The following is a 57671-nucleotide window of genomic DNA, read 5'->3' as shown; positions in this document are numbered from 1 at the left end:
TGGTTATATAGAATTCCACTACAGGCAAATAGTCCATAGTGCTGTCTGTGATGCACCATAGTCCAGTGGGCGTGCATCTTTGCCGCAGCATAGGGATTTTTGGGACGAAAAGAGGTTTCCTCGTCTTGAGGTGAAACAAGTACATCCCCAAACATTTCTGAACTGCTGGCTTGATAAAATCTGGTAGATAAACCAACCTTTCGTATTGCTTCCAAGAGTCTGGTAGCCGTACCAGTGATCAGATCCAAGGTTCCCAACGGATCATTCCAGGAATCGGGTACAAAACTGGGAGCCGCCAAATTATAAATTTCTTGGGGACGTAGTTGTTCAACTGCGGTCAAAAGCGCTAAATTATCCCTCAAGTCAACCGTAAAAATCTCTACCTGATTTGCCAGTGTTCCCAGTTTTGTCAAATTAGGTTGTCGATGCGGGGGTACTAATCCTACAACTCGGTACCCCCGATTGAGGAGCAAGTGGCTGAGATAGTAGCCATCTTGACCAGTAATTCCTGTAATTAGGGCTGTTTTAGTCATTTTTTGTCCCCTATCTCTTTAAGCACTAATTTGCACTTGTTGTAGAACAAAAATAAGACTCTCAACACTGCTGACAAATTTTAACAAAGTAACTACCAGAACTCGAATGCTATCTTTACTGCATTCACTAAATTTTTTTATACAAAAATACTTTTGAGCTTTTACGAAAAATTATCGTAACTAAGCAATTTCACTTAAGATACATCTTATCTCAATTCATATCTTCATTGAAATAAAGAGTATATCTTTTATTGTACTCTTATAGTCTACCCGGCGGGTACTGCTTGCCTATGGAATGTTCGGCAAACAAAGAACTCGTAGAGTAGCCGCAGAAGCTTCTACAGACTGATATCAAAATCCAAAATTGGGATCAGATTACCTTGACTATTTCACTTTTACTTTTGTGCTTCTATAGAGTATTTGACAATGAGCAGGCAATTTCTACCATCTGCACCACGTTCGTAGACAACGCGATCAGCCAAGCGCCGAAGGAGAAACCATCCATACCCGCCTACTTGCAGGGTACCTGGCTCTGGCTCTGCGATCGCATCAGGATTAAAAGGTTTTCCATAATCCCAAATTCTAATCTCTAGTCGGTCAATCCACAGATAAACGTTAATCTCAATGGTTGTTTCCGGCGGTAATGCGTGATGGGCGTGACGAACAGCGTTGGTAAAGCCTTCTGCTAATGCTAAATTGAGACGATCAAGTTGGGTTTTTGACCAGCCAAGTTGAGACAAATGTTGCAGACAAAATTGCTCAAACCATTCTTGTACCTGGTTTAGGAGCCTGAGTTCGCTCTTAACCGTCAGATGGTCTTGCTGCACGATACCAAGCATTGACTTTGACTTGAATATAGGTAAACCCAAGTTGCTAGTTATTAAATTCTGCGCTATTCGCAAAATTTCTCTGATATAGAAAAATCTAAATTGACATATTCTGTGTACCAAAATACAAAACATGAACGATTTTGGCATATCGAGGGTTATAACTAGCAACTTACTTACATTAAGTAAGTGAAAAATGTTTGTATTTGTTGATTTTTGGGGATTTTATATTTTGGAATAGCTTTTCAATCCCAAACTTCAAATCCAAAATGCAATCTGAACTATTAAAATTGACGCCTGTTAATTTCTTTCAAAAGCACATCTACAATATGCTCTTAAAAGTCACAGGCGTCAAAGCACTTTGTGGTAACTAATTTAAAATAGTCCCAAGGTCAAAGATTTATCCAATGGCAAGGCAGCACCAATACCCAGCCACAGGGTGATCAGGGTACCCAAGAGGAATACTGTGGTTGCAACTGGACGGCGGAAAGGGTTTTGGAACTTGTTGACGTTCTCAATAAAGGGAATGAGAATCAGCCCTACTGGTACGGAACCCATTGCTAACACTCCTAAAAGTTTGTTAGGTAGCGATCGCAAAATTTGGAAGACTGGATACAAGTACCACTCCGGCAAAATTTCCAATGGTGTGGCGAAAGGATTTGCTGGTTCACCGTTCATCGAGGGATCTAGTACAGCTAGAGCCACAATCGCAGCGAAGGAACCCATGATCACGATTGGAAACACGTAAAGTAAGTCATTAGGCCAAGCGGGTTCACCATAGTAGTTGTGACCCATGCCTTTAGCGAGTTTGGCTCTTAACTGAGGATCGCTCAGGTCAGGTTTTTTCTGTGTTGACATTTTGAAATATGCTCTCCTGCTTAAGTTAAATTAAAGCATTTGTGAAAGCTATTAGCTACCGGGCAACCCAGGCAGGCAGCAAGCAGCATTTTGTCTGTCTACGTTCAGCCGCCTGGAGGGTGTCTACAACTTTCAGCTTCAGATCCAAGTGTTTATTTTTTGTAACTTATGTACAATTAATTTTTTTGTGTTTCATAAGTTTAAAACAAACAACTTTATCTAAGAACTGACAAATGTTGCCTTTCACTAATAACTGAGATGATTACAAAGGGCCGGAAATGCCTTGCTTGCGGATCATCAAGAAGTGAAACAGCATGAAGACTGCTATCAACCAAGGCAGTACAAAGGTGTGTGCGCTGTAGTAACGAGTTAGTGTTGCTTGACCAACACTCGAACCGCCGCGTAGTAGGTCGGAGATCAGAACGCCAACCACGGGAATTGCTTCTGGTACACCGCTAACGATTTTCACAGCCCAGTAGCCAATTTGATCCCAAGGTAGGGAATAGCCGGTGACTCCAAAGGAGACGGTAATCACAGCCAGGATGACACCACTTATCCAGGTCAATTCGCGGGGCTTTTTGAAACCACCAGTCAAGTAAACCCGGAAGGTGTGCAAAATCATCATCAATACCATCATGCTGGCAGACCAGCGATGGATGGAGCGAATTAGCCAACCGAAGTTGACTTCATTCATGATGTACTGTACTGAGGTAAAAGCTTCAGCGACTGTTGGCCTGTAGTAGAACGTCATGGCAAATCCAGTGGCAAACTGGATGAGAAAGCAAACCAGGGTAATTCCACCCAGGCAGTAAAAGATGTTGACGTGGGGAGGGACGTACTTGCTAGTAACATCTTCAGCGAGCGCCTCAATTTCTAGGCGTTCCTCAAACCAGTCGTAAACGTTGGCCATACAATCTCAAGTTCCTAAAAGTCGGTTGCGGTTAATAAATCCCGAAGTTCTAAATTGGCGACCAAAATTCTGATAGTCCCAAGCCTTGGCATCCTGGGGGTTCGCCTTTAGGCTTTCCTGTGCCTCGTTAGCGATCGCGTCTTTGCAGGAGAAGTCGTTACCGAGGAGTAGGGTAGCAGCAAAATTGTCTACGGATTTTTCAGAAGCCGCCGCTCAGACTTCTCTCCCAATTAGCAATTTTGGGATTTTAGTAAAGGCGAGTTTTTTGTTTGCTTGTCAGATCTCAGCGTGCTAAGAGTCTTCAGAAACTTTACACTCTGTAAAGATGGAATATATTGCGATCTCTTTACGCCCCTGCACAGAAAATGGTGGACACAAAGTAGATTTTATCCTTTGGTGAGTGGCTACAACCCATCAGTTGACTGAACAACTTGATGAGAGGAATGCATCACTTCTATAAAAAAAGTAACATAATCGAGAGATAGATTTCATCAACAACATGACAATTGAGCATTTCTAAGCAATTTGGGTCGAGGTGGAATTGATAATGGGGTTCATGAATAAACAAGTCTTTCGGATTGGATTTTCATTGCTAATGGCGTTTTGGTTGGCGTTTGGTACGCTCACACAGCCTGCGGTGGCTTTGACATCGGAACAAAAGCTGGTTTCGGAAGTTTGGCGAATTGTTAATCGCACTTATCTAGATGAGACGTTTAATCATCAAAACTGGGCGGCAGTCCGGCAAAAGGTTCTGGAGAAGCCACTCACCGACTCAAATGCGAGTTATACGGCAATTGGGAAGATGCTCAAGAGCCTCGATGATCCTTTTACCCGCTTTTTAGATCCAGAACAGTACCGCAGCTTACAGGTCAATACTTCTGGGGAACTGACTGGGGTAGGATTGCAAATTGCCCTGAATCCTGAGACTGGGAAGTTGGAAGTAGTGGCTCCGATCGCCGGTTCACCAGCAGATAAAGCGGGGATTAGACCACGCGATCGCATTCTCAAAATTGAAGGCGTTTCGACAGAAAATCTTACCCTCGACGAAGCTGCAACCAAAATGCGGGGGACGAGTGGCAGCCTTGTGACTCTCCTCATCGAACGAGAGGGAGAGGCAGAAATGGAAATTAGACTGACACGCGATCGCATTGCTCTTAACCCTGTGGTATCAGATTTGCGTGTTTCCACTGAGGGTACACCCATTGGCTACCTTCGCCTGACTCAATTCAATGCCAACGCCTCAACTGAGTTGGCACACGCTATTTCTAGTCTAGAAAAAAAAGGCGCTGCTGCCTATATTCTCGATTTACGAAATAATCCTGGGGGGTTATTGCAAGCAGGAATTGAAATCGCCCGTCTATGGTTAGACTCCGGTACTATTGTATACACTGTTAACCGACAAGGTATTCAGGGTAGTTTTGAAGCCTTTGGGCCAGCCCTAACGAACGATCCTCTGGTGATTTTGGTGAATCAAGGAAGTGCCAGTGCTAGTGAGATTCTGGCTGGCGCACTCCAAGATAACCGTCGTGCCCAGTTGGTAGGCGAAACCACTTTTGGAAAAGGTCTAATTCAATCTTTATTTGAATTATCAGATGGTTCAGGCTTGGCAGTCACAATTGCTAAGTATGAAACTCCTCAACATCGGGATATTAACAAACTAGGCATTAAGCCGGATAAAGTGATTTCCCAAGCAGCCATTAACCGCGAACAGATTGGAACAGAGGCGGATTTACAATATCAAGCAGCAGTGGAACTTTTGGTTAAAAGCTCGGTGATGGCGGGAAAGACATGAAGAGTGCTGAGTAAAGAGTGCTGAGTGCTGAGTTGTGAGTAAAGAGTAAAGAGTAAAGAGTAAAGAGTTGTGAGTGGGGAATTTCACTTATTACTCAGCACTCACAACTGAGTGGGAATGAATTCCGCCTTCCTAGTTCGCACCAGAGCCGCAAGGACAAGCATTTCTTTGTTAATATTGGGAGTCTTCCGCCTACACCCTATCTCCATATAATGAAAATATAACTGCGATGTCTACGACGGGCTACGCCTACGCAGGCATATTAATGACTCACACCACCTCAAATCAGGTTCCTTGGACTAGTGCCGATTTGGAACTGTTTCCTGAGAGCGAATGGAAACGTTACGAAATCGTCGATGGAGAATTGTTTGTAACTCGCGCTCCACATCTAGGTCATCAAGATTCTGGTGGTCGTATTTATGCACGATTATTCTTTTGGTCGGAAGAAACCAACCTGGGTAAGCCTTTTTTTGCGCCGGGTGTGGTGTTCTCTGACATGGATGATGTGATTCCTGATGTAGTCTGGGTCAAGCAAGAACGCCTAGCTGCAATTGTCGATGAATCTGGACACTTTACTGCTGCACCTGATTTAGTTGTGGAAGTGCTTTCTTTAGGTAGCCAAAATGAACGCCGCGACCGCCAAGTGAAACTGCGGTTATATTCTCTCAAGGGTGTCCTGGAATATTGGATTGTTAACTGGCGACTCCAGCAGATTGAGGTCTATCGTCGGGATGCAGGGCGACTTAGCTTGGTAGGAACATTACTATCTGAGGATGAACTTACATCCCCATTATTACCTGGCTTCTGCTGTCAGGTTGCCCGTTTTTTTTAAGGTCATCAAGGTACTATCCAGCCTTTGAACTTATCCATTCGATTGGACTGCCTGGGCTAACTGCTGCACAAACGCTTGATGTTCGACAGAATTCACCCCTGCCTGCAATACAGTTAACACCTGTTGCATATCACCCGCCAGCAAGGCAGATTGATCTAACCATAATCCGGGAAAGATTTGACTTTGAATCACACCTGCCGCATCAGGGTGCAAATTTATATACTCTCCTGCTTCTAGGCGGAACCAATCGATGCGCTGCTCAAACACCTGCCACACGAGGTACTCCTGTATTCCATTCCGCCGATAAGCACGCTTTTTGTCACCCAGATCGACTGTGGCACTACTGGCGGCAATTTCTGCAACCAGTTCTGGCGCTCCTTCCACATAACCATCCTGGCTCAAGTGCGATCGTCCACTCGCCTGAGCATCAATCAATAACACCGCGTCAGGTTGGGGTTCATTGTCCAAGTCAAGGCGAACCGTTGGGTTATCACCAACACGCACTCCTGGGGTCATTGCCTGATAAACTCCTAGCCAGGTTATGACTCTAGCATGAGGTTCAGCATGGGGTTCAAAACGCAGTGGTGAAGCCATGTAAACAGTTCCTTCAATCAATTCGGCTTTTTTCAGCTTTGGCATGGCATTGTAGCGCCGCTCAAATTCAAAGCGGGTTAGGCGATCGCCGTTTTCTAACGGGGGAACTGTTAAACGCCAAAGCGAGGAACGAGACATAATTATGGCAGCGACAATTTACTTTTATCCTACAACACTGACAATGGTGGCTGAATCACTGAATTTTAGATTTTAAATTTTGGATTTTGGATTGTTGGCGGAGCGTGAGAATAAATCTAAAATCCAAAATTGTGTGACGGGCGATCGCCTATTTTACCAGCTGAGTCTCCTCTCCATTTATACTGAAACTATTGATTTTCTCAGTTTGCAAGTAACCCAAGGCGATCGCCATGACCGACCCCGCTACTCAACTGGATATTCCCCGTGCCTTTCCCGACCACACCCAGCTTCCAGAGTCAGATGGTACTTTTGTGAAAAATTTCCAGGAGCATCCCCAAAGTATTTTACTAACCGACTCTTTGGGATCGGTTTTGCAACTATTGCATCCCGATGGACAGTATTGCATTGGACAAGATAGCGGGATTTATTGGCGCGAAACCGATCCACCGGAGAAGGGTGCAGAAGCACCCGATTGGTTTTATGTGGGGGGCGTACCAGCGCAATTAGATGGGAAGTATCGCCGCTCCTACGTGCTGTGGCGCGAACTAATCACCCCGACGATTGTGTTGGAATTTGCATCGGGCGATGGATCGCAGGAGCGCGATCAAACCCCCTTCAAGGGGAAATTTTGGGTGTATGAGCGGGTGATGCGCGTTCCCTACTATGGCATCTATGAAATCATTAGCGGCAAGTTAGAGGTTTATCACCTTCTGGATATTACTTATCAGAAACTTACCCCCAATGAACGCGGACACTATCCAATTTTGCCGATGCAGGTTGAGTTAGGTCTGTGGCAAGGTAGCTATCAAAATCAAGAAATGCTGTGGCTGCGATGGTGGGATTTGTCGGGAAATCTGCTGCTAATTGGCAACGAGCAGGTGGTTTTGGAACGCCAACGGGCAGACCAAGAACACCAACGGGCAGACCAAGAACACCAACGGGCAGACCAAGAACACCAACGGGCAGACCAAGAACGTCAACGAGCAGAAGCGGCTGAACGGGAATTGGCTCACCTGCGATCGCTCTTGCAAGCTCAAGATCCTTCCTAAGCTATCTGATGGATGGGAAGTTGAATAGTAAATTCTGTCCCCTGCGCCAAGGTAGAATCAACGGCGATCGCACCGCCATGTTTTTCGACAATAATTTGACGAGCGATCGCAAGTCCTAATCCGGTACCGTTACCCACAGCTTTCGTCGTAAATAAATGGTCAAATATCTTTTGTTTTATCTCTTCAGTCATCCCCTTGCCATTATCAGTAATGGTAATTTTTACACCTTCATTTTCTACTGATGTTTTAATTGTTATGCGGTTGGGATTAATCTGAATTTCCTCAAAACTCCGATTTGCATTTGATTCATCCAAGGCATCAATGGCATTTGCTAAGATATTCATAAAAACTTGATTTAATTGTCCCGGAAAACACTCAATCTGAGGTAAAGAACTGTACTCAGTTATCACTTCAATGTCTGGACGTTGCTTGTTAGCCTTGAGACGATGTTTCAAAATTAAAATCGTGCTATCAATGCCTTGGTGGATATCAAACGGCACTTTGTAATCTTGATCGGCACGGGAGAAAGTTCGTAAACTGGTACTGATATTTTTCAGGCGATCGCACGCCATAGTCATGGAATCAACCATCTTGGGCAAGTCTTCTAAGCTATAATCTAGGTCGATTTCTTCAGCATGATTTTTGATTTCATCACTCGCACTGGGCAGGCTTTCTTGATAAAGTTTTAAGTGTTCAACAATATCAGCAATAATAGGTTTAGCTTGTTTGAGACTGGCAGCAATAAAGCCTAAAGGATTATTCATTTCATGGGCAATGCCAGCCACTAAATTACCCAAAGCCGACATCTTTTCGTTTTGGATAAGTTGTAGTTGTGAGGCTTGCAATTCCATCTCGGTGGCTTTGCGATAGCTGATATCCTGCACAGAACCTTCGTAATAAATTAACTCTCCTGCTTGGTTATAGACTGAATGGGAGTTTTCTAATATCCAGATTGTGCTTCCATCTTGCCGATAGACCTCTGATTCAAATCCAATTACTTGACCATGCAGATTCTTATAGCGAGTCAGCTCATCACAGCGGCGGTCATTAACATAAAGTTGTCGTTCATTATTAGTAAAAGCATTAATTAATTCTTGCGGTGAATCATAGCCGTACATCTTAGCTAGGGCAGGATTAACGCTGATAAATTTGCCATCGGGAGTAGTTTGGAAGATTCCTTCAATAGAGTTTTCAAAAATGCTCCGGTATTTGGTTTCAGCCTCACGACTAGAGTTGATCGCCTCGACTAAAGCAATGGCGATTTTATTAAAAGATTCCACCACCTGGCTCAGTTCATCTCGATTCTCTAATGCGAGCATTTCTAAGGTTCCTGATTTACCATTAGTCATACGTTTGGCAGCAAGGGTAAGGTTATACACCGTCTGCATTACAGCTAAATAAAAGCCGATAAAAAGATAAGTGACTATGGACAAAGTTAGCAATACAAATACACAAACAAACTGCTGTTTTTGGGTGAGTTGGTTGATGCGTTGCTTGAGAATTAAATCTAGCTCCGTCATGACTCGATCTGACAACAATAAACTGGAGTCTAAGTTATTTTGGGCTAAAGAGGGATTAGGAAATACTTCTTGATTGGTTTGATTCAGTTGGTCTAACTGGTTGGTTTGTTGTTTAATATTTTGGATATATTCTTCTAGAAACTTAGATAGCTTAGGTTGTAAGTTACCCAAAGGATTATTCTTAAAGCCAATATTCATATTTCTAGATAAGCTGTGGCTCTCCTCTTTTAGAAGTGCCGAAAGTTCAATCAATTTTCGCCTTTCTTCGGGGTTAATTTTTTTGCGTTTATTGATTATCATCGTCAAAGATTGAATCTCTGCTAGGATTTTCTGCATAGTAGGAAGTTTTAGCAAACTACTATCCATCATGTAATAGCTATCTAAGTCTGGGTCAAGGATTAAGTTCGATGTATCGCCTACATGAAGTCTCAACTTCTCTGTACTATTAATTATTTGACTGTAGATAAATGAGTTTTGATTATTGTTCTTTGTACTAAGAGTTTTAAAATACTCTTTGATCAAAGTAAAATTTTCTGTGGAGTGAAGTTTATTCCCGAACTGTCGATCTTTATTTTCTATGGTTTCCAAAGCTTGATTAAGTTGAGTAAAATCATAATTATTGTTTCCTACTTCACTAGATATTTGCCCCCGTAATGTATGCTCCCATAATCGAGTGGCTGACTGCAAATACAAATTCCCTATGATTTCTTGTTTGGCAAAATCAATCCGACTACCAATTTCTGTGATTAATAAGTACATCATTAGAATCGTAGGCATAGAAAAAACTATGCTAATCAGCAAGAATTTTTGCGGATATCTTAGACGATTCATTAAGGCGATCGCAGGCTTAAGTAAAGACACTTACAATCCTCTGACACTAGTAGTTGATAATGCTCGTTCCTTTGTCCAATCTCCTCAGCCACTTCAGCTAGACTTTTCAAACATCCTCTTATGTCTTGATAGGCAACAGGATTATAAACTCAGTACCTTGGCCAAGTTGAGAATTCACCTCGATCGCCCCGCTATGTTTTTCGACAATAATTTGACGAGCGATCGCAAGTCCTAAACCTGTACCGTTCCCCACAGCTTTCGTCGTAAATAAATGGTCAAATATCTTTTGTTTTATCTCTTCAGTCATCCCCTTACCATTGTCAGTAATGGTAACTTTTACACGTTCATTTTCTAGTGATGTTTTGATTGTTATGAGGTTAGGATTAATCTGAATTTCTTCAAAACTCCGACTTGTATTTGATTCATCCAATGCATCAATGGCATTTGCTAAAATATTCATGAATACTTGATTTAATTGTCCAGGAAAACACTCAACTTGAGGTAAAGTGCTGTATTCAGTTATCACTTCAATGGCTGGACGCTTTTCATTGGGCTTGAGCCGATGTTTCAAAATCAAAATCGTGCTATCAATACCTTGGTGGATATTAAACGGCACTTTGTAATCTTGATCGGCACGGGAGAAAGTTCGTAAACTGGTGCTGATATTTTTCAGGCGATCGCACGCCATAGTCATGGAATCAATCATCTTGGGCAAGTCTTCTAAGCTATAATCTAAGTCGATTTCTTCAGCATGATCTTTGATTTCATCACTTTGATTGGGCAAGCTTTCTTGATAGAGTTTTAAGTGTTCAACAATATCAGCGATCGTAGGTTTAGCTTGTTTGAGACTGGCGGCAATAAAACCGAGGGGATTATTCATTTCGTGAGCCACACCAGCAACTAAGTTGCCCAGGGCTGACATTTTTTCACTTTGGACAATTTGTAATTGGACGTGTTGTAAATCGTTCAATGCTTGTTGCAAATCTTGCGATTTTTGCTGCAAGGCAAGTTCTGCTTGTTTGCGTAAGCGAAGTTCCTCGTAGACATCGGTGATGTCACTATTAATTTCGAGCATCGTTAGGGGCTGACCTGCTTCATCGCGTTGTAGTGTCCAGCGACTTGATACAACCACTTGCTTGCCATCACGATTAATATGCAGCAATTCTCCCTCCCAACTGCCTGTCTGAAAAAACTCTGCGAAAATTTCTTCTAACGGCTTTGGAAAAGTGGTACTGAGAAAGGTGTGGATATATTGACCCAAAACTTCTGGCTTAGTCCAGCCATAGAGCCTTTGGGCGCCTTGATTCCAGTAAGAAATTTTGTCCTCCATGTTGCGAATGATGATGGCATCGCTAGCAAGATCGAGCATTTCCATCTGCTGGACTAGCTTTTGTTGTGCTTGCTGGCGTTCCACTTCAATGGGTTTGCGATCGCTAATATCTCGCATCACAGCTACCGCACCGACTTTATTGCCCGAAGGATCGATAATTGCTTGTCCACTGGCTAACAAAATTCTCTTAGAACCATGCTTCGGCGCAATTACCATTTCTGCATTTTCGACTATTTCCCCTTGCAAGGCGCGAAACAAGGGAATTTCCTTTGTTGATAAGAGTGTTTGACCATCAGGTTGATAAAGATCGAAGTATTCGGCCCATTGTTCTGCTGGTAATGATTCTACTGGTAAGCCATGAAACTCACGAGTTGCGTTATTGAATAAGGTCAATTTGCCACTAGCATCACAAACAACAATCCCATCTGTAATATTGTGAATAATAGCATTCAAAAACTCTCGTTCTTTGGCTAGGGATGCTTCGGCCTGTTTGCGTAAGCGAAGCTCCTCGTAGACATCGCTAATATCAATCATCACCCCATCCCAGAGGATTGCGCCATCTGCTTGTCGCTCTGGACGAGCAGCACATTGAACCCATTTCAGGGTTCCTGAAGGCAGGATAATCCGCCATTCATGCTTAAACGGTGTCAGAGTTTGGGCAGAGTAGGCGATCGCTTGGGCAATAGCTGTTTGATCGTCAGGGTGATTCATGGTGTGAAGATTATGCGTTCCTGCCATCACCAACTCTGGCTCTAACTCATACAAGTCGAAACAGCCAGAGCTAACGTAGAGTATTGAAGTTGAACCGTCGGCCGCCAGACGGAATTGGTAAACCATACCAGGAATATTATTCGTCAAATTTTGGAAGCGGATTTCACTAGCCTGCAATTTTCCTAGAGATTGGGTTAACTGTTGAGCATAGTTTTGGGAATTTCGATAAAGTCGGGCATTTTCCAGAGAAATTGCAGCTTGAGCACAAAGTAAGTTCAGCAGTTCGACGCGATCGCTGGTAAATGCTCCGGTTGCTGAATTATTTTCCAGATACAAAATGCCAAGCAACTTACCCTGATGTAAAATCGGGCTGCACAAGATACTCTTGGGCTGCTGTTGCTGAATATACGGGTCATTGATTAATTGAAGACACACCGTAGCATCAGTAATCACTGCTGGTTGTAAGCTGCGTTTGACGGTATTAATTAAGCTAACTGGCACATCAACAGAGTCTTCAACAGGCTTTGGGTCGAGCAACATTGAGTAAAAATCGATATGGGCAATTCCCTTGTCCTGTAGAGATATGACACCAAGGGAAAGCTGTGCTAGCGCCTGAACTAGCAAACGACCTGACTCCAAAAGCATGAATACACACTTATCTGCTCCCGCATTTTCAATGACGATATGCAGCAATACCGAGAGCAGTTTTTCCAGTTCCATTTCCCCAGAAAGGCTTTGGGAAGCTTTGAGAATGGTAGCTAAATCTAAAGCAACAGAGACGCTGCTACTGCTGGAATTGGCGGAACTGGTAGAGGTGACACTCTCCAATGTGAAGAAAGTTTTGTTACTTGAGAGGGGAGAACGGGTTTGCTGGAAGAGGGGGGCGAGGAGTTGGGGATAACGGGTTTCCACATCGGTAATTTTGGCTTTAGCGCCCCAACGACCATAGCTATAGTAGGCTTGAGTCATGTATAACTGAGCAATCGGCTCTTTGCCCCAATCAAGGTAAAATTTGGCAGCTAGTTCATTGGCAAGTGCTTCTTCGTTGATGAACTGATGTTCTTTAGCAAGAGTTATGGCTCGGTCATAACACTCAATGGCTGCGATTTTTTCATCCAAAACTCGATAACGTTCAGCTTCTACTAGATACCATTTATGCAAATGATTCATCGGGGCATTTTGCGCCCATTGATGCAGAATAGTTTGATGGGTGACGGCTTGGGCAAGTATTTGGGCTTGATCGGGTTCTGGCTGTGTGGGGAAGAGTGCCAGGTATGTGAGTGCGGCATAAAAATGGAAAATGACAACAGAAGTTAATCCCGATAATGCCATTAAATACGGCTTGATTTGGTCAATATAATTGCTCGCAATTGAGTAATTGCCCCATAAGTAAGCTAGTAGCAGTTTGTTAATGTACGTCATAGCGATCGCACTGAGTTCATGATCCTGATAGTGCTTAGGCATCATCACCGTTTCATCGTAGGCACTACCGATTAAGCAATCCGGTTGACTCACAGTTTCCCTCAAATTTTTGACTGTTTGCCGCGTCATGTCCAAATAAATCTGAGGAGAAGATTGTTTCACTTGAGCCAAGGCGATGCTGTAAGCTGCTAGTTCGGATTCGCAAATGTCCAGTTCTACCCCACCAAACAATCTCAGATTGTTATAAGCCACGATGTTGTAACCAGCGTTGAGAAAATCGCCAGTTTCCATACCAGTGGTGTAGCTATCTTTCATAGTTAGTGTAGTTACGAAGAAAGCTTCCCGGCGATGCTGAATAAAACTCCCAAACAAATGTAGAGTCATGGACTTATATTCTGGTAAGTTGAACCGCTCCAGTAAGTTCAGCGCCAATTTACCAAAATCGTAGCCTGTTTCAATTTCTCCCAAAATAGCACACAGCACCAATCCATGAATCGCATACCCCACCGTCGATGTTGATGTATTGCCAAACTGGAGCGACAAACTCACCATCTTTGAGCTAAGGAGGGGCAATAAACCCGGTATTCCTACAAAAACTGCTGAAAACAAATTTCCTAATAGTTGCATTGCTGCTACTGATGTGGGATTAGTCATCACTGGCAGATCAACTAATTCCACAATCTGTCTACCCTGGAGTTGGCTGGTAATGGCTTGTAGGGCTTTATCAATCTCGGCTGGATCAGGTTCGCTAGGAAATTGCACTCCCAATTGTAAAAGTGCATCTGTTGCGATTGCGATCGCCTGTAGCATTCGGCTCTGAGCCGTTTGTGCTACAATTTGAATTTCGTAGATTTTCACTTTATCGAAAATCGTCCGTGCCTCTTGCAGCACCACAGATGCTATCTGTTCCATGCCATCAAAGTCAGCATTTAAATAGGCAACTTCAGCAGCCGTAACATACAGATTCAGAGTCAATTCATACTGATCAAGCCAGCAGTTTGTCTGTAGTAACTCGAACCCTGTTTGCAAATAAACCTTTGCTGCGGCGTAAGCTGTAGAATTTCTCGCTTTCACTCCAGCTTTCAAATTCAGTTGAGCTAATGCTTGGCGTTCGCTTGGTTGAGTAATTAACTCTTGTCCTAAATTCAAATGCCCGACAATATCAAACAGTTTTTCCTCTTGCTTGATCTCGGAAAAATTTTGTCGGAGTAAATGTCCAATTTGGAGATGAGTTGCTGTTTTTTGCTCATCGGGAATCAGGGAATAAGCCGCTTGCTGTACTCTGTCATGTAGAAATCTATATTTGGCTATTTGTTTACTGATATTCTCATATTCCAACACAAGTTTATTATTATCTTCTTCCTGATAAAACTTATAAACATCACTAATCGGTAAAATTAACCCTTCTTGTAAAGCTTTCCATAAATCAGCAGCCGTTTCTACCTCTGACTGTTCCCAGACGATCGCCAACGTCCCCAAATCAAATTGATTACCGATACATGCAGCCAGTTTGAGTACTTTTTGGGTCTCGGTGGGCAACTTTTGCAGTTGAATTGCCATGAACTCTACGACATCATTAGTGAGAGCGATCGCTCTGGCTTGCTCTATATCACAATGCCAAAAACCTGCCTCCCAATCAAAGGTAATCAGCCCATCCTCGTGCAGCGCTTTCAGAAACTGAGTCGTGAAAAAGGGATTGCCTTTGGCTTTTTGATAAACCAACTCTGTCAACGGCAGTGCCTCTTTTGTTGTATAACTGAGGGAGTCGGCGATCAAATGGTTCACATCTGCTTGACTCAAGGCCGTTAGGGTCAGCGTGTTGACGCTCTCGTGTGCTTGTTCAATTTCAGCTAGCGTCAACATGAGAGGATGAGCCGCAAACACCTCGTTATCGCGGTATGCACCAATAATGAATAGATAACCCCGTGGCTGGCCGCCGTAGCCATCGTTTTGATCCATTAACAGCTCCAGCAAATTCAGCGATGCCGAATCTGCCCACTGCAAGTCATCGAGAAACATTACTAATGGATGTTCTCTTGTCGCAAAGACTTGAATGAATTTTTGAAACAGCAGATGGAAACGGTTCTGTGCCGCACTACCCGATAATTCGGCGATCGCTGGCTGTTTGCCGATTATCTGCTCCAGTTCAGGAATCACCTCGATCAGGACTTGCCCGTTCTCTCCAACTGCCGCTAAAATCTTGTTCTGCCATTGCTCCAGTTGGGTATCGTTTTCACTGAGCAACTGTCCCATCAGGTCACGAAAGGCTTGCACAAAGGCAGACAAAGGAATGTTGCGGTTGAACTGGTCGTACTTGCCTTTAATGAAGTAGCCGTTCCACCGGGCAATTAGCTTATGCACTTCATTGACGACTGCGGTTTTGCCAATGCCAGAGAAACCTGCTACCAGCATCAGTTCACAGCCACCATTGGCAACATGACCAAATGCCTCTAATAACATCTGCACTTCCGATTCGCGTCCGTAGAGTTTTTCTCTGATCAGAAAGCGATCGCTGATATCCCTCTGTCCCAAGTCAAACCAGGTGTGCTTGCCTGTTTCTCGCCACTGGTCTAGGCAGGTAACAAGGTCATGTTTCAGCCCCAGCGCACTCTGATAGCGGTCTTCGGCGTTCTTCGCCATCAGTTTGCGGACAATCTCGCCCAGCATCAAGGGTAAATCGGGGTTGAAATCGCAGACGAGGGGGGGAAGCTTTGCAATATGGCAATGCACCAACTCCATTGGGTTATGGGACTCAAAGGGCAGTTGCCCGCTCAGTAGTTCAAAGAAAGTCACACCTAATGAATAAAAGTCGCTGCGGTAGTCAATGCCCCGGTTCATCCGTCCGGTTTGCTCTGGCGACAAATACGCTAGCGTTCCCTCCAGTCTGTTGGGACTTTGGATCTCCTGGGTTTCTCGTGGTAGAAGTGAAGCAATACTAAAGTCAATCAGCTTGATTTGTTTGGTGTCAGGGTGAATCAAGATGTTGGCTGGCTTGATGTCTTTGTGAATGACGCGCTGTTTATGTAACTGTTGTAGCGTGTCTATCAGTTGTAGGGCAATGCCCAGGAATTGCTCTAAGGTTAATGGTCGTCCTTGGGTAAATTCCCGCAAAGAAATACCACCAAAGTCTTCCATCACTAGGGCATAGCCGTTGTGATCGGATTCTAAGCTGTAGGGCTTGATAATGCGGGGAATGTCTAGGTTTTTAGCGATCGCATATTGGTTGCGAAACTGTACTAGTTCACTGAAGGTAGGGTATTCTCGTTTTAAAAGCTTGATTACAACTGGAAGGCGATCGCATTCTCGAACTGCTCGATACACGAGTGTCCGAGAACCTGAATAAAGTTGCTCTATAATTTTATAGCCAGCCATTCTTAAAGTTCCATCAACATTTTTTACGCTCATAAATTTTTCCGAGAATTACTGTGTACTACAGTTAGAATTCCCAGGAAAATACTTTGTTTAACAAACGTTACAAAACTTGCATTGAACATTGGGGACAGGAGGGCATCTTTAATAAATGTGGCGATGCTTTTTGATGATTTACCAAAGTAGTATCAGAACTCCGTTAATGAGGTATTTGACACTCAGGAAGGAGTCTTTAATACTTGCAGACGCAGATTCTGTAAATCGCAAAGTTTTTCTTAAGGGCGATCGCCAATGAAAATCTCCGTATAAATTAGCATTTAATAATACTTATTCAATGCTAATTTATATTGGTGAAATGGTGAAAATAGGTTCAAAAAATTAATAATAATTATTATTGAATTCACCAAAAAAACAAGTAGGTGGGTGAAAAATTTTACACCCCAAGACCGCAATTCTCTCCGCAACGCAGTGGCTCCCCCTTAAAAAGGTGGACTTTGATTCCAGTTCCCTGCTTTTTAAGGAGGGTTAGGGAGATCAATAAGTGCCTAAAATCACAGCCAACCACTTTTCAAACAACCTCTTAGGTGGTTAACATGCTTACCCCCACAAGAGAAGAGTTTGATAAAATTTAGATATGCAAATTAGATATGTTTTAACTTCTTATCAGCCCTACTTTGGGTAGGATATTTGAATGTCACTACATCAAAGTTCTGGTCGTTGGCGCTTAGGTCTAGCATTATCGTTATTGACAGTTTTATTGTGGGGAATTTTACCTATTGCACTCGCAGTAACTCTGCAAGCGCTTGATGTCTACACCGTCATCTGGTTTCGCTTTTTAGTATCATTTTCACTGCTTGCTGTGTATTTAGGAATACGCGGTAAACTCCCAAACTTAGAACAATTGCGTTCTACTTCTGGGAAATTATTAGCGATCGCTACAATCTTCTTGGCAAGTAATTACTTCTTGTTTATGCAAGGTTTAGCACTAACATCACCTGCTAATGCTGAAGTTCTGATTCAATTATCTACTCTTTTATTAGGTTTGGGCGGTTTGATAATTTTTAAAGAACGTTATCGGCTGTATCAATGGATTGGTATAAGTGTACTTAGTTGCGGTTATGTTTTATTTTTCCGTGAACAGCTAACAAATTTAATTACAGCGCCTAACACATATATCTTAGGTAGTATTTTGATTGTGTTGGCAGCAATAACATGGGCTGTTTATGCTTTAGCACAAAAGCAGCTATTACAATCTCTACCTTCTGCTAGCATCATGCTGATTATTTACGGAGGTTGTGCTTTATTATTCACTCCTTTAGCCAAAGTAAAATCAATTTTTACACTTGATGCTTTGCATTTAGGAATGTTAATCTTTTGTGCTTTGAATACTCTGATTGCTTACGGTGCTTTTGCAGAATCATTAGAACATTGGGAAGCATCACGGGTAAGCGCAGTATTAGCTTTAGCTCCTATTATTACTTTAATATCAGTTGCAATTATATCAGTTAGATTACCTTCTTTGATTCCACCAGAGCAATTCTCTTTGATCGGAATAATGGGAGCAAGTTTAGTAGTCATAGGTTCAGTAGCGATCGCCTTGGGAAAAACGGATTAATAGAGTTGACAAAATTCTGCATTCTTTTTCAAATTTGAAGATACCATAATTTTTTAGTGATTTACAAAAAAGCCACTGACGAGTAAAGCCGAGGAGAGAAGACTAGGTTTCTATTTATCCGCCTTCTAGCTACGATTGGACAACAATCTTAGGCAGTATTAACATTACCCCTTCTTATTCCGGTTTATATATATTCATATAATCTTTCATTACGGTATATAATTCACCTCTAGTCCCTTGAAATCCTTTTTTGTGTCCACATGACGAAAAATCGTGGCAGGGAAATCCTCCTAGAAGAATATTTGCAGGAGGCAATGAGCGTATATCTACATTGGTAAGATCTACTGTAGTTACATCATTTGAAAGATTTAAAGCATAAGTTTGAGTAGCTTTTTCGTCAATATCGTAGGCATGTACAATTTTATACGGGAGAGCTTCATATTTTTTATTTAGAAAAGTAAAACCTCCTAAAAAACCCAGATCAAACCCACCGCATCCAGAAAATAATGAAATAGCGTTTATATAACCTTCAGTTTTATATCCTTCAATCAGTGTAGGATTAATATAATTTTTTATAGTTGGATTTACTTTAAACCCATATTGAAAAATAGGTTTTCTTTTTAAGGCTTTTCTTTTTGGCAATCCAGATTTTGGGCGCATATAACTGTAAGCATTACTCTGTAATTTTATTGCATAATACAATTTTTATCATAAAATAATCTAGGAATAATCTTGAGCTTTATTTTTTCAGTAATTTTGATACTTCTTACTAAGATAAATTCTCAGATATTAGTCTAGGCTTTCCCAAAGCGAATGGGAAAAATACTTTGATGCTATTGCCTATCGTACAGAAAATGCTGTGATTTTGGAGCTAGAACCGACTGACTCGGAATCTGAGTTGAGTTTCTTAGATAGGACTTACGCACCAGTAAAGGAAAAACGAACCGCGAAGGCGCGAAGGACGCGAAGAAATAAGAGTTTAAGAGAGTTTTTGCGTAAGTTCTATTAGACTTCCATGATTTAGTGGGTGAAGCGATCGCTAAAATGCAAAGCACATCTTACCGAAGATATCCCCATTATCAACTTGATCTGTAGCAGTTTGGGTCATCTTTGCAGTGTCGAATTATAGCAGTTCTAATACGGTTCGCTTAAGAAAAGGACTTCAGACTATTTCCCTTTATTCCTATCTAGCTTCTCTTGGATAGCTTGACGGCAAAACTCCGGCGGATCTTCTTGTGCCTTCACTTCTTCTTTCATCTTTTCAGTAGCACGAAAACTAATAGTACTTGATAATGGTTCTTCTCTTTCTGTAGTGAAATTTTTTAAATTTTCTGGGTTACCTTTAGGATTAGGCATTGTTGAGATATGTAAATATAATTTGAACTGCATGCAAACGAGCGAATAGAGTTTAAATCAGTGGTGTTCTGGGTCTTGCAAACTAGTACACCACCGATACCACTTTTTGAGAAATGGTAACTCTATGTTTACACGATCAGAACTTGAAATCAAAACCATCAAAGAACTGCGTGACCTATGCTTGCGCTATGGCATCAAACCTACTGACAATAAAGGGTACAAGACTTCATGGATTACATCGTTGATGGTATTCCCTCGAATGGCGTTATCTCAGTTTGAGAATGGTAAGGGATTAAAATCTCCGACTTTCGCTTTCATGCAAGCACTCAGCAGCGCTATAGATGAGATGAACTCACCGACTGATGAGCAAGCTGCACTCATCAAAATCACAATGGAGGGAAGAATCATGAATTACCCAGATAGATACACCCAAGAGAAACTGCTAGCTTTGCATAAAGCAAAAATGCATCTTGAAATGGCTATCGGGTTACTAAGTCAGTAATCATCCATTAATCCCCCTCAGTTAACTCCCTTCATCCTAGAGGGGGAGTTTTTTTGTGAGTGCTTGGGGTGCTTTGATATTTTTGCTCATAAATATTGATGTCAACTTTCAGATAAAGGTTAAAAGAGAAGTCAGAATTAAGAATACAGAATTCAGATTGTTTTATACCATGACTTACGCAAAATACCTCTCAAACTCTTATTCCTCCGTGTTCTCCGTGCCTCTGTGGTTCGATTTTCCGTTACCTGTGCGTAAGTCCTATATACTAAAAATTCATGTTTAAATGCTGAAATTAGGATGTTTGAGCATTTAAGAAAAGAAAAGGTTGAAAATATTGCTATTGTGCTATCTCAAGGTTTTCTCAATTTAAACAAACCATTTGACTGGACTTCCCACGATTGCGTAGCGCGGGTGCGAAAATTGTTGCGCCTCAAACGTGTAGGACATGCGGGAACCTTAGATCCAGCAGCTACCGGAGTGTTACCCATCGCACTTGGTAAAGCCACAAGATTATTGCAATATTTACCGACAGAAAAAGCTTATAAAGCAACCATTCGCCTTGGTGTGCGTACCACAACCGATGATTTACAAGGTGAAATTATCACTTCTCAACCTTGTGCTGGATTGAGTTTGGCAGAAGTGAAAACTGCACTAACACAATTTCATGGCAAGATTGAACAAATACCACCGAGTTACAGTGCAATTCAAGTAGATGGTAAACGCCTCTACGACTTAGCACGCCAAGGCAAAACGGTGGAAGTTCCAGTGCGAACAGTGGAAATTTTTCAGATAGATATTTTGGACTGGAGAGAAGGAGATTTTCCTGAATTGGATGTAGCGATCGCTTGTGGTAGTGGTACATATATTAGAGCGATCGCCCGTGACTTAGGTGCAATCTTAGAAACTGGTGGCACTCTTGCGGCTTTGATCCGTACCAAAAGCAGTGGTTTCGATTTAACCGATAGTCTCACTTTGACCGACTTAGAAGCTAAACTACAAGCCGGGACATTTGAATCCGTTAGTCCAGATGCAGCTTTACAACATTTGTCATCTATTACTTTACCAGCAACATCGGCTCAAAAATGGTGTCAAGGTCAGCGAATTTCTCTAAGTTTCGATATTTCCAAAATAGTGCGAGTTTATGATGAAGAGACTCACTTTTTAGGTATTGGGCAATTAGAAAACGAAGTGTTGATTCCCCAAATGGTTTATGAACCGATTTCTTAAAACTGATCATTTATATGGTTTAATAGCCAAAGTTGAGCTAAACTCTGGCAAAGACAAATATTAAGAAAAGTTTGAAGATATGGCAGCAGTTCTGCATTTTACAGGATTTATCAAGGGAGTGACCTATAAAACTTGCTTAAGTGAAAATTTAAGTACAATTAATTTAGATGTATTTGATGTCAATAAAGAAAGGGGTTATGGATTAATAAAGTCACCTACAACTGAGATTGCTTATTCAAAATGGGTATCGCCTAAGAGAACCAGAAGTTATCCATTTGCCAGAATTTATAATACATATAATTCCTCGAAAGTTATAACTATTATCCCGGTAATTAAAGATGAGGGAAAAGATGGTGATATAGATAAAATTCAATACTCTACAATTTCTTGGATGAATTTGCTTAATATCTATATCGTACTTGCTTATTATGAAACAGCAAACAAAAGTACCAAAAAGGGGCAAATGAATAAGAATAAGTTGAGTAATCAGAAATTTGCTAATGATTTTGTCAAATTTCAAATTAGTGAAATATTAGCATATCACCAAAGCGCACTCCATTGGAACAAGAATTTATTTGAAGAAAGATTTACACAAACTTTTGAAAAAGCTCTAGATTCTTATGATTCTATTTTTAATCAAACTGGAGTAACAATTCACTCACGAGAAGGATTAGATAAATATTTAGATAAAATCAAAGAGGAATTTGAAGAATTTAAGAATATTTCGCTTAAAGGGTCTGAGAGTGCTAGCTTATGAGAAGCACTAACTTCTCATAAGCTAGAATATTTAGTGGATGGATTAAAAGCCACTTTTAGTATTGAAAACTATCTTGGGGGAATTTACTATTTGACTCCTGATGAGATAATATTTGAGAACAATATGTATATTATACAAGAGTCAAAAAACACTTCAAAAGCATCTTTGCCAAAGCTCCCTGATATTCAAGAGGGTTTATTCAAGCTAATTTTATTTTCTAATTTAGATTCTTTAATATTGAACGGGCAGCAAGTATTATTTGCTACGAAGCTAAAGCTTACAGGTAAGAATGTTGTTGGTTCTATTGTTTTTCCAGATGCATCACTAAAAGAACTAGAATATTTTTTAGAAGTTAATATTAAAAATTTTAATTCAACTCAAAAAGTAATTATCAAAAAATTGGCTTTAGAAGCTCAAAATAATCATAAACTTAAAATAGAAGTATCCAGTAATTTTTAAACATTATAATTTTTGGTTATGATTAAAAGTCCTCTACGATATCCTGGTGGTAAGTCAAGAGCAATAAATCAAATAGTTGAATACTTGCCACAGAGCTTTGATGAATTTCGAGAGCCTTTTGTCGGTGGTGGTTCTGTATTCATTTATTTAAGACAAAACTTTCCTGATATCAAGATTTGGATTAACGATTTAAACCGTGAAGTCTGCTTATTCTGGAAGTTTGCCCAATCTGATATAGTTCAGTTAGTTAAAGAAATTCGACATATTAAAGTTAAATATACAGATGGCAAATCACTTTTTGCAGAATTGACTAAGATAGATGTCAATAATTTATCTGATTTAGAAAGAGCAGTTCGGTTTTTTGTCCTGAATAGAATTACTTTTTCAGGAACTGTAGAATCAGGTGGCTTTTCCCAAGAAGCTTTTCATAAAAGATTTACTGATTCTTCAATCGAACGACTAGAAAAGTTAGAAAATCTTCTATCAGAAAATGTCCAAATTACTAATTTAGATTATAGTCATCTATTAAAATCAGAAGGAGAAGATGTATTTTTATTTTTAGATCCACCATATTTTAGTGCTAGAAAATCAAAGCTATATGGTAAAAGGGGTAACTTGCATACCTCATTTGAACATCAGAGATTTGCTGAACTTTTGCAACAATGTCATCATCGCTGGCTAATTACCTACGATGACTCACCGCAAATGCGAGAAAATTTTCAATGGGCTAATATCTCTGAATGGGAATTGCAATATGGGATGAATAACTATAGACAGAGTGGTGCGGCTAAAGGAAAAGAGTTATTCATTACTAATTACTATTTGGATGAAAAAGCCCAAAATGAGAACCTTGTGAATCCAGCTTTGCAGTTAAGCCTTGATTTTTTAACCTGACTTTGATAGCTTCCAATTTTCCGGTAGGATAACTCACATAGCTCTCAATATAGCTACAACATACAAACCTTAGCTATGACAACTTCCCAAATCACTGCTCAAGAATCCTCTGTTAGCTGGCATATTTTGCTGCAACAATTAATAGATGGCCAATCCTTGTCCCGTATTCAAGCTGCTGAATTGATGCAAGGATGGCTCAGTGAAGCGGTTCCCCCAGAGTTATCAGGAGCAATTTTAACAGCGCTGAACTTTAGAGGCATTTCTGCCGACGAGTTGACTGGCATGGCTGAAGTATTACAATCTCAATGTTCGCCACTCAGCACTCAGCACTCAGCACTCACCACTGTAATAGATACCTGCGGCACTGGCGGAGATGGGTCATCAACCTTTAATATTTCTACAGCAGTTGCTTTTGTTGCCGCAGCCTATGGCGTACCCGTCGCTAAACACGGCAATCGTTCAGCGTCAAGTCTCACAGGGAGCGCAGATGTATTGGAAGCCTTGGGTGTAAACTTGAGTGCATCCAGTGAAAAAGTGCAAGCCGCACTACAAGAAGTAGGGATCACTTTCTTGTTTGCCCCTGGTTGGCATCCAGCACTCAAGGCAGTTGCCTCATTACGGCGGACTCTCAGGGTGCGAACGGTGTTTAATTTGCTTGGGCCTTTAGTAAATCCCTTACGTCCTACTGGGCAGGTGGTAGGGTTATTTACTCCCAAACTTTTGGCAACTGTTGCCCAAGCTTTACAGAATTTGGGCAAAGAAAAGGCGATTGTGCTGCACGGGCGAGAAAAACTTGATGAGGCTGGGTTAGGAGATTTAACTGACTTGGCCGTATTATCCAAGGGAGAAGTGCAGTTAACTACCATTAATCCCCTAGACTTGGATGTAACGCCTGCTCCCATAGCTATGCTTCGGGGTGGGAATGTCCAAGAGAATGCGGTGATTCTCAAGGCCGTACTCCAAGGTAAAGGAACTCAGGCACAACAGGATGCGGTAGCTTTAAATGCGTCATTGGCGCTGCAAGTAGCGAGTGTAATACCGTTGCTGGATCATGCCCAAGGGATTAAAATCGCTAAGGATATTCTACAAAGTGGGGCGGCTTGGACGAAGTTGGAGCAGTTAGTTGAGTTTCTGGGAAATTGATTTGCGATCGCAATTGCGGACGAAATTCTACGACATTACGTTTGATGGTGACATCGTAGTTACCAAAAAAATCATGTCCTAGAAGTCCAGTTTCTAGTTCCGTGCCTGCGATCGCTACTGGTACCTTATTAACTATTACCCCGCCAACTGCCATCGAATTAACATAGCCCACAGGAAATTCTACATTTCTGGCACTCGCGGTGTTTGCCCTAGCTTTGCCCACTGTTACGATTCCCAAGGTATTTGCCATTTGTTGGGTGATTACAGTGCCACTTGCTCCTGTATCTACAATCATCTCAAATTGTTGCTGGCCATTGAAGGTGACTTCGACAATTGGCGTGCCACCAATCCGCCTTTTTATCGGGGCTGTAAATACTTCCTGATCTGGAATCAGCACTGCTGATGAGGGGAAAGCTGGTTTTGGTGGTGATAGTTTTGTTGCCACAGGAGGTAATGTAAACTTGGGTGTAGTTGCTATTTGGGGAACAACAACCACTATCCTCTTTGGTTCGGCAACGCGCACAGGGCGAGGAATAGCTTGCTGTTTGGCATATTTGATTTGCCGCCGATATTCTGTGATTTTGGATTGAGCAAAGGCAAATTCTGGGGTTTGTCGCTGCACTTTTTGCATCAGAGCGATCGCACCTTGGTATTGACTCGCCACCAAATTCCAATCATCTGTAGATTGAGCAGATTGGCTGATACTCCAAGCACTAACAGCTTTGTCTAGCGCCAGTTCAAAAACACTGGGTTTACTTTCAGATGGCTCTAGCAGCTGTGCTTCTGGGGTAGCTGCTGGTGTTGCTGGTTCGACGGCAGGCTGTATTGATGCCAAATCCCCAATGGGCGCGGGTTGCTCATTGCCACCAGTCGCAGTGTTCCGTCTGTCTTGACTACAGGCAACACACAAAGCCGCTAGAGCGCTTGATAGAAAAATTAGGGTTGCACGGGATAAAGAAGACTGAACCATAACTAATATTAACTGCCCAAGCTTTGCCAAATCCATTCCCGCTACTTTAATAATTCCCTTTTAATTTTAATTAACTATCTCAAAAACTCCCAATTGTTCAACTCATGGGATAATTAACAATCGCAGTATTAGGGAATAGAAAATGGGGACTAGGGAAAATTTTTCCAATGCCCCATGCCCCATGCCCCATGCCCAATCCCCAATCAATCTACTATGCCCCTGACTGACGCAATCCCAGCTTTACTTGTCCTAGCAGATGGAACTACTTATCGCGGTTGGTCTTTCGGTGCTACGGGAACCGCGATCGCAGAAGTGGTGTTTAATACTGGTATGACCGGCTATCAAGAAGTCCTGACTGACCCTAGTTATTGTGGTCAGATAGTCATTTTTACTTATCCTGAATTGGGGAATACTGGCATCAATTCTGAAGATGAGGAATCGGATCGCCCCCAAGTGCGAGGTGCGATCGCCCGAAATATTTGTCAACGACCGAGTAACTGGCGATCGGCACAATCTTTACCTGACTACCTGAAACAAAACCAAGTACCAGGGATCTACGGTATCGATACCCGTGCCCTCACCCGCAAAATTCGGATGTTTGGAGCCATGAACGGCGGCATTTCCACAGCTATTCTTGATGAGGCAGAATTGTTAGAGCAGGTACAAGCGGCTCCCAAGATGGCAGGATTGAATCTGGTTCGTGAAGTCACCACCCCAACGGCTTATGAATGGTCAGATCCCACAATACCAGCTTGGGAATTTAACTCTGAGGCTGCGGAAAATCTTGGGGAACCCTTTACCGTTGTTGCCCTTGACTTTGGCGTCAAACGTAATATCTTGCGTCGCTTGGTAAGTTATGGTTGCCGGGTGATTGTTGTGCCTGCTGATACGCCACCAGAAGAAATTCTCAAATACAATCCAGATGGTGTGTTTCTTTCTAATGGGCCTGGCGACCCTGCTGCCGTCACCGAAGGAATTGCAACTGCAAAAGCGCTGCTGTTAAGTCAAAAACCCATATTTGGGATTTGTATGGGACACCAAATTTTAGGTCATGCACTAGGGGCAGAAACCTACAAACTCAAATTTGGTCATCGTGGTTTGAATCAGCCTGCTGGCTTAAAACAACGGGTAGAAATTACCAGCCAAAACCATAGTTTTGCTATTGATCCAGATTCTTTACCTACGGCAGTTGTGGAAATCAGCCACCTGAACTTAAACGATCGCACCATTGCCGGGGTACGCCACAAATATCTGCCTGTATTCTCCGTACAGTATCACCCCGAAGCCAGTCCTGGCCCTCACGATGCTGATTACTTGTTTGAGCAATTTGTTCAAGCCATGCGAACAGCACGTCAAGCTGTAGTAGAGGTGAGGTAAAAATAAATGGGGCATGGGGAGTAAGAATTTTAGATTTTAGATTTTGCGAAAAGTCTGTGCGTCCGGGTTTCCCGGCGCAGAACTTTTCAAGACGGATTTTGGATTGAAATTTAATCCAAAATCCAAAATCCAAAATTGAATTGCCCAATTACAGCAGATTGTAGACAACTTGCTCAAAAACCATTTATACTTGAGCGTTCACTTTAACTCATGAGGAGGGAATTATTGCTGAGCCACTGAATCTAACCGTTAGCCTGAGAGGCACTCGCGAAGTCCGGGATAAGTGTCAGCTATTCCGCCTCACAGGTTTGTTAGATGCCTTTTCTGAGCCGACATTTCGCAAGGTACTTGACAGCAAGATTGACGAGGGGCCTAAGCATATTATTTTGGATCTCTCACAAATCGACTTTGTTGATAGCTCTGGCTTGGGTGCGCTGGTACAGGTAGCCAAGAAAGCTCAAACTGCTGATGGCACTTTGCAAATTGTGACGAATGCCCGCGTTACTCAAACGGTCAAACTTGTTCGCCTAGAGAAGTTTCTCTCTCTGCAAAAATCAGTTGAAGACGCTCTAGAAAACGTCAAGTAGTCTTGATTGCTCGACCTGAGAGATCAATTCGGCTATCCAGATTCAACATCAGATAGCTTAATTTTTAAAACTTCTGGCAAAAAACCTCTCTCCTCGTGGGAGAGGCATCAAGCCAGTTGAACTGTTATGTTTAGAGTTGACTAAGGAAAAAATATAGATTCTCAGTTATTGGGGATGTAATCCTTAGCTAGGATATTGGATAAACGATCAAGTCGGAGAAGGTTGTAGGAAATACAAAGCCACGGATTTATCTATATGTAGACTTTACTTAATACTGTATACTTAGGGGTCGTAGCTGACCAAGTAAGCATGACAATGTAGTCAAGCAAAAAAAGTAGCTTTCAATCCAAATTTTACCCTATCTTAGATACAGACTACAAGAAGTAGGCAAAATTTGGTTGATCGGCGTTGACATGAGAGTGATCTAAAGTGCTAACTCTCAAGCAAAAAGATAAGATTAGTAAGTAATCCTGACAGTGTTGATTATGCTAAGTATATTATTATGGCGTATTTCAGAAAAATCATTCTTACCGAAGAATGCCTCACAGATGTAACCCATCAAGGAATGATTTATTTGTGAAGTCAAAGGAGGAAGAGCTATTAGATGGACAAGATGAAGCTCTGAAACAGAGTTTATCTTGGACTCAAGCACTCTTGGCAACTACAGCGCCATTAGCCCAACAAATTTCTCTCTCACAAGTGCAACAGATTTCTCCTACTGCCTTAGCGTATTTAGGTGATGCAATTTATGAAGTGTATGTTAGGATGTTTTATCTGCTGCCATTGCAGCGGCCAGAAGCTTACCATCGTCTGGTAGTGGCACAGGTAAGAGCGGAAACACAAGCGCTACATTTGCGATCGCTGATTCCTCATCTGAGAGACACCGAATTAGAAATTGTCCGCCGGGGTCGAAACGCCGCTACAGGACGCCCTAAGCGACTTGATCCCGAAATTTATCAACAGGCAACTAGTATAGAAACCTTAATTGGCTACTTGTATCTTACCGATTACCAGCGCCTAACCGAACTATTGCAAATACTCCATCTAGAAAAAGAGTGAGAACTCAATTTCACAACAGTAGCCACAACAGCAGATTAGGTTCAAGAACTTGAGGTAATCGGGATGATCAACCATACGCTATATCCATAACTCAAATGCAGAATAAACCAAGAAAAGTCAAGACTTCCAGCGAACCCAATCGTGGACAACCCGTAAAAATTCAGGGTAAGCGTGTTGTTAGTAATCCGACTCGCAATCCCAGAAAAATAGATAGCAATCCTATTTCTGTTGCCAATCCGACTCGCAATCCCAGAAAAATAGATAGCAACCCTATTTCTGTTGCCAATCCGACTCGCAATCCCAGGAAAATAGATAGCAACCCCATTTCTGTTGCGAATCCCACTCGCAATCCCAGGAAAATAGATAGCAACCCCATTTCTGGCAATTCTCGCCAACGATATAGCAACTTATCCCAGCCGTCTGCATCTACACAACCGATAGAAGAAGATAGCGATCTGATCTACGGTCGTCATCCAGTATTAAGTGCGTTGCAAAATCAGCGCAATCTTAACCGTCTCTGGATTACTACCCGTCTGCGCTACGATCCCAGCTTTCACCATTTTCTCCTACAAGCGAAGGAAAATGGCACAGTTATTGATGAGGTTGAACCCAAGCGTTTAGACCATCTCACCAACGGGGCTAATCACCAAGGTGTAGCTGCACAAATTGCTCCCTATGCCTACATCGAATTGCCGGATCTAATTGAACAGGCCAAGTCTGTAACCGATCCCGTAATTGTAGTGGCTGATGGAATTACTGATCCCCACAACTTGGGAGCAATTATTCGCACTGCCGAAGCAATAGGCGCTCAAGGATTGGTGATTCCCCAAAGAAGGGCATCTGGAATCACTTCCACTGTAATGAAAGTGGCAGCAGGCGCTTTAGAAAATTTTGCTGTAGCTAGAGTTATCAACCTTGGCCGCGCTTTAGAAGAATTAAAAGAAGCCGGCTTTTGGATTTATGGCACTGCTGCAAGTGGGAGCGAACCCGTACATACAGTTAATTTCACTGGCCCAATCGTTTTGGTAATCGGCTCAGAAGGTGAAGGTCTGAATATGTTAACTCAACGCTCCTGTGATTTTTTAGTATCGATCCCCTTACAAGGCAAGACTCCCAGCCTCAATGCTTCTGTAGCGGCGGGGATGACACTTTATGAAATTTATCGTCAGCGATCGCTAAATACGGTGTACTTAAATAAGTTACAAAAAATTTCTTTGAAAAAATAACACTAACAGAGTATAAAGAAATGTAAAAGATAATAAAGCACAATACCGTTTAACGCACTGTAGCACGCTTATAAATCAGCGAAAACCATGAAAACCATTTGGCATAATCTCAAGGAAGTGTTGATCAACACATTCGACTATATCGGATTGGCTTGCTGGGTAGAGATTGTCACCCAAAATCCCCGGTGCACCTACTACTTCGGGCCATTTCTGAGTTCTTCTGATGCAAGATTGGCAAGCATCGGATATATAGAAGATTTGGAGGTCGAAGGAGCACAGGGAATTGTTGTGCATGTCAAGCGCTGCAAACCTAATACCTTAACAATTGCTGAAGACTTGGGGGAAAGATTTGACCGCAAAGTACAGCCTGCCTTTAGCGGTCAAATTTAAGTTAGGCCAGAGAATGAACAGGACGCGAGGATTCGGTGATGCAAAGACATGGGGACGCAGATAATCTTTTGCCACGTTACCCTTACGGGTGACGCTCCTACGTCGCTAACGCCAGTTGCCTACCAACCAAGGAGACCCTCCTTCTCCTAAGTACCGTGTACACACAAGTCGAGTTGGAAATCAAATAGACGGAAAAGAACGGAAAGTTTTTTTAAAATCCCTGATTTTCCGTTAAATCTATATCAATAAGCTGACACTATTGATAATCAGCTTGATCAACTCTAAACCTTGTCTACTAAGGCTTGTGTCTTACCAGGCAAGTATTTTATGACTTGTGTGTACACCGTAGCCTTCTTTTAAGGGAGATGCTACGCGAACAGCACTGGACTCACCGTTTCACCACATCTTCGCTCTCCGTTTCTTCTTCGTCAATAGTCAAAATTTTTTAATATCAATTACCTGTGGATGTTCTTCCAGCCAATGGTCAATGTCACTGAGCATCTGCTGGGGAACTTCCCACGGGAAAAGATGGGCGGTGTTGGGATAGCACTGCCACTGAGAATTTTGGAGGTGTCGAGCAGTTTCTAAGCTGGAATCAGATGTGATGTGGCGGTCTTGCTCACCAGCAAGTACTAAAGCAGGACATTGTATTTGTTGCAAATCTACAAGTCGGTTGTATCCCGATTGAATTGCACTATAGAGGGCGCGAGTAGCAGCAGGAGAGGTTTGCAAATAAGCTGGTACTGCTTCGGTTGCTATGTAGTTGTAAGTGGTAGATGTATGTTGTTGGATTAGGTAGCGGAAAAGCGATCGCTTACCAAAAGTTTCAATATTCCATTGCCAACTCGGTTTTATATAATTCAACAGCGCCGCAACGCCAGTATATAAATTATCTTGCCAAGTGATCGTTGGATGACTGCCACGGGGTTTTGCAGCTGTTGCCACCAAAATCAGTCCAGTAATCCGCTCAGGCAAACGTAATGCCAGTTCCATTGCCAGAATGCCTCCAAGTGACCATCCCAATACTAGGCACTTTTCAATCTCTAACCGGTCTAGCAGCGCTTCTAAATCAGTTAAATGGTCATTCATATCAAAATTAACGTTGCAGCGACTTTTGCCGTATCCACGTAAATCAGGGGCAAAAGTTTGATAACGTTTTGATAAATGATTGTTAAAGACAGAAAGACTACGACCAGTACCAGGATGACCATGTAAGCCTAAAATGGGAAATCCTTGACCTTGGATGTAGACATTGAGACGGGCAGCAGTAGTATGATTATGGCGATCGCTCATTACTCTCCGTTTGTTCTAATTGTGTCATACGGCTAACGGCGAAGGGTTTCAGTGTTTAGTTAGAGTTCAAGCTTTTGTAGATAATCCACTGAAGTTAGCGCTTGGCAATTCGCTACTATAAGATTTACAAATATTCAGAGCTTATACTTACACAATCCAAATAGTGATCATCTAATCTCTAGTAGTGAGTTATGGGTAATTCGCTCCAAATTTGCGATCGCAAACCTGTAAAGATAAAACCAAGTATCCGTAATATATACTCACTAACTGAATTTTGTCTTGAGTTGATGTTGTATTTTTGTAAAAATCTGTTACATTACTTTACATGCAGTTATAACTGTTACAACATAAAAGCTCGGAGTATTATTTATGGCAGACGTTAAGAAGACTACGCCTTTGGTTCCAGAAGATCCTAATGCTTTGCGATGGGGCTTCACTCCTCAGAGCGAAAACTGGAACGGTCGTTTTGCAATGATTGGTTTTTTATCTGCCGTTCTACTTGAAGTATTTTCTGGTCAAGGTATTTTACACTTCTGGGGCATCCTCTAGATTTAAACGTTTTTAGCTTCATTAGATTATGAGGCAAGGTGGCAATTCGTAAAATTGTCTGTCTTACCTCATAATCTCAAGAATTAGAAAACTTGAGAAAAATCTGCAAGTCCGCTACCGGGATGAGCGAAATATTACACGACCTGGGGATTCTTCCTGATTAATTTGCACATATACCCGAAGACAAGTTAACACTTCGCCAGGAATACCACCACAGTCTAATTGTAAGTCATCCTTGGATGATGCACAGATATCTGCATAAATTCCCGATAATTGGCGAATTCGCACTTTATTACCTGTTTTAATTGCCTCATCAGTGACTTTTTTCAGGATACGTCGTGATTCATTTTGTAGCTTACCCCACCAAGAATAGCGTTCAGATGGTGGTACAAATACTAGGGAATGTATGGCTTCATCCATGTCAATCCAGGCGCGCAGAGTTAATAAAGGATCAGCGTTTTCCTCAGCTTTTTGGGTACGCCCAAAGCGATCGCTTAAAGCATTAATGTATTGGTTTTTCTGTTCTGGTTTGGAGTGTAAAGAGATAATATCAAAGCTAAAAACGCTTTTTAAGGCATGATGTAAATCTGGGTCTATTTCAATAAATTTTATATATAAATGTAGGAATCCTGCTAATAAATCAGATGTATTACTTTGGGAAGTTTGAGAATTTAAAAGTGCTTGTTGAGATAAGCTTAATCCTTGAGTTTGAACAGTACCACTGAGTCCGGGGTAGATAATTTCATCGCGGATAAAGGGAAGTTGATAGAGATTAGAATTATCTGCGATCGCACCAATTTCTTGAGCCATATCTAAGGTGCGCTGTTGCCAAGATGCAGCCAAATCCTCTGGGACTCGTAACAGTTTGCGTTGAATTTCATTCCACAAATCTGAGTCTGTTTGGCTTTGCAGTTGGGAATTACCTAGATAATAATTAAGTTCTGAATCAGAATCGAAAGCTTCTCGGAGGTGACTTAGTTTTAAATTATTTGGCACGTCTTCCCAACCATTATCTAGCTGTGAGGGTGTAGGTTGCAACAGGTAATGAAGTTCTTGCAGCACCTCATCGCATATCTTAACTCCTGGATCTAATGGAAATTCTGTGAGAGCCTGATTTAAAGTAGCCTCCAGTCCATACAAACTAAATCGCAATAACTGGGCTAATTCTGAGTTTTCTATCTCTAATAGTTGACGTAGATGCTGCATGAATATCACCTTTTTTTATCTCACGCAGAGCCGCAGAGCCGCAGAGAGAAAGAGCATATTTAGGTTAATCTCACACCAAGGCGCTAATAAAACCTCTGCGCCTCTGCGTCTCTGCGTGAGGTAATTCTAATGTATGCCGCAAAATGGATCGCGTTCTTTATCAACTTCGTTAGGTTGCAACTCTAATTCAGCAAGATAAACACATCCCTCTTCTTTGAGACATTCTTGATTTATTGATGTCCAGTAAGGCACTTCACCAGCGTGCATCCGCAGAATGCCTTGATCGTCGAGAGTCACACGATATTGGCAAGGGTAATCTGTGGTTACATCTGGTTTGCTGAGTGCGCCAATTCTTATCCATTTTTTGCTGTTAGTTTCGGCATCTGTTTGATAAACATAGAAAGTGTGCTGTCCAGTTTGCGGGAAGGGAGGTAAGAGATTACTAATTAACCCGATTCCTGGTTGCGTCACCCCATCGCGCAAATAGTGAAATTTTTGAAACAAATTACTATCATCATTTCCTACTTCAAATACTAGATGATAGGCATCTGGTTGATCGACAGTTGCAGACTCGATAACATTGACGGCAATATCACCATCATTCAAGTTTTTATTGAAGCGTTCCACAGCAATATTCCAGTTCAATTTACCATCAGAAAATAGCGCTGATGTTTCTGAAACTACTGCTCCTAAATCAATGCCAGGAATGTCAATCAAATAATGGGGATTTCCTTGACAAAGCAATACACTAAACTCAAGAGTTTGGTCAATTTCAAACTGGACTTTGATTTTTTTGAGAAACTCTACTTCTTCCATCCCCAGTTTTTTCATGAGGTTTTTACCATCGAAACTTCCCCAAAGTCGTAAATCTCCATCCTCGTAGTCTTGACGGTAGATAATGTTAGTTAATTGTATGCCTTGCCACTGAGTACGAACTTTGGCGACAGTTTCCCAAGATGCGAGTTGATATAGTTCTTGTCCGGCACTGAATATAGTCAGCAAATCGTTGCTTTGGGTTTTACGTTTGAAGTTGCAGGGCAAATAATAAAACAGGTTTTTGACATCAATTTCTAGCTGGTTGGCTCCCTTACGCAGCAAGGTTTTAGACTCTTCTGGATCGAACCTCAATCTTCGCAGTTTCTCGGCATAGCAAGCACCGGCAGAGGTGGCTAACTTGGTAAATTCCAACACAAAGGTAATCCGTTCTGGATTCCAGACAAAATATGGAGACTTACTAAATTCCTGGTAGATTTGGCGCTGCACTATGTCTAAATTACAAGTTTTACCAGATAAAATTAACCAATCAACTTTTTGGGAATTCCAAGAATCTTTGATGATATCATCGGGACGCAAACGACTTTCCATTAATCCTTTAGCAATCCCGATCGCTTCTTTAATTCCTGAAGCGGCGGCTCGTTCAAATTGCTGATTATCTAGGGTGACACAGATGCTATTTGGATCTTTAACTTGCAATTTAACGGCGCTTTGGGTAAGCAATTCGGAGATTTGCTGCTCAGAAAGTGTGAAGATTAATAGAGAATCATTATCTGGTGATTTCTGCCCAAGTTTAAGTTTAGCTGTTTCTGCATGATCCCAGAGAAGATAAAAGGATTGCAAACGTTGGGGTGCTTGTTGCCAACGGGTAGGCAATAGTTTTTCAGCAGTATCTAAAGCATCTTTGTAAGCAACATCACCTTCTGGATTCTCCTTATCAACACATTTTAAAAGACTACCACTTTTGAATTTTCCTTGTTCTAAAAAGCGCTCGTTTAACTCGGAGTTAATTAAATCGTCTAGCTTTTCGCTTTCAATATCACCTGTTGTTACTGCTGTCAATAAAAAGTCTGCGATCGCAACTTTTAATAATCTAAAAATTCGCAGTGTAATTAATTCACCGCCTAACTGTAAATGACCGGATGAACCTAATAGTTTGGGGGTAAGTTTATAGTAACGTCCTCCTAAACCCCGGTCTTCATAATCAGCAAAAGCTGGGGTTTTATCTTCTAAAGTCAGTTCAATTAAAGCTAAGTCTGTAGTTCCCCCGCCAATATCTAAAACGAGAACATTTTGTGACCATTTATTTCCGGCTTGGCGACAACGGGTTTTGAATGACTCAATACCAATGTTGAGATTACCGCCAAATTCTCGCCACAAAAAGAATATCGCTACAGAAACGGCTTCATCATAAGCAGTTTGGACATCATCGATTCCCAACTGCTCAACTAATTCTTTAACTTCCTTGCGAACAACTGGTGGGGCGACAGTGGGGTAGGTGACAACTGCTGTTAAAAAATTTCCTTCTGAAAATCTGCGTCGTGCGCGTTGGCGATAATCTTCAGTTAACTCGATTAAATGCGCCCAAGCAGATTGGATCAATTGGTTGGCGGTAATTGTTTCTTCTTTACCATTCAAAATAACTGAAAACGATCGCTCCTGACCAAAATAGCGTTTGGGTGAATGGTGAAACCTGCTGATAATTTCCTTTAAAGAACCGCTTGTACCTTGAGCGATCGCTTTTTTTCTGTTATCTCTAGCTTCCCTACCCATCCGCAGTTTTAAGTCCCCTAATTGCGAAATTTCTGACTCGCTAGGAATTTCTGTATCGCGGCGATCAATATCCAGCACAACTGGGATCAGATTTTGCGACTCTAGGGTAGGAACACGGAACACCTCATGATATATCTGGTAAAGTTTTTTGCTGACAGCCCGGCGGAATCTCTCGCTGTTTCCTAAACAAAGTTCAATTTGGCGAATTGCTTCCAAAAATCGCTCTTTATTATCACTTTCAAAAACTTCGCTCAAGTTTCCTGGTTCTATCTCCAGATTTTTGCTAATTTCTGCGATAAAGCTTTCCCAATCATCATCGCTGACATCTGGTAAAGCTACTGAGGCGGGAGAACTTAGCCATTGTGATAAGCGATCGCGCAACCGCATTTCTTGTTCTTTGGGTAAAATTTCTGCGATCGGTACTTCAATTGGATCGAAAAGTGTAACTGTCGAATTCGATGTACCAAAATCTAAAGCAAACCATCCTGGAAATCTTTTTTGTTGTTTCTCGCTTGGTTCTTGATCGGTATAGTTGTTCAATTGGAAAGGGTTCATTATAGTATCAAATGATTCTGTTGAGCGATCGCTTTTTTGTCTAGGGCGATGCCTACACTTTTTCATATAAAAGCGTAGGCATCGCTATGAAAATTCCACCAGTTACTAAGTTAATGTTGAAGATTCTTGCTCACTTGCAAGTCTTATTTGTTCGACTTGTTCGATAGTTAAATCAAATAATTTAGCAACCTCTTCTATTGAAATACCATAAGCTAAACACCGAGGTATAAGTTCACGTTTTACTTCTTGTCGTCCTTGTTCTATTTCTTCTTGTACTTGTTTTATTTCTAGTTCTATTCCTAGTTTTATTCCTTCTTGTCGTCCTTCTTCTTTAGCTTCTTGATAAACCCTGGTTTCTTGTAACCTAATTTCAAACATAGCCTTTACCTCTTCATGATTTAAGTTGGTAAATTTATAAACAGTAATTGTTGTAATTACTCAGATGCAAGTCTTACTTGTTCGATGGTTAAATTAAGTAATTGAGCAACATTTTCCATCGACATACCATGAGCTAAGATCTGAGGTACAAGTTCAAGTTTTAGTTCTTTTCGTCCTTCTTCTCGTCCTTCTTCTCGTCCCTCTTCTCGTCCCTCTTCTCGTCCCTCTTCTCGTCCCTCTTGTTTAGCTTCTCGATAAACCCTAGTTTCTTCTAACTTGACTTCTAACATTGCCTCTACCTCTTCACGACTTAAGTTTGCAAACTTATAAACAGCAATCGTTGTGATTACATCTATTATGTCCTTTTTAGCCAAGACGCTGATCTGTTCTTGTTGCACTCGCTCAATTAAATGTTTCGCTTGTTCCATCATTTCAGTTTCTGAGGCAATAGTTAACTGCATCAAACTGATACCTACTCTTTGCTCATCAGGACTACCTAACTCATCCAAATAGATCCGTTGTACTTGTGAACTGTTCAGTAGCGATCTGTGAATAGTGGTATTTTCTGGTTCCAAACTGCGAGACTGTAAAATAATTACCCCATACCAATCATCATAAAGCGACGGGTTGCGATACATATACAGCATCGATTCTGAGAAAAAGCGATGATACAGTAACTCATCCTTTTGGAATTGTACTTCAGCAAAAAAGATCATCTGCGATGTTGCATCAGGTGGAGGTAAAAATACCCCATCAATCCGAAATGTTGGTTCTTTAACTTCAACTGATTCAAAGCGATAGTTAGCAGCTTCGGCTGGTGGCTGTTCAACTAACTCGAAAAGCAATCCGGGGACACGCTTGAAAATTGTATAAAAAATAGCATCACGTCTCACAAACACATCCTCATATCTGTACCCGATCGCAATCAGTCATTTTCTGAGTTGGCTTATCTCAAATCATTTGAGTCAGAAATAGCAGCAATTTCTGAAATAATCTGTAACCAAGTAGGAATTGCTATCTCAGATGGCAAGTCTCCAGCCGCTAAATATCTCAGCAAAGTTTCTTTTTTTGAAAGGTTTTGCAGACTAGGAATAATTTGATCCAAAATGCCTTCTAGTTCCAAATTAATTTGCTGATTAACTTCGCTAACATACTGCACAAGATGAAGGCTGGCGCTAGCTGTCATTTCATCTCGCAGTCGGAGTACTAAAAGTTGGTGATTGCTCGATCTGGGTAAGCCTTGGCTTTTCTCTGGCGCCCAGTCAAAGATTTGACCAACGTTGTGTTTATCGTCTTGACGTGCTAGAGGAAAAATGATTTCGGGTGCAACGCTTTTGTCTTTACTACTAACTTCAGCGATGATTGCTTCTTTCCATTCGTTAGGATCGCATCCTAGTAATAATTTGTAAAAGAGATCAGCATCTTCAAAACCAAATTTTTCTTCGATTTGTTGTTCCATTTCTGGATGGAAAATTGCCTGCAATTGTTCGCGTTCTGGAGCTACATGATTTGACAATTGGTTCAACAAATCTAATACTGCTTGATGGATGCGATCGCGCGCAAAATCTTCTACTTCTTTAACGGTTTTCTCAAATACTGGATAAAAATCATCACTCTTAGTCGGAAGGGAACTATTTACGCGGTTTCCTCGGTCAAATAATTTTCCGGCTGCACCTTTAGATTCAGTCAGAGCGATCGCTCCATTGTTGGCTTTATTAAACAGTAAAGTCCACTGGTTCCAATTAAGTATTCTAAAGGTAAGTTCGTCTTTTACTACATCACTGACAACAACACCGCGCCGATCTTTGAGTGGTTCTTTGCCTATATCTTTTTGAAAATTCCTGTAGATTTTATCCAAACTTTCCACCACAAAGCGCAATTCGATAAAAGCGGGACTATCGCTTGTGGGAATGCCTTGCTCGTGAATTTCATCTATAATATCCTTCAAGTGATCTTGTTGCTGACTCACCACATCAGCAGATCTCCGAGTATCTTCATACAATTGCTTAAGACCATGAGTAGCTACGTGGGTTTGAATCAATTCTCGCAGCTTACTAAGACCGCCATCTTGAGCAAAGTAACCTAGCTGTCTACCCAAATAACTCCGGGGATCAGATTCTAGCAGCCGTTCACTTAATAGCTCCCATTTCTCTTGTAGCCGTTTAGACCGTTCTAAGTAATCAGGATAGTCCAAGTTAGCCAAAAACTCTGGTGAACCTGCTTTGACTGTACTAGAACGTTTTGCTAATTCAGCCAGTCCTAACAGTGGCGATAGTAAAACGATCCGGTCTTTTTGGGTTGTAAATGCTTCTGCACCGTCAATGGTAGTTTGCAGAACTTTGAGTTTTTGGAAAACCGTTTCTTCCTGCAAATGTGGGCTATCTTCAATCAATTGGTCAAGTTCTCTTTCGCCACCTTCACTATCTAGAGGTAATTGATCAAAGCGACCCACACCGACAAGAATTAAATCTTTCAGGTCTTGTCCCGGTCGCTGCTGCTGCATCATCGTAAAGATTTTATTGGCGCGATCGCTACCGGGAGATTTACCATTTAGCAATACCAAAATTGTCTGTACTTCTGCTAGTTCCCGCAGTGACAAAAAGGTATCTCTAGCCCCTGAATTAGCAGCCCCCAATCCCGGAAAGTCGATGAGAATAAATTTAGCCGCGTCTGCAAAATCCCAAATTTCTCGTGATATTTTCGCATCGATATCTACGCGGCGGATGAGTGGGAAACTGTTTTGTAATAACTTTGTTGGTAGCCTCTGGGGTGGACTCGGTAATCGGATGTGCGCTGGGGGTAAATCCTCAAATTTCAGAGTTTGGATTGCCATCGGCTGTTCGACTAGCTGTAGCCCCTCTTGAGCGGTGGTAGCATCAATCTGATAGCGCCCACCACACATAACTTCCCCATAGGCTTGATAAGCCCGCAGGAATAATACCAACTCCCGGAGTAAATAACGTAGCTCCAAATTGTTACTACTATTCCATGCTTCTTCACACCAGCTAATAATATCTTTACCAGAGTTGAGTTTCGATACTGGTATAGCAGCAAGTCCGGCTGCTGCTGTTCGTTTATTGGCTTCCCCTAGCATGAAGCGTAGACACTCATGTACTCCTTCATGAGAAAGATACTCTACCGTAAAATTACTTAATTGGGTAGTTGCAAACTCGTCTTGTGGGATAATATGTATAGCGGTAACATTACCTGTAGTGGGGTTTTCACTCACTGGCAAAGCATCTGCATATCCAATGAGACTGCCTAAAAGTAAGGTTTTCCCACTACTGAATTCCCCCATAACCCCAATTTTGACAGGCGAAGTTGCAAGTTCTACAGTTTTCTGGGCAGATGAACGCAAACGCAGAAGACAGTCATCAAGACTAGCTGGAACCCAATCTTCTTGTTTAGAAGGGGACTGGGGTACAGAATCTATCTTTCGGAGGATGAATTCGCCGTACTCCTTAAAACGGCCTAGTTTATCTGGTTCCATAGAGTAGTTTCCGCCTAACATGAATTTCTGTGAGCTTTATAACATATAAAACGCTATCGCTAGCTATTCTGGCAACCTGTTGATATTACATTTAGCATTTCTCTCATTTTTGGTAAGTAGCTGGGCGAAATTAAATATAATATGTCATTGCGAGCGGAAGGCAGTGGAGTGTTCGCGTAGCGTCTCGTAGAGAAGCAATCGCAAAGACTGAGATTGCTTAGACAATCTTGAAAAATCGGTTTTTGCTAGAAAAATTAAAAATTAAATATTGATTTGATATGAAATTCTTGAGGATTGTGAATTTTTTATCAAGACTTAACTGCCTCATGGAGAATCATGTAGTTTCTATGAAGCAAAATCAGATTTTGAGCAATGTAATTACATAAACAATATGAATTTATAGATGATTCTAATAAGAAAGCTGGTTAAGCAACCTTCCCATACATGGGTATTTTAAATTTCATTAAAAAATGTTGAAGTTAATCTTAATAATAACTTTAGAAGTTTTACAGTTTATTTACAGTAAAAGAGGAATTTTTGCAGATATAAAAAACAATAAAGTATTAAGATAAATTAAGCAGGTTTAGATGATGATTATGTCCATCTATTAAGAAATTCTATTTTCAGAGATATTACCCTAATAATTTACGTAGAGCAGGTAGATAAAAGTGTTTCCTAAAAGGGTGCAGAGCTACACTAACCAAATCATGGTTGAACAGGAAGAAATACAAGACGATGAAAAACTATTTTGCCAGCAGGTGGATACTTCTCCTCTGATGATTTGGATGGCTGGATGCAATGCACTCTACTATTACTTGAATTCCAATTGGCTAAAATTTACTGGCGGATGTCTGACCACAGGCGAGTTTGCGTCTGGGCGAGGAGACGAGATAGACAATATCTGGACTTGTAGTGTCCATCCAGAAGATAGACAACGATGTGACAATATATACATCAAAGCATTTACGGCACATGATTCCTTCCAGAGGCAATATCGCCTCCGTCGGGCTGATGGCGAATATCGCTGGATTTTAGACACAGCCGCGCCACGGTTTGCAGCAGATGGCAGCTTTGTCGGTTACATCGGTTATTGTGTAGATATAACAGAAGTGACGATAGTGGGAAGCCAGCCTATGTTGACGGAAAGCTGCTCGGCATCTACAAACTTTTCTCATTGCCTAAGTAAAATTACAGAAAAAACACAGGCGCAACTGCAAGCTGAAACTGCAAAACGCCAAGAAATGGAAGCACAGTTACACCAAAAAACATCAGAATTTGCAGCGATTTTGCAAGTACTTCCTGATTTATACTTTCGTCTGGATGCTGATGGAACTATTCTGGATTACAAGCCAGGATTGAGGGAGAATCTGTATATTCAAACAGGAGATTGTCAAGGCAAGAGTTTGCGAGAATGCCTACCGACTGCTGTAGGCGATCGCTTCCACCAAGCAATAACTCAAGTCCTTGAAACTCAATATGAAGTCAGTTTTGAATATACCTTATCATTATCAGAAGAAAACGGTAATTTTGAAGTTAGGTTATTACCATTACCAGACCAGCAAATTATAGTTCTTGTCCGCGACATCAGCGACAACATCCAAGCAACATTGATAAAAGGTGATACTAAGTTTCGCAGCATTGTCGAAAACGCTAATAACATTATTTTTGCACTGACCCTTGAAGGGATATTTTCCTACGTTTCTCCTAACTGGACTGAAATTTTTGGACATGAGGTTGCAGAGGTTGAAGGCAAATCCTTTGCTCTCTTTGTACATCCTGAGGATATACATATCTGTGCAGATTATTTCCAAAGAATTTTGACAACAGGCGAAAAACAAGACGCAATTGAATATCGGGTAAAACACAAAAATGGCAATTGGCGATGGCATACAAGTAACTCATCTGTTATTAGAGACACTAATGGCAATGTTTTAAACTTCGTTGGCATTTGCCATGACACCACCGAACGCAAACAAGCAGAGGAAGCGGTGCAAGCTCTTGCCCAGAGGGAAGCACTAATCAATCGTCTTTCGAGCCAGATTCGAGCTTCTTTGGATCTTAATCACATTCTGGAAACCGCAGTCCAGGAGATTCGCAACTTATTCCAAATTGATCGCTGTGCCTTCTTTTGGTATCGGCAAGACGCTGATGTGCCCTACTGGGAGAGAGTATATGAGGCGAAAAGTTGCTTTTTACCCTGTCTGCTTAACGATGAAGGAACTAATGCAGAAATCGGACTAATCGCAGCCAAAACCTTGAACGGAGAAATTATCCGCATTGATGATGCTGAAACTGTGGCCGATGGCAATGCACGCCAGTTTATGCAGGATTTTGGTTTCACTGCCTTTATGTCACTGCCCGTACACACCCAATCTGGCGAAATTGGCGCATTTAGCTGTGGTTCTTGTAGTGGCTTTCGGCCTTGGCTAGACAATGAAGTAGAATTACTCCAAGCAGTTACAGTTCAACTAGCGATCGCCATTGATCAAGCTAAACTTTACACCCAAAGTCGCATCGTTGCCCAAACTGCCCAAGACAAAGCCCAGCAACTAGAAGCGGCGTTGCTGGAACTTCAACAAACTCAAGCGCAACTGATTCAAACTGAAAAAATGTCTAGTTTGGGACAATTAGTTGCAGGTGTTGCCCACGAAATCAATAATCCTGTCAATTTCATCTATGGCAATATTAGCCACGCCAGTGAATATATCAAGGACTTGCTGCATTTAGTAGAACTTTATCAACAGAACTACTGCCCACAAACACCAGAGATTCACGAACAAATCTACGCCATTGATTTAGACTTTATTAGGGACGATTTGCCCAAAATCTTGGATTCTATGAATATGGGAGCCGAACGCATTCGGCAGATTGTCCTATCTTTACGCAATTTTTCTCGCCTTGATGAAGACGGTGCAAAACCAGTGGATATTCATGAAGGTATCGATAGCACCTTGCTGCTATTGCAACATCGCCTAAAAGCCAAATCAGGATGTCCCGAAATCCAAGTAATCCGAGACTACGGCAATCTACCATCGATAGTGTGTCACGCCGGACAGATGAATCAGGTGTTTATGAATCTGTTGGCAAATGCGATCGATGTTTTAGAAGAGTCATTTGTCATTAGTCATTTGTCATTAGTAAACAACACTGAACAAAGGACAAATGACCAAGCACAAATGACTTTTCCCCAGATTCGCATTCGCACCTTCATCCAAGAAGACCGTGTAATCATTAGCATTGCCGACAATGGTCTAGGCATGACTGAGGAAGTACGCAAACGCCTATTTGACCCCTTCTTTACTACAAAAGCTGTGGGCAAAGGGACAGGTATGGGGTTATCAATTAGCTACCAAATTGTTGTTAAAAAACACGGTGGGCAAATCCAGTGTATTTCAGCACCAGGAAAAGGTGCCGAGTTTGTTATTATGATTCCACTAAAACAGGAACCCTCAACGTAAATATTACGCAATTTTAATCTAAGCTCAATTAAAAGTTCACCTATTGGTTGTTACAGCTATTTTCAGGTAAATAGCTGTTTCGCTGCAACATTATTTAGACCTCCCAACGACTTAGAACTTGATCCCTATCAATCAGGACTTACGCAAACAATAGCCGAAACCTTGATTTTCAGGTAGGGGCAATTCATGAATTGCCCCTACAGCGTGTAGTTTTGCGTAAGTCCTATCAATAACTAAGAAAAAAGAGTTAACGACCCTGGATGATGATGAACTTGCAGATATCCACAATCAGTATATTGGTTTTGTGTTTCAACAATTCAATTTGTTGCCCCGGTTGACGGCACTAGAGAACGTTATGCTGCCGATGATTTGTGCCGATGTCCCGCGATGGCAACGACTGGAATCTGCGATCGCTGACCTTATGGAGCGATTATTCCAGCTCAAGCTTTTGCCCGTTCATGAACCTGTCTTCGGAGAGCGACAGGAATATAGGTTTTGCTCATTCTGCGCCAGCTTCTTTGATCTTCAAGAAGGCTCTAGCCTTAGCCATTCTGACAATATGCTCTAAATATTGATACCCTTGCCATTGCTGCTCTTCTGCTGCGGTTAAACCCATCGTCCGATTTTTCTCTACCAGAGTGTTAATTTGAGCTTGCAGCGATTCAGAGGGACGCAGGGCAATAATGGCTTCAGCAGTGGGTAGGCTTGCCAGAAATTCTACGACTTCTGCCATACCTGAAAATCCTGACTGAGCGATCGCATTCAGTTCTCGTAACCCCAACTCTAGGATTTGAGGCAGTTTATCTGTAAAAGGTTGAAGCTGATTGACAACTTCATCAGGTAAGTCAAATGTAACTTGCATAGACGTTGGCTTTTACTACAAGGATACACTTTCTGGATTTTAGGTGACAGAATATTCCACAATTAAATCAATAGAATACCGCCATCGCAATTGTCACCCATGATGCGACCGTAGCAGCTCAGACAAAGCGGGTAATTCAGATGCAGGATGGAGTGATTGTTGAGACAGCGAAACCTTTATATAGGACTACAATTTAATTTCTGAAAAAACCCCGTACAGATCAAAGAGCATTCTTTCCCGTTGCCTCTTGCCTGTTGCCTCTTGCCTGCCTACCCAGATAGGTTCAAAAATCAAATCGGATTGCTATATCATGTCCGACTTAATACTTATGTCATTGCGAAGGTCGCGTGGCAATCCCAAACTCTTGCCATTGCAACCGATTCAAAAACGTTGTAATAGTAGTACTATCTTTGCGTAGGCGTTGCCCAACCCAGGCATCACACCTTTGAAAAAAATCCCTGAGTACAAATGTTGGAATGATACAACCTCAAGGTCAAAATAGTATCACCTACACACGCGTTATCCACCTAAGTCATGTAATTGACATAGATATTCCCCAATGGTCTGGAGATCCCACAGTAGAATTTGAAACTGTAGCTGAACTAAATAACGATGGCTATTACTTACGGCGTTTTTCCTTGGGGGAACATAGCGCTACCCATATCAACGCCCCTAACAGTTTTCATCGTTCTGGTGTGGGAATTGACCAATATCCCGCTCAATCCTTGGTTGTACCTGCGGTAGTCATAGATATTTGCCAAGCCACAGCCGTTAACCCTGATTATGCTCTGACTATTGCTGATGTTTTGGCTTGGGAAGAAGAATACGGTGAAATTTCTGGTGGTTGTGTAGTCATATTAAATACTGGATGGCAAAAAAAGTGGTTGGATAAAAGTGCATTCCTAAATCATGATGCTCAAGGAATTACTCACTTTCCTGGGTTTGGCAGCGATGCAACTCAATTCTTACTGGATGAACGGCAAATTGCTGGGGTAGGAATTGATACTCATGGTGTAGATCCTGGACAGGATAATAGTTTTGCGATTAACCATTTGGTGTTGGAAAAACCGCGCATTGTGTTGGAGAATCTAACAAATTTAGATCAACTGCCACCTAAAGGTACTACTCTAGCGATCGCAGTTCTTAGATTGCGTGGTGGTTCTGGTTCTCCTGTGGGCGTGCTGGCGTTCGTGCCTTAATTTTCAACAAAGAGAAAACTCTTTCATCAACAAACGCATCCGTTTCATGGACAAACGCATCCGTTTCATCAACAAAAAGATGATTTTCATCAACAAACGCATCCGTTTCATGGACAAACGCATCCGTTTCATCAACAAACGGATTATTTTCGTAGCGATCGCTTTTTATGAAATTGCCAAACGCTCAACAGGTAACTTTAAAATTGTTCTACACTAGGTTTAATTTTTAATTGAAGTAAAGCGACTGTTGACTTTTTATCAGTTGACAGGGTATTATATTTATAATGGAAAAAATCCGCTCAGATATACCCTTTTCTCCAAAGATATTCATTACTAATTTTTGAATATAGCGGTTCCCGTGAAAACCTCACCCCCAACCCCTCTCCTTAGTAAGGAGAGGGGAGATAAAGCACAGCTTTATCGGGGTGAGGTTTTGATTTGTGGATTGTAGAGTAGGTGTAGAGTTTATATTGATATTTCTATCTCACCAATTTCCTAAACTTGAGGATAACCTAGAAAGCAAGCAAACTTAGTACACAAGTTTTAGTAGATCATCAGCCGGAGATTTTCAAAATGACAACTCCGCTATCTTGCCGCAATTACATCGATGGTCAATGGTTGAGTGCTGTAGGGGAAGCAACCCTAGAGCGCCGCAACCCTGCTGACAAAACCGAAGTCGTTGCCACATTCCCCCGTTCTCAAGTGAATGATGTCGATACAGCAGTAGCCGCCGCCCGTAAAGCTTACCGCAGTTGGCGCACAGTCCCAGCCCCGGCTAGGGCAGAATATATTTTTCGCGTTGGAGAAATATTACTTCAGCACAAAGAAGAACTTGCCCAGTTAATCAGTCAGGAAATGGGTAAACCTCTGACAGAAGCTAGAGGAGATGTTCAAGAAGGTATTGACTGCGCCTTTTACACTGCTGGCGAAGGGCGGCGACTCTTTGGGCAAACTACACCCTCGGAAATGCCTAATAAATTCGCCATGACTGTGCGAATGCCCATAGGAGTTTGTGCCTTAATTACCCCTTGGAATTTCCCAGTGGCAATTCCTTGCTGGAAAGCTATGCCAGCATTGGTATGTGGCAATACAGTCATTCTCAAACCTGCCGAAGATACCTCCGGCTGTGCAACTAAATTGATTGAAATTTTTCAACAAGCAGGTTTACCACCAGGAGTAATAAACTTGGTGCATGGTGTGGGAGAAGAGGCGGGGAAAGCTTTAGTTGAGCATCCTAATGTAGATTTGGTGTCGTTTACAGGTTCTTCAGAAACCGGTGCTTTTGTTGGCGCTACTTGCGGACGCACTCACAAGCGCGTCTGTCTGGAAATGGGCGGCAAAAATGCTCAAGTGGTGATGGAAGATGCCGATTTGGAACTGGCATTAGATGGTGCAGTATGGGGAGCATTTGGCACAACTGGTCAACGTTGTACAGCTACCAGTCGCCTAATTTTGCATCGTGATATCAAAGAAAAATTTACCGCTATGCTCTATGAGCGTACCAGTAAGTTACGCTTGGGTGCTGGCACTGACCCTGATACAGATATCGGCCCCATAGTCAATGAAAAGCAACTCCAACAGGTGAGCAAGTATTTGGATATTGCCCGTGAGGAAGGAGCAAAGGTTTTAATTGGTGGGAACATTGCCAGCGAAGGCTCATTGAAAAACGGTTATTTCTTTCAGCCAACTATTTTGGATGACGTAACTCGTGACATGCGCGTCGCCCGTGAAGAAATATTTGGCCCAGTGGTGGTATTAATTGAGGTTAGCTCATTTGAAGAAGCGATCGCTATCCTCAACGATAGCAATTATGGTCTTTCTTCTTCAGTTTACACCCGTGATATCAACCGAGCTTTTACTGCCATGCGCGACATCGAAGCAGGTATCACCTATATTAACGGCCCCACTATTGGCGCAGAGGTACACTTGCCCTTTGGTGGTGTGAAACAAACCGGTAATGGACACCGAGAAGCTGGAACCACTGCCTTGGATGTTTTCACAGAATGGAAAAGTGTTTATGTTGACTTTTCAGGAAGTTTGCAACGCGCTCAGATAGATAACCGTAGCTGAACAATTCAAAATAAGGCTTTCCTCGTTCCCAGGCTCCGCCTGGGAATGCCTTCATTGAGTCTCTGGCTCAATGTCTAAACTGGAGGCAGAGCCTCTAATCAGCCATTCCCATGCAGAGCATGGGAACGAGAGAGGGTAGCACAGTTAGCTGTGCTACCATACCCTATTGGGGATTTGTAGGTAATTCAGTAGACGTGATAAACTGATGTGCAGCTAAATTGTATAAGACGAAAACGTAAAATTTGGATAATTAACCAAAAGAATTATTGCCATTCCCTGTCCTCAAGTTCCTTCTGAGGCAACAATAAAGTAGCTTCAATTTCATCCCTAATAGCAGCCGTAACTTCAGAATTGCTATGCAAGCAATCGAGTAGTAGCTGATTAGCATCGTAGTAGCGTTGTAGTACTTGCTCTTGCTCAGGGGTAAACTGCCACTGGTGGTTAATATTGCGATAATTATCAATCGTCGTCTTTAACTGTTCACCCCAAGCTGAATAGTTCGTCTGCCCCCATAGCTGAAACCGTTCTTGACTTTGACGAGAATTCGGAAATTGGTCAGAGAGTTGTTGCAGTGATTTATGAAGTCCAACATCCAGAACAATTCCCAGAATGTTGCTTAGAGCTTCTCCACAGATGTGCATGTGGGCAAAGTCCTGGTTTGCATCAACTGCACACTCCAGCAGTAGATTATCTAATAGCGCATCCAGAAACATCCCTTGATCAAGGCTGCTAGCTAAGGCAAACCGAGAAGCTAGGCGAGGATCACGACTCAAGGCAAGGTAAAATGCTCGAACTGTCGCATCTTTTGATTTACTTGGAATAGTGCGAGATTTTTGACTAGCCCAGGTCAAAAATTCTTGTAAATAAGCGTCTTTGGCAACCAGTGCATCAATTTGTTGCTTCATCAACTGTACAAGAGAGTCTGCGCTTCGGAGCATGGTAGCTGTCAACAAAAAGATTTCGCGCCAGTGCGGGTCAGTAATATGACTCACCAAACCTCCCAGCGCTTGCTCTAATGCCTGTAGGTTATGGCTAGCAACGATTTTTCTCGCCGTGAAGTATTCTTGAAACGCTAGATAGGAGAAGGAGAAAATTCCCCGCGTCCGTTCTGCCAGTATCCCATGTTGAGCTTCGATTGCCATTAACGCCGCTTCGCTTTCTATTTGCACTTCTTCTGCATCCATCGGCTCTTTGGTGAGATTCTGAATATAATCACCAATGTATTGCTCAATAACGCGTTGCTCAAAAAAGTACTGACCCTTCTCAAATGTCGCCGAGGCAATTTGACTTAATAATTTGAGCTTTTGCGGTAATAAAAACCCTCGGTAAACCTCGTCTCGTTCAATGCCTTTAGCTTCATTCCATTTGCCTAATAAAAGGTCTAAACCTTGCTTATAAAAGTCAGTCCGCTTAATCGGAAATTTTTCTTGTCGGTGGAACACCCAGCAGGCAAGATGCAGAAATAGGGGTTTGACGACGAGTTGACGAAATTGCCAGTTTTCATCTAATTCCAACTTCTGAATAAACTGAACGGACTGTGCCTGGCCATCTTGAGTGTTGGTCTTGCTAAAGGCCACAAACCATTTTTCAGCGAAGGCTCGGATTTGTTCTAGGGTAAATGGGGCAATTTCAACATCGGTAAAGCCTCGGATGCTGAGTTTTTGAGACGCTGTTCGACAGGTTACCACCAACTGATTTTTGTGATACTTCTCTGAAAACCTGCGAATTTCACTTAAGACAGCATTGGTCTGGGGGTTAAGAATTTCATCCATGCCATCAAGCAACAGTAATACTCTACCTGCACTCAGCAAGGTTTCAATTACTGAAGGATCTGAAATTCCAGATGTGAGAAACTCTTGGCGGATGTAGTTTAATAGGTTGAAATCGTTGGTAATCTTAGACTCTTGGGCAAAATTTCTCAGTGTAATGAAGATCGGAATCTGATTCGCCGCAAATCCGCCTTGGTTACACTGAATGGCGAGATATTGCAAAAAGGTGGTTTTTCCTACTCCCGGTTTGCCCAGTACCCTGAGCTTGGAATATGTTTCAACTGCCCGCATACCGACTATCTGTTTCTGGTCAATCTCACCCAAGCCAAAACGGTCAAATTCTTCTCGATTAAATTTTTGGAAGTCAGTGATCTCAAAGTACTGTTGACTGGCAATTTCCTCCAAAATATTCACATCAATATATATGTCATCGATCGCAACAGGATGACTCATATCTAATAATTGTAAAATACCGCACTGGTCTTGAATTTTATCGAAGCGTTGCGATCGCACTTTCTGCACTAATGTATCAATATCCGAGCCAGAAGGCTGGGTGTATTCTTCTAGTTCCAAGAATTCTGCCGGGGGATTGGTAGCAATCTCCCGCCAATTCAGTGATAACACCGAACAAATTTCCATAAAGGTATGACGCTCAACCGGACGGCCAGTAAAAAACCGCCAAATCGGTTGTCTAGTCTTAAGGTTAACTTCCTCTGCCAGATTGTCTTGTGTCCACCCCTTGCGAGCAAATGCTCTTTTGGCCTCTTGAATCCCGGCAAGTGTTAGCTGGAGCGATCTCTTGACCATAGGACAAAACCCTGCTCCTCAAATTTTAAGTTTTTATTAATGTTTTGTAATCTTACAGATATTGCCGTGATAGCAAGCAGCATTTTGCTCGATTAATCTTACATAGAGTTATAAAGTATACCTCAAGACTTTAAAATTTTGTAACCAACTCAAGTTAGACTTTTATCTTATACATTTCAACCTTTAGCAAGACTTAAACTCAAGCATTACTCTGTAATGCTTAAGTAGAGATAGAGAGCTTACTTATGAATACTTACTTGCTCAAAAATTATAATTGTATTATATAGATAAGCTGTTCCACATTTAACTTATATAATTAGGGTGGGCATCTTGCCATTGGTGTCAACTTAAGCCAAAATCCCTTTTAAACCTCGTTTCTAGCCAGACGCTAGAAATACTGCTCATCGCGATGCCGCAAGTCTTGAGGCGGCAGCCCTCCCGTTAGGCATTCCCAGTCGGAGCAGGGGAACGAGACAATCTCTAAAAGCATTATCTAGACTGGTTTTTACGTTAAGTTGACACCAATGGCACCACAAGAGTTATGTTTAATTCGATTCTGAGTGCATAAGTTCTGATATTTTGACTTGTGCTTCTTCCTGAAAAATCGTTAGGACATCAGGCTGACATTGTTTGACTAGTGCAATGATGTCTCTGGCTCCTTCCTGATATAAGTCTTCGACATAGCCAGTTCGAGAAAGTTGTGCCTCTTTTTCACTATCAAAAGGGCCAAAGTAATAAGTACAGCGTGGAACAACAGTGTTAATTTCTACCCACCAGGCAAACTCTGAATGATTAGGTTGCAATAGATTCATGAGGAATATTAGTGATTAATTAAACTTGATTAAGGATGGTTTTGGCTTCTAGATTACTCTAGTTTTTTTGTTGACTGAGAGATAAGTAAATTTCTTCACATCCACGGATACGACTTTTTTAAAGGATGTTTAAAAAGTATTTGGCTGTGATTTTAGCCACTTATTGATCCCCAAAACCCCGCTTTTTAAGGCTACGGTGTACACACAAGTCTTCTAGAGTTGCCCCATAGACTTTTGATCCCCCCAACCCCCCTTAAAAAGGGGGGCAAAGACGACTTAGAACGATAGTTTCTTTTTCTAAACTGGCATTTCCTGATAGCAGTAGCTACAACGCCAGTAAACTACTCCCGAACGGACGTGACGGAGTAAAGCATTTGAACAGCAAAGGCAAGTATATTTATCCTTTACAGATTGATTAGTTTCTGTAGATATATGATCCTGGCTGCAATGAGTAATCAAATGAGTTTTATTCCTTAACAAATGTTTCATTCTTACAGCCTAAATTGCTAAATTAACTTAACTAAATGTTGTCTTTAATTTGTCATATCAAGTTCGGTAAATTATTTACGATATGTCATTGCGCTAAACCTTCGCGTAGCCTCTCGTAGAGAAGTGCAATGTTCGCAATGACATAAATATTAAGTCAAACATGATATCAGACAAGTTTGGAGATAAAGCTGTACTTTATCTCCCTTCTCCTAACTCACACACAGAGGTGATGGAATAAGCTTTTGATATGTATTGCACATGGGAACCGCTACATACATTTGTTCACTTAGGAATCAACAATGATGTGGATGATACCGTTATCATCAGCATCGGGTTTTGAGGCTGTGAGTCATAATCTATCTTGATAGTATTGAACAAACTTGAACCTTCAATGGGCTTTATCGGTATCACTTTGCCGGAAACAATGTGATACGTTAGGACTTTTTCGAGCTGATTAATATTCTTAAGCAATGTCTCTACAGTACTTGGTGGAAGCTTTGCAAAAGCTTGATCTGTGGATGCACAGGCGATGAACGAATCAATATCTTTGAGGGTATCTATCAGATTGGCGGCCTTAATTGCAGCAACCAGGTTGCTAAAAGAACCAGAGGTAACGGCAGTATTCATAATATCAGCCATTTGTTTCACTTGGTTTTGTATAATTTTGCTAATTACTTCTAAGATGACGTCTTAGTGTTAGAAATCATGTTTAAGCAAGCGGTTGAGTAGCGTATAACTTGTATGATATATGCGAAAAATATTTAAATAATTACAATATCTACCAAAAGTTGTGTTATAAAACGGGCGAGAGTCTTAAAAGATCCGAAAGCCTTTACCATGAAGCTTTTTCGTTAAATACCTCTGAAGATTGATGACAAAAATAATCTGTATTTTTCACGATCGCAGTTGTATCTGCTAATTTCTCGGTAAATGCGTAATTTCTGTCACCCATAGAATCTAATGCTACTTTAAAATATCACATCTTCGCGTTTAATCATCAGTAATCTTTAAAAAATCGAAAAAACTATGTTAAGTATCCCGGTTAATTTAGGTTTACCTCGTACACCCCGCCTAATAACTTCCTTACCTGGGCCTCGCGCTCAAGCAATTGTACAACGCGATCGCGCCGTAACTTCTCCTTCTTATACCCGCGATTATCCGTTAGTCGTAGCACGTGGCGAGGGCTGTATGGTAGAAGACGTAGATGGCAATGTATTTCTAGATATGACCGCAGGTATTGCCGTTACCGCCACCGGACACGCTCACCCGGAAGTCGTCAAGGCAATTCAAGAACAGTCGGCGCGTCTGCTGCACATGTCAGGGACAGATTTTTATTATGAGCCGATGGTGGAACTAGCGGAACAATTAGCGATTCGCGCTCCCTTTCCCCAGCCACAGAGTAATGCTGCCTTTCCCGCAAAGGTATTTTTCACCAATTCGGGAGCAGAATCCAACGAAGGAGCAATCAAACTAGCTCGATATTACACCAAGCGATCGCTAATCATCGCCTTTTTGGGTGCATTCCACGGACGCACCTATGGAGCAATGTCTCTCACTGGTTCCAAAGCAGTGCAGCGAGCTAACTTTGGGCCTTTAGTTCCTGGGGTAACTCATATTCCCTACGGCACTCACGCTAGCTTAGATTACCTAGAAAAACAGTTATTTGGGACAATATTACCACCGCAAGAGGTAGCTGCGATCGTAGTCGAACCGATTCAAGGAGAAGGTGGGTATATCGTCCCCGAAGATGGATTCTTGCAGAGGATTCGGGATATTTGCGATCACCACGGTATTCTGATGGTAGTGGATGAAGTACAAGCAGGAATGGGGCGGACTGGTCGCTTATTTGCGATCGAGCATTGGGGAGTCATGCCTGATATCATTACTACAGCCAAAGGTATCGCTAGTGGTTTGCCTTTAGGAGCGATACTTGCCAGACCAGAGTTAATGACTTGGCCGCCTGGTTCTCACGCTACCACATTCGGCGGTAATCCTGTGGCTTGTGCTGCTGGTATTGCCACCCTGCGCTTACTAGAAAGTAGTTTGATGATTAATGCTACCCAGATGGGAGAAATATTACAAACTGGTCTTACTCAATTGCATCAAATATTTCCCAGAGTGTCCTTGCCACGAGGTAAAGGTTTGATGGTTGCGGTGGACTTATTGGATGAACAGGGTAATCTCGATCATACATTGCGCGATCGCATTATCCAAGAAGCCTTCTTACGGGGTCTATTATTGCTAGGTTGTGGTAAAGCAGCAATTCGTTTCTGTCCCCCTCTAATTATCGACAGCAACCAAATTCAGATAGCCCTCCAGATTATCTCAGACATATTGTAACCCTAAAAACTCTCTGCGCCTCTGCGCCTCTGCGTGAAAAAAATCATCCTATCAACCCATGAAACCCGAAATAGCCCTTCATCTATGGAAACTCCTCTGGCAACAATACAGCACCAGAGTAAACCATGCCCGTACCTACCAGCAAATGATTACCTCTGCCGGTGGGACTATCGCCAACGACCACATCGCCTTTCGGTCTTTGCGTTTATTAGTAGATACTCCACAGAATCAAGTTAACTTAGGAATTGACTACCTTGGACAACTTGCAGAAGCTTTAGGTTATGTGGCGGCTGGAGAGTATAATTTTGCTCAAACCCATCTGTACGCGCGTCATTATCGTCATCCGCAACAAGAAGAATTTAACTTACCCAAGCTGTTTATCAGCGAGTTGATTGTCAATGAATTGCCTGCTAATATTGCTCAACTCATCTCTCAAACAGTATCTTCAATCCCATACGAACTGACCTCACCCCTTACTCTTCTACAAAAAGACGGGAACATTGAAACTATTGCCAAACAAGTCCAGCAAGTTTTTACCCGCCCTTGGCAACCTCCTGGGCATTCTGTTGTCGAAGAAGTGAATGCAGTTACTCAGTATGGAGCTTGGGTGTTGCTGCACGGATATGCTGTCAACCACTTTACAGGCTACGTCAACGGACAGAATACTCCAGAATATCCAGACATTGATACTACCGCCAGTGCTCTGACTAACCTGGGTGTACCAATGAAAGCAGAGATAGAGGGAAATGTTGCTTGTGGTTTGCGGCAAACTGCAACTCAAGCAGTAACAGAAATGGTGACAGTGTTAGATGATAACAGTGGCGCAGAAATTCAGATACCTTGGACTTACGCCTATTATGAAATTGCCCAGCGCTATCTAGTAGAAGTGGAATCTGGAAAGCAAATACTTTTCGATGCTTTTTTAGGAAGTAATGCCCAGCAATTATTTGAAATGACTCGTCTATCTAAATAGCCGAGAGTTGTTAGTAAAGGATTCAGCTTTAAAGTTCCAAGCTCGGAATTTCGTGTTCCAAGCTCGGAGTTTCGTGTTCTGAACTCGGAGTTTCGTGTTCTGAACTCGGCCTTTCGTGTTCTGAAGTTGGAGTTTCGTGTTCTGAACTTGGAGTTTCGTGTTCTGAACTTGGAGTTTCGTGTTCTGAACTTGGAGTTTCGTGTTCTGAACTTGGAGTTTCGTGTTCTGAACTCGGCCTTTCGTGTTCCGAGCTTGAAGTTTCGTGTTCCGAGCGAATTACGCTTGCAACACAAAATCTGATGCGGTGAGAGTAGGCGCACCAGTGAGAGTTGCAAATAGACCGCCGCTACCAAAACCAGCCGCACTGCCATTAGAGTTATAGAACAACTGCCCACTCACAGCGTCATACACAATCACAGCACTGCTAGCTCCCCCTAAAGAAGTAATTTTAAAATCACTGGCGTTACTAAAACCTGTTCCCGCAGCAGAAGCGATCGCATTAAAGGTAGTCTTATCTAAGATAATCTTGTCACCTTGGGAGTGTTTGAAATCAGCGATCGTATCTACACCAACAGCAGCACTGGTAAAGGAAGCATTGGTATTGTAAAGGAATTTGTCAGCACCCGCGCCACCGACAAGGGTATCATGTCCCGCACCGCCGATTAACTTATCATGTCCCGCACCACCCCGTAGTAAGTCGTTGCCACTCAAACCATTGATAACGTCGTTACCCCCTTGACCATTAATCACATCATTGGAGTTGTTAAAACCAGCGATGTGATTGTTTGAGTCATTGAGGAAGGTGACAGTGTTTTTGTTGAAAATGCTAGTTTGAGTAGAGTTGGCATTAATCACATCAAAGCTGTCGGCGATGCTGGTTTGCCCATCAAACAAGATATTACCAATCGCTGGTTGTGAAGAAGTTGCTGGTACGTTATCCAGATTTTCTAATTTGAAGTTTTGCAGAGTGACTTTGGTGTTAGCCACATTTTCAAAGGTGACTTCTAAGTTGTTGCCACTTTGAGTTAGTTGCAGATTTCGGGCAGTTAAGCCATTACCCGTAAATTGCAGTGTGTCCACTTTAGCAATCACAGCTGCCGATGGGTTTGAGCCTTTACCAACGCCATTAAAATCGGTGATAATGTCATTGCGATCGCCAGAGCGAAACACAAACTTATCTTGACCGCCATTACCTGTGAGGGTATCGTTACCACCTTTGCCATCGATGATGTCGTTGCTGGCTGTGCCGATGAGAGTGTCTGCATCAGCAGTTCCTGTAAAATTAGGAGTGCTGCCGCCATTGCCAATGTTCTTCCCCCCAAATACTACAACTACATAGCTTTGCCCAGCATAAAAGTTGCCTCTGGGGGAGCCGCCATATGCCCCAATAATCAGGTCGTCAATGCCATCACCGTTGATGTCCCCCTCATTGCTGACTGAGATGCCTGATTGGTCATATACTGCAATGCCGTTAATGAAAAAGCCATTAGTGCCATTCAAATCAGAGGCGTTGAGGCTGCCGCCACTGCCCAGATTCCTCTCCCCAAACACTACATAGCTTTGCCCAGCAGCAAAGATGCCATTGGGGGAGGCAGATGGTGCCCCGATAATCACGTCGTCAAGACCGTCGCCGTTGATGTCCCCCCCATTGCTGACTGAGACGCCTGAGTAAAAACCAATGCCGTTAATTATAAAGCCATTAGTGCCATTCAAATCAGAGGGGTTGAGGCTGCCGCCGCTGCCCAGATTCCTCCCCCCAAACACTACATAGCTTTGCCCAGCCCCACCGATGCCGTTGGCGTCGGCAAAAGGTGCCCCAATAATCAGGTCGTCAATGCCATCACCGTTGATGTCCCCCCCATTGCTGACTGAGGTGCCTGAGTAGTCACCTGCTGCAATGCCGTTAATTAAAAAGCCATTAGTGCCATTCAAATCAGAGAGGTTGAGGCTGCCGCCACTGCCCAGATTCCTCCCCCCAAACACTACATAGCTTTGCCCAGCATTTCTGATGCCGTTGGGGTCGGCATTTACTGCCCCAATAATCAGGTCGTCAATGCCATCACCGTTGATGTCCCCCCCATTGCTGACTGAGGAGCCTGAAGAGTCATTTTCTGCAATGCCGTTAATTAAAAAGCCATTAGTGCCATTCAAATCAGAGGGGTTGAGGCTGCCGCCACTGCCCAGATTCCTCCCCCCAAACACTACATAGCTTTGCCCAGCCCCACCGATGCCGTTGGGGGAGGCATTACTTGCCCCAATAATCAGGTCGTCAATGCCATCACCGTTGATGTCCCCCCCATTGCTGACTGAGGAGCCTGAAGAGTCATTTTCTGCAATGCCGTTAATTAAAAAGCCATTAGTGCCATTCAAATCAGAGGGGTTGAGGCTGCCGCCACTGCCCAGATTCCTCCCCCCAAACACTACATAGCTTTGCCCAGCCCCACCGATGCCGTTGGGGGAGGCATTACTTGCCCCAATAATCAGGTCGTCAATGCCATCACCGTTGATGTCCCCCCCATTGCTGACTGAGGAGCCTAAACTGTCACTTGCTGCAATGCCGTTAATTAAAAAGCCATTAGTGCCATTCAAATCAGAG

The 57671-nt window shown here is 42.2% G+C and carries 42 protein-coding genes and 2 pseudogenes (1 of these 44 running past the window's edge); 23 read left to right on the top strand and 21 right to left on the bottom strand.

Annotation, left to right across the window (positions count from 1 at the left end):
• The 4 genes from F8S12_RS29510 to petB all read right to left on the bottom strand — a co-directional run.
• On the bottom strand, nucleotides 1-533 hold the 5' portion of the coding sequence (locus F8S12_RS29510; RefSeq protein WP_196519812.1) for a GDP-mannose 4,6-dehydratase. The gene continues 481 nt to the left of window position 1, outside the view; the window shows 533 of its 1014 coding nt (coding positions 1-533); its start codon is at nucleotides 531-533; its stop codon lies beyond the left edge, outside the window.
• 395 nt (nucleotides 534-928) lie between these two features.
• Nucleotides 929-1372 (bottom strand): ATP-binding protein, encoded by a 444-nt coding sequence (locus F8S12_RS29505; RefSeq protein ID WP_196519811.1) that lies wholly within the window; start codon nucleotides 1370-1372, stop codon nucleotides 929-931.
• A 363-nt stretch (nucleotides 1373-1735) separates the two neighbouring features.
• Nucleotides 1736-2218 carry a cytochrome b6-f complex subunit IV gene (gene petD / locus F8S12_RS29500; protein WP_196519810.1) on the bottom strand — a complete coding sequence of 161 codons (483 nt, stop codon included), beginning with the start codon at nucleotides 2216-2218 and terminating at the stop codon, nucleotides 1736-1738.
• 262 nt (nucleotides 2219-2480) lie between these two features.
• The gene (gene petB, locus F8S12_RS29495; protein ID WP_196519809.1) at nucleotides 2481-3128 is read right to left on the bottom strand and encodes a cytochrome b6; all 648 of its coding nucleotides are present in this window, start codon (nucleotides 3126-3128) and stop codon (nucleotides 2481-2483) included.
• A gap of 547 nt (nucleotides 3129-3675) precedes the next feature.
• Between petB and ctpA the strand changes: the two genes are divergently transcribed.
• A complete protein-coding gene (gene ctpA / locus F8S12_RS29490; RefSeq protein WP_196519808.1) occupies nucleotides 3676-4920 on the top strand; it encodes a carboxyl-terminal processing protease CtpA in 1245 nt (414 codons plus the stop codon).
• Between the two features lie 265 nt (nucleotides 4921-5185).
• A complete protein-coding gene (locus tag F8S12_RS29485; RefSeq protein WP_196519823.1) occupies nucleotides 5186-5752 on the top strand; it encodes a Uma2 family endonuclease in 567 nt (188 codons plus the stop codon).
• A 30-nt stretch (nucleotides 5753-5782) separates the two neighbouring features.
• Here the strand turns inward: F8S12_RS29485 and F8S12_RS29480 are convergent, their stop codons facing one another.
• Nucleotides 5783-6484: a Uma2 family endonuclease gene (locus F8S12_RS29480; protein WP_196519807.1), complete on the bottom strand. Its 702-nt coding sequence runs from the start codon at nucleotides 6482-6484 to the stop codon at nucleotides 5783-5785.
• A gap of 230 nt (nucleotides 6485-6714) precedes the next feature.
• Between F8S12_RS29480 and F8S12_RS29475 the strand changes: the two genes are divergently transcribed.
• On the top strand, nucleotides 6715-7533 hold the full coding sequence (locus F8S12_RS29475; RefSeq protein WP_196519806.1) for a Uma2 family endonuclease: 819 nt from the start codon (nucleotides 6715-6717) through the stop codon (nucleotides 7531-7533).
• Here F8S12_RS29475 and F8S12_RS41130 read toward each other — a convergent pair.
• Both F8S12_RS41130 and F8S12_RS29465 read right to left on the bottom strand, forming a co-directional pair.
• A pseudogene (locus tag F8S12_RS41130) lies at nucleotides 7530-8792 on the bottom strand (PAS domain-containing sensor histidine kinase); the annotation flags it as partial. The gene F8S12_RS29475 and the pseudogene F8S12_RS41130 sit on opposite strands and share 4 nt — an antisense overlap.
• Before the next feature lie 1210 nt (nucleotides 8793-10002).
• Nucleotides 10003-16752, bottom strand: a complete 6750-nt coding sequence (locus F8S12_RS29465) for an AAA family ATPase (RefSeq protein ID WP_196519805.1) — start codon at nucleotides 16750-16752, stop codon at nucleotides 10003-10005.
• Between the two features lie 655 nt (nucleotides 16753-17407).
• Here F8S12_RS29465 and F8S12_RS29460 point away from each other — a divergent pair.
• Entirely contained in the window at nucleotides 17408-18331 is a 924-nt protein-coding gene (locus F8S12_RS29460; RefSeq protein WP_196519804.1) for a DMT family transporter, read from the top strand.
• 174 nt (nucleotides 18332-18505) lie between these two features.
• Here F8S12_RS29460 and F8S12_RS29455 read toward each other — a convergent pair whose 3' ends face one another.
• Both F8S12_RS29455 and F8S12_RS29450 read right to left on the bottom strand, forming a co-directional pair.
• On the bottom strand, nucleotides 18506-18991 hold the full coding sequence (locus F8S12_RS29455; protein ID WP_196519803.1) for a DNA cytosine methyltransferase: 486 nt from the start codon (nucleotides 18989-18991) through the stop codon (nucleotides 18506-18508).
• A gap of 507 nt (nucleotides 18992-19498) precedes the next feature.
• Complete coding sequence (locus tag F8S12_RS29450; protein WP_196519802.1) at nucleotides 19499-19687, bottom strand: hypothetical protein; 189 nt, start codon at nucleotides 19685-19687, stop codon at nucleotides 19499-19501.
• A gap of 124 nt (nucleotides 19688-19811) precedes the next feature.
• Between F8S12_RS29450 and F8S12_RS29445 the strand changes: the two genes are divergently transcribed.
• The 6 genes from F8S12_RS29445 (at nucleotide 19812) to trpD (ending at nucleotide 24669) form a co-directional block, all read left to right on the top strand.
• On the top strand, nucleotides 19812-20189 hold the full coding sequence (locus F8S12_RS29445) for a hypothetical protein (protein WP_196519801.1): 378 nt from the start codon (nucleotides 19812-19814) through the stop codon (nucleotides 20187-20189).
• A 297-nt stretch (nucleotides 20190-20486) separates the two neighbouring features.
• Nucleotides 20487-21416 (top strand): tRNA pseudouridine(55) synthase TruB, encoded by a 930-nt coding sequence (gene truB, locus F8S12_RS29440; protein WP_196519800.1) that lies wholly within the window; start codon nucleotides 20487-20489, stop codon nucleotides 21414-21416.
• A 79-nt stretch (nucleotides 21417-21495) separates the two neighbouring features.
• Complete coding sequence (locus F8S12_RS41125; RefSeq protein ID WP_230968360.1) at nucleotides 21496-22173, top strand: hypothetical protein; 678 nt, start codon at nucleotides 21496-21498, stop codon at nucleotides 22171-22173.
• Between the two features lie 33 nt (nucleotides 22174-22206).
• Entirely contained in the window at nucleotides 22207-22632 is a 426-nt protein-coding gene (locus tag F8S12_RS41120) for a hypothetical protein (RefSeq protein WP_230968359.1), read from the top strand.
• An 18-nt stretch (nucleotides 22633-22650) separates the two neighbouring features.
• On the top strand, nucleotides 22651-23526 hold the full coding sequence (locus tag F8S12_RS29430; protein WP_196519799.1) for a DNA adenine methylase: 876 nt from the start codon (nucleotides 22651-22653) through the stop codon (nucleotides 23524-23526).
• Between the two features lie 75 nt (nucleotides 23527-23601).
• Nucleotides 23602-24669, top strand: coding sequence for an anthranilate phosphoribosyltransferase (trpD, locus tag F8S12_RS29425; RefSeq protein ID WP_196519798.1), 1068 nt, complete (start codon nucleotides 23602-23604; stop codon nucleotides 24667-24669).
• Here the strand turns inward: trpD and F8S12_RS29420 are convergent.
• Nucleotides 24599-25639 (bottom strand): retropepsin-like aspartic protease family protein, encoded by a 1041-nt coding sequence (locus F8S12_RS29420; protein WP_196519797.1) that lies wholly within the window; start codon nucleotides 25637-25639, stop codon nucleotides 24599-24601. The genes trpD and F8S12_RS29420 overlap by 71 nt on opposite strands.
• Before the next feature lie 213 nt (nucleotides 25640-25852).
• Between F8S12_RS29420 and carA the strand changes: the two genes are divergently transcribed.
• The 5 genes from carA (at nucleotide 25853) to F8S12_RS29395 (ending at nucleotide 30278) form a co-directional block, all read left to right on the top strand.
• Entirely contained in the window at nucleotides 25853-27016 is a 1164-nt protein-coding gene (gene carA / locus F8S12_RS29415; protein WP_196519821.1) for a glutamine-hydrolyzing carbamoyl-phosphate synthase small subunit, read from the top strand.
• Between the two features lie 221 nt (nucleotides 27017-27237).
• Nucleotides 27238-27603, top strand: coding sequence for an STAS domain-containing protein (locus F8S12_RS29410; protein ID WP_196519820.1), 366 nt, complete (start codon nucleotides 27238-27240; stop codon nucleotides 27601-27603).
• A gap of 576 nt (nucleotides 27604-28179) precedes the next feature.
• On the top strand, nucleotides 28180-28662 hold the full coding sequence (locus tag F8S12_RS29405) for a Mini-ribonuclease 3 (RefSeq protein WP_196519796.1): 483 nt from the start codon (nucleotides 28180-28182) through the stop codon (nucleotides 28660-28662).
• Nucleotides 28663-28757: 95 nt separating this feature from the next.
• A complete protein-coding gene (rlmB, locus tag F8S12_RS29400; RefSeq protein ID WP_196519795.1) occupies nucleotides 28758-29888 on the top strand; it encodes a 23S rRNA (guanosine(2251)-2'-O)-methyltransferase RlmB in 1131 nt (376 codons plus the stop codon).
• 87 nt (nucleotides 29889-29975) lie between these two features.
• Nucleotides 29976-30278, top strand: a complete 303-nt coding sequence (locus tag F8S12_RS29395; RefSeq protein ID WP_196519794.1) for a DUF1816 domain-containing protein — start codon at nucleotides 29976-29978, stop codon at nucleotides 30276-30278.
• 435 nt (nucleotides 30279-30713) lie between these two features.
• On the opposite strand, the gene F8S12_RS29390 is transcribed toward F8S12_RS29395, so the two are convergent.
• Nucleotides 30714-31571 carry an alpha/beta fold hydrolase gene (locus F8S12_RS29390; protein WP_196519793.1) on the bottom strand — a complete coding sequence of 286 codons (858 nt, stop codon included), beginning with the start codon at nucleotides 31569-31571 and terminating at the stop codon, nucleotides 30714-30716.
• 369 nt (nucleotides 31572-31940) lie between these two features.
• Here F8S12_RS29390 and F8S12_RS29385 point away from each other — a divergent pair, with 369 nt between their 5' ends.
• Nucleotides 31941-32120: a high light inducible protein gene (locus F8S12_RS29385; RefSeq protein WP_196519792.1), complete on the top strand. Its 180-nt coding sequence runs from the start codon at nucleotides 31941-31943 to the stop codon at nucleotides 32118-32120.
• Between the two features lie 114 nt (nucleotides 32121-32234).
• On the opposite strand, the gene F8S12_RS29380 is transcribed toward F8S12_RS29385, so the two are convergent.
• The 5 genes from F8S12_RS29380 to F8S12_RS29360 form a co-directional block, all read right to left on the bottom strand.
• Entirely contained in the window at nucleotides 32235-33326 is a 1092-nt protein-coding gene (locus tag F8S12_RS29380; protein WP_196519791.1) for a hypothetical protein, read from the bottom strand.
• 126 nt (nucleotides 33327-33452) lie between these two features.
• Nucleotides 33453-36428 (bottom strand): molecular chaperone, encoded by a 2976-nt coding sequence (locus F8S12_RS29375; protein ID WP_230968357.1) that lies wholly within the window; start codon nucleotides 36426-36428, stop codon nucleotides 33453-33455.
• Nucleotides 36429-36533: 105 nt separating this feature from the next.
• Nucleotides 36534-36806: an aspartate aminotransferase gene (locus tag F8S12_RS29370; protein WP_196519790.1), complete on the bottom strand. Its 273-nt coding sequence runs from the start codon at nucleotides 36804-36806 to the stop codon at nucleotides 36534-36536.
• A gap of 56 nt (nucleotides 36807-36862) precedes the next feature.
• Nucleotides 36863-37699 (bottom strand): Rpn family recombination-promoting nuclease/putative transposase, encoded by an 837-nt coding sequence (locus tag F8S12_RS29365; protein ID WP_196519789.1) that lies wholly within the window; start codon nucleotides 37697-37699, stop codon nucleotides 36863-36865.
• Between the two features lie 53 nt (nucleotides 37700-37752).
• Complete coding sequence (locus F8S12_RS29360; protein WP_196519788.1) at nucleotides 37753-40296, bottom strand: proteasome protein; 2544 nt, start codon at nucleotides 40294-40296, stop codon at nucleotides 37753-37755.
• A gap of 707 nt (nucleotides 40297-41003) precedes the next feature.
• Here F8S12_RS29360 and F8S12_RS29355 point away from each other — a divergent pair.
• The gene (locus F8S12_RS29355) at nucleotides 41004-43754 is read left to right on the top strand and encodes a PAS domain S-box protein (protein ID WP_196519787.1); all 2751 of its coding nucleotides are present in this window, start codon (nucleotides 41004-41006) and stop codon (nucleotides 43752-43754) included.
• Between the two features lie 241 nt (nucleotides 43755-43995).
• A pseudogene (locus F8S12_RS41115) lies at nucleotides 43996-44175 on the top strand (macrolide ABC transporter ATP-binding protein); the annotation flags it as partial.
• Nucleotides 44176-44253: 78 nt separating this feature from the next.
• On the opposite strand, the gene F8S12_RS29350 reads toward F8S12_RS41115, so the two are convergent.
• Complete coding sequence (locus tag F8S12_RS29350; protein ID WP_196519786.1) at nucleotides 44254-44616, bottom strand: hypothetical protein; 363 nt, start codon at nucleotides 44614-44616, stop codon at nucleotides 44254-44256.
• 476 nt (nucleotides 44617-45092) lie between these two features.
• On the opposite strand from F8S12_RS29350, the gene F8S12_RS29345 reads away from it, so the two are divergent.
• The 3 genes from F8S12_RS29345 to F8S12_RS29335 all read left to right on the top strand — a co-directional run bounded on the left by F8S12_RS29345 (nucleotide 45093) and on the right by F8S12_RS29335 (nucleotide 47885).
• Complete coding sequence (locus tag F8S12_RS29345) at nucleotides 45093-45815, top strand: cyclase family protein (protein WP_196519785.1); 723 nt, start codon at nucleotides 45093-45095, stop codon at nucleotides 45813-45815.
• Nucleotides 45816-45861: 46 nt separating this feature from the next.
• Nucleotides 45862-46032, top strand: a complete 171-nt coding sequence (locus F8S12_RS29340; RefSeq protein WP_196519784.1) for a hypothetical protein — start codon at nucleotides 45862-45864, stop codon at nucleotides 46030-46032.
• A 356-nt stretch (nucleotides 46033-46388) separates the two neighbouring features.
• The gene (locus F8S12_RS29335; RefSeq protein WP_196519783.1) at nucleotides 46389-47885 is read left to right on the top strand and encodes an aldehyde dehydrogenase family protein; all 1497 of its coding nucleotides are present in this window, start codon (nucleotides 46389-46391) and stop codon (nucleotides 47883-47885) included.
• A 263-nt stretch (nucleotides 47886-48148) separates the two neighbouring features.
• Here the strand turns inward: F8S12_RS29335 and F8S12_RS29330 are convergent, their stop codons facing one another.
• The 3 genes from F8S12_RS29330 to F8S12_RS29320 form a co-directional block, all read right to left on the bottom strand.
• Entirely contained in the window at nucleotides 48149-50461 is a 2313-nt protein-coding gene (locus F8S12_RS29330) for an NACHT domain-containing protein (RefSeq protein ID WP_196519782.1), read from the bottom strand.
• Between the two features lie 545 nt (nucleotides 50462-51006).
• Complete coding sequence (locus tag F8S12_RS29325; RefSeq protein ID WP_196519781.1) at nucleotides 51007-51273, bottom strand: DUF1816 domain-containing protein; 267 nt, start codon at nucleotides 51271-51273, stop codon at nucleotides 51007-51009.
• Between the two features lie 771 nt (nucleotides 51274-52044).
• Nucleotides 52045-52401: a fasciclin domain-containing protein gene (locus tag F8S12_RS29320; RefSeq protein WP_196519780.1), complete on the bottom strand. Its 357-nt coding sequence runs from the start codon at nucleotides 52399-52401 to the stop codon at nucleotides 52045-52047.
• 387 nt (nucleotides 52402-52788) lie between these two features.
• Between F8S12_RS29320 and F8S12_RS29315 the strand changes: the two genes are divergently transcribed.
• Together F8S12_RS29315 and F8S12_RS29310 are read left to right on the top strand one after the other, a co-directional pair.
• Nucleotides 52789-54102, top strand: a complete 1314-nt coding sequence (locus F8S12_RS29315; protein WP_196519779.1) for an acetyl ornithine aminotransferase family protein — start codon at nucleotides 52789-52791, stop codon at nucleotides 54100-54102.
• Between the two features lie 58 nt (nucleotides 54103-54160).
• Nucleotides 54161-55075: a DUF1338 domain-containing protein gene (locus F8S12_RS29310; RefSeq protein ID WP_196519778.1), complete on the top strand. Its 915-nt coding sequence runs from the start codon at nucleotides 54161-54163 to the stop codon at nucleotides 55073-55075.
• Between the two features lie 276 nt (nucleotides 55076-55351).
• Here F8S12_RS29310 and F8S12_RS29305 read toward each other — a convergent pair.
• On the bottom strand, nucleotides 55352-57671 hold a 2320-nt coding region (locus tag F8S12_RS29305; RefSeq protein WP_196519777.1), incomplete at its 5' end, for a beta strand repeat-containing protein.

The organism is Nostoc sp. WHI (genome assembly GCF_015714725.1).
Lineage (GTDB): Bacteria > Cyanobacteriota > Cyanobacteriia > Cyanobacteriales > Nostocaceae > Nostoc.
This window is presented reverse-complemented; position numbering and strand designations above follow the sequence as displayed.

Bases quoted from the DNA above. Each gene is read 5' to 3' on its own strand.
- F8S12_RS29505 (WP_196519811.1), bottom strand. From the start codon at position 1,372: ATGCTTGGTATCGTGCAGCAAGACCATCTGACGGTTAAGAGCGAACTC.
- petD (WP_196519810.1), bottom strand. From the start codon at position 2,218: ATGTCAACACAGAAAAAACCTGACCTGAGCGATCCTCAGTTAAGAGCC.
- petB (WP_196519809.1), bottom strand. From the start codon at position 3,128: ATGGCCAACGTTTACGACTGGTTTGAGGAACGCCTAGAAATTGAGGCG.
- ctpA (WP_196519808.1), top strand. From the start codon at position 3,676: ATGGGGTTCATGAATAAACAAGTCTTTCGGATTGGATTTTCATTGCTA.
- F8S12_RS29485 (WP_196519823.1), top strand. From the start codon at position 5,186: ATGACTCACACCACCTCAAATCAGGTTCCTTGGACTAGTGCCGATTTG.
- F8S12_RS29480 (WP_196519807.1), bottom strand. From the start codon at position 6,484: ATGTCTCGTTCCTCGCTTTGGCGTTTAACAGTTCCCCCGTTAGAAAAC.
- F8S12_RS29475 (WP_196519806.1), top strand. From the start codon at position 6,715: ATGACCGACCCCGCTACTCAACTGGATATTCCCCGTGCCTTTCCCGAC.
- F8S12_RS29465 (WP_196519805.1), bottom strand. From the start codon at position 16,752: ATGAGCGTAAAAAATGTTGATGGAACTTTAAGAATGGCTGGCTATAAA.
- F8S12_RS29460 (WP_196519804.1), top strand. From the start codon at position 17,408: ATGTCACTACATCAAAGTTCTGGTCGTTGGCGCTTAGGTCTAGCATTA.
- F8S12_RS29455 (WP_196519803.1), bottom strand. From the start codon at position 18,991: ATGCGCCCAAAATCTGGATTGCCAAAAAGAAAAGCCTTAAAAAGAAAA.
- F8S12_RS29450 (WP_196519802.1), bottom strand. From the start codon at position 19,687: ATGCCTAATCCTAAAGGTAACCCAGAAAATTTAAAAAATTTCACTACA.
- F8S12_RS29445 (WP_196519801.1), top strand. From the start codon at position 19,812: ATGTTTACACGATCAGAACTTGAAATCAAAACCATCAAAGAACTGCGT.
- truB (WP_196519800.1), top strand. From the start codon at position 20,487: ATGTTTGAGCATTTAAGAAAAGAAAAGGTTGAAAATATTGCTATTGTG.
- F8S12_RS41125 (WP_230968360.1), top strand. From the start codon at position 21,496: ATGGCAGCAGTTCTGCATTTTACAGGATTTATCAAGGGAGTGACCTAT.
- F8S12_RS29430 (WP_196519799.1), top strand. From the start codon at position 22,651: ATGATTAAAAGTCCTCTACGATATCCTGGTGGTAAGTCAAGAGCAATA.
- trpD (WP_196519798.1), top strand. From the start codon at position 23,602: ATGACAACTTCCCAAATCACTGCTCAAGAATCCTCTGTTAGCTGGCAT.
- F8S12_RS29420 (WP_196519797.1), bottom strand. From the start codon at position 25,639: ATGGTTCAGTCTTCTTTATCCCGTGCAACCCTAATTTTTCTATCAAGC.
- carA (WP_196519821.1), top strand. From the start codon at position 25,853: ATGCCCCTGACTGACGCAATCCCAGCTTTACTTGTCCTAGCAGATGGA.
- rlmB (WP_196519795.1), top strand. From the start codon at position 28,758: ATGCAGAATAAACCAAGAAAAGTCAAGACTTCCAGCGAACCCAATCGT.
- F8S12_RS29395 (WP_196519794.1), top strand. From the start codon at position 29,976: ATGAAAACCATTTGGCATAATCTCAAGGAAGTGTTGATCAACACATTC.
- F8S12_RS29390 (WP_196519793.1), bottom strand. From the start codon at position 31,571: ATGAGCGATCGCCATAATCATACTACTGCTGCCCGTCTCAATGTCTAC.
- F8S12_RS29385 (WP_196519792.1), top strand. From the start codon at position 31,941: ATGGCAGACGTTAAGAAGACTACGCCTTTGGTTCCAGAAGATCCTAAT.
- F8S12_RS29380 (WP_196519791.1), bottom strand. From the start codon at position 33,326: ATGCAGCATCTACGTCAACTATTAGAGATAGAAAACTCAGAATTAGCC.
- F8S12_RS29375 (WP_230968357.1), bottom strand. From the start codon at position 36,428: ATGAACCCTTTCCAATTGAACAACTATACCGATCAAGAACCAAGCGAG.
- F8S12_RS29370 (WP_196519790.1), bottom strand. From the start codon at position 36,806: ATGTTTGAAATTAGGTTACAAGAAACCAGGGTTTATCAAGAAGCTAAA.
- F8S12_RS29360 (WP_196519788.1), bottom strand. From the start codon at position 40,296: ATGGAACCAGATAAACTAGGCCGTTTTAAGGAGTACGGCGAATTCATC.
- F8S12_RS29355 (WP_196519787.1), top strand. From the start codon at position 41,004: ATGGTTGAACAGGAAGAAATACAAGACGATGAAAAACTATTTTGCCAG.
- F8S12_RS29350 (WP_196519786.1), bottom strand. From the start codon at position 44,616: ATGCAAGTTACATTTGACTTACCTGATGAAGTTGTCAATCAGCTTCAA.
- F8S12_RS29345 (WP_196519785.1), top strand. From the start codon at position 45,093: ATGATACAACCTCAAGGTCAAAATAGTATCACCTACACACGCGTTATC.
- F8S12_RS29340 (WP_196519784.1), top strand. From the start codon at position 45,862: ATGGACAAACGCATCCGTTTCATCAACAAAAAGATGATTTTCATCAAC.
- F8S12_RS29335 (WP_196519783.1), top strand. From the start codon at position 46,389: ATGACAACTCCGCTATCTTGCCGCAATTACATCGATGGTCAATGGTTG.
- F8S12_RS29330 (WP_196519782.1), bottom strand. From the start codon at position 50,461: ATGGTCAAGAGATCGCTCCAGCTAACACTTGCCGGGATTCAAGAGGCC.
- F8S12_RS29325 (WP_196519781.1), bottom strand. From the start codon at position 51,273: ATGAATCTATTGCAACCTAATCATTCAGAGTTTGCCTGGTGGGTAGAA.
- F8S12_RS29320 (WP_196519780.1), bottom strand. From the start codon at position 52,401: ATGGCTGATATTATGAATACTGCCGTTACCTCTGGTTCTTTTAGCAAC.
- F8S12_RS29315 (WP_196519779.1), top strand. From the start codon at position 52,789: ATGTTAAGTATCCCGGTTAATTTAGGTTTACCTCGTACACCCCGCCTA.
- F8S12_RS29310 (WP_196519778.1), top strand. From the start codon at position 54,161: ATGAAACCCGAAATAGCCCTTCATCTATGGAAACTCCTCTGGCAACAA.